The organism is Nonomuraea sp. NPDC049421, assembly GCF_040677005.1.
GTDB classification, from domain to species: Bacteria; Actinomycetota; Actinomycetes; order Streptosporangiales; family Streptosporangiaceae; genus Nonomuraea; species Nonomuraea salmonea.
In genome coordinates this window covers 171831-228143 of record NZ_JBFAQA010000015.1, presented here as the reverse complement: position 1 = coordinate 228143, position 56313 = coordinate 171831, and the positions used below count along the sequence as shown (strand labels likewise).

Genomic DNA, 56313 nt, shown 5'->3' with positions numbered 1-56313 from the left:
GTGGTGGCGGTGGCCACGGAAGTGGTGCTCGTCGTGGAAGTCGTGGTGGTGGTGATGGTGGTGCCCGCCCCACCAGCGGCGGCCCCACCAGTACGGGCCGCAGCGGCGGTGACCGCACCCCAGCACCGGCTTCTCGCCGGAGGTGTAGGCGACGGCGGTGGGGACGGCGGGCGCGCCTGCGCTCGCGCCGGCGATCCCCTGGCCGACGGGAAGGAGCACCACGCCGGCCGCGGTGGCGGCGAGCGCAAGGCCAGCGATACGCCGGCGCACCGCTGGCCTATGTGGCTTATCGAAATGAACGTGCATCTATTACCGCCCTGGGTAGAACGACCCGAAATCCGAGCCCCCATTTCTCGGAGTACTCGGACAAGGGCAGACGTACCCGCGCACAGAATCCCGTTTACCCGTACTGATCCAAACAACCCGTCAAATCCTTAAGGTTCCGGCGAAGGGGTCGTTGTACCAGAATTTTGGGAGACCGCTGCGCCCTTCCCGGGCGCCCGTACGGTAAAAGACGCACGCTCCGCGCCTTTTCCTATAACGGATAAGTGAGACGTGCGGAATTAGTCCGATTTCGCGGGGTTAAGGGCCGGAAAGAGCGGGGGCGGTGGTGAGCACGTCCCTGGCCAAGGACAGGTCGCCCTCCAGGTCGGCGGGGAAGTCGGCGGGATCGCCCCGGCCGCCCAGCAGGAAGCAGAACGCCACGACGTTCGCCGTGATGTGCGCGTCGGGCTCCCCCGGCCCGGCGTCCTCCACACCCAGCGCGACCCGCCACTCGCCGCCGCCGGGGCCCGTCAGCGTCAGCAGCAGCGTGCGGCCGGAGCCGTCCAGCCCCGACAGCAGCATCGTCCACGGCAGCAGGCGCGCGCACAGGTCGGCCGTCGGATGGATGTGCTCGGGGACGGGGTCAGGCAGGCGCACCCGCGCCGTCCGCGCGGCGTCGGCCGTGTGGATCCACGTCTCCAGGCCCCTGGCCAGGATGTGATCTCTGACCGCGATCTCCATGCCGTCGAGCGTGGCGGGGGTGGACGGCGGCAGCTCGGCCAGGTGCCGGCAGAGCGCGTCGGCCTGCGCCCGCCAGTCCCGCCGCGTCTGCTCAGGGCTGCGGGCCCGCTCGTACGCCTGGACGTCGTGCGTACGCCCCAGCGAGTCGGCCGCCTCGATCGGCGGGCCCAGCACCGGAGCGCCCACGGAGGCCGCCACCAGGCCGTCCTTGGCCGCCAGGTGGGCCACGAGCTCCTGCAGCGTCCAGCCCTCGACGATGACGCGCGACCAGTCGTCGTCCACGGCGCAGGCCAGCAGGGCGTCCATGGCGGCCACGCGGGCCGCGTACGGCCGCGCCCAGCCGGCGGTGGGGGGCGCGGGGCGGCGCCGCGCGCGGGCCCCGGCGAGGAGCTGGGGCCGCAACGAGTGGGCCGGCACCGCCGGGTCCTCCATCATCGCGTCCAGATAGAGACGCTCGACGGGGTCCATCACACCTCTTCCTGCGCGTACGCGGCGGTCAGGTCCGTGTGCGGCGGCCCTGGCTCCGGCACGCTTGCTCCATGTCCGCCCGATCCGTGGGGCGACCGGACGTTCATCAGATCTCCTCCGCTCGCGCCCGATCCGTGCGGGGACCCGGCGCTCATCAGACTTCTTCCTCGGCCAGCGCGTCCGCCAGGCGGCGTAACGCCTGGCGGATGCGGGACTTGGCGGTGCCCTCGGGGACGCCGAGCTCCTCGCCGACCTGCCGGTAGGTGCGCCCGCCGAAGTACGCCAGCTCGACGGCCTGGCGTAACGCCTCGGGCAGGGACGTCACCGCCCTGCGCACCCGGTCGGCCTCGTCGGCGGCCAGCACGGTGTCCTCCAGGCGGGCCGGCTCCCGTTCGAACAGCCGGGGCCCGAGCACCGACACCCGCCTGCGTTCCTCCGCGCGCACGTGGTCCACCGCCCTGCGGTGGGCGATGGTGGCCAGCCAGGCGCGCAGTGTGCCGCGGTCGGGGTCGTAGGCCAGCGGCCGCTCCCAGAAGACCAGGAACACCTCCTGCGTGATGTCCTCGGCGATCACCCGGTCCCTGGTGACCCGCAGGGAGAGACCGAAGATCAGCGAGGAGAGCCGATCGTAGACCTCCCCCAGCGCGGACTCATCGCCGCCGACCACCCGCTGGTGCAGCAGACGGTCGTCGTACGGTGCCTCCACTGGCACCACACTCCCGTGTAATCCGGACCAAGGCGGCACAGGCGCCGCGACCCGAGCATGTCATTATTCGCGGCAAATGTAGAGCGGGATGACCCGCACCGCGAGACTCTTTCGCGCCGCGATAGTGTCGTCTTCAGAAAGCGACGAAGCGCACACAAAGCGCACAAAAAAGCTCACACAGCTCACACGGAGCGAACACGGAGGGACCACGCATGGCCACCACCCGCACCGCGACGACCCAGTGGAAAGGCGCCCTGCTCGACGGCTCGGGCACCGTCTCCCTCGACACCTCGGGCGTCGGCACGTTCGAGGTCTCCTGGCCGTCCAGGGCCGAGTCCGCCAACGGCAAGACCTCCCCCGAGGAGCTCATCGCCGCCGCCCACTCCTCCTGCTTCTCCATGGCGCTCTCCCACGGCCTGGCCGGCGCCGGCACCCCGCCCGAGTCGCTGACCACCAGCGCCGACGTGACGTTCCAGCCGGGCGAGGGCATCACCGGCATCGTGCTGACCGTCCGGGGCCGCGTGCCCGGCATCAGCGCGGAGCAGTTCCAGCAGGCGGCCGAGGACGCGAAGGCCAACTGCCCGGTCAGCAAGGCGCTGGCGGGCACGACGATCACGCTCAAGGCCGAGCTGCTCTGACGAGCGAACGCCCTTACCGAACAGCGATCGGACCATTGCGCGACCAAGACCGCTTTCGCGTGCGACAATCGGGTCACATGCGCGAGGTCTGGCCGGGCGAGCCCTATCCACTCGGCGGCACCTGGGACGGCGTTGGCACCAGCTTTGCGGTGTTCTCCGAGGTCGCCGAGCGGGTCGAGCTGTGCCTTTTTCACGATGACGACTCCGAGGAGCGCGTCGATCTGCCCGAGGTCGACGGCTTCGTCTGGCATGGCTATCTGCCGGGCATCCAACCGGGACAGCGATACGGCTATCGCGTGCACGGGCCCTACGACCCGCCGCAGGGCCACCGGTGCAACCCGGCCAAGCTGCTGCTCGACCCCTACGCCAAGGCCATCGACGGCGAGCTGACCTGGAACCAGGCGCTGTTCCCCTACTACTTCACCGACCCGAGCCGGCGCAACACCGAGGACAGCGCCCCCTACATGCCGAAGAACGTGGTGATCAACCCGTTCTTCGAGTGGGGCAACGACCGGCCGCCGCGCATCCCGTACCACGAGACCGTGATCTACGAGGCCCACGTGCGCGGGCTCACGATGCGCCACCCCGACGTGCCGCCCGACCTGCGGGGCACGTACGCGGGGGTCGGGCATCCGGCGATCATCGAGCATCTGCTGTCGCTCGGGGTGACGGCGGTCGAGCTGATGCCGGTGCACCACTACGTCCCCGAGCACTTCCTGGTCGCCCGCGGGCTGACCAACTACTGGGGCTACAACACCATGGCCTACCTCGCCCCGCACGGCGGCTACTCCAGCGCGGGCACGCGGGGGCAGCAGGTGCTGGAGTTCAAGGCCATGGTGCGGGCGCTGCACGAGGCGGGCATCGAGGTCATCCTCGACGTGGTCTACAACCACACCGCCGAGGGCGACCACATGGGTCCGACGCTCGGGTTCAGGGGCATCGACAACGCCGCCTACTACCGCCTGCACGACGGCGACCGGCGCTACTACCTCGACTACACCGGCTGCGGCAACTCGCTCAACGTGCGCTCGCCGCACGCGTTGCAGCTCATCATGGACTCCCTGCGCTACTGGGTGCTGGAGATGCACGTCGACGGGTTCCGCTTCGACCTGGCCTCGGCGCTGGCCAGGGAACTGCACGACGTCGACCGGCTGAGCGCGTTCTTCGACCTCATCCAGCAGGATCCGGTGATCTCTCAGGTCAAGCTGATCGCGGAGCCGTGGGACGTGGGGCCCGGCGGGTATCAGGTCGGAAATTTCCCGCCTTTGTGGACGGAATGGAACGGGAAATACCGCGATATCGTACGAGATTTCTGGAGGGGCACCCATTCCGCCCTTCCTGAGTTCGCGTCCCGGCTGACCGGCTCCGCCGACCTCTACGAGTCGTCCGGCCGCCGTCCCGTCGCCTCCATCAATTTCGTCACCTGCCACGACGGCTTCACCCTCGCCGACCTCGTCTCCTACGACCACAAGCACAACGAGGCCAACGGCGAGGACAACCGCGACGGCACCAACGACAACCGCTCCTGGAACTGCGGCGCCGAGGGCCCGGTCGAGGACCCCCACATCGTGACCCTGCGCCGCCGCCAGCGCCGCAACTTCCTCGCCACGCTGTTCCTGTCGCAGGGCGTGCCGATGCTGTCCCACGGCGACGAGATCGGGCGCACCCAGCGGGGCAACAACAACGCCTACTGCCAGGACAACGAGCTGGCCTGGATCGACTGGTCCACCGTGCACACCGAGTCCGACCTGCTGGAGTTCGTCCGCGCGCTGTCGAAGCTGCGCCGCGAGCACCCCGTCTTCCAGCGGCGGCGCTTCTTCCACGGCCGTCACCCCGACGACGGCCGGCGCGACCTCGTGTGGCTGACGCCGGGCGGGCGCGAGATGACGGCCGGCGACTGGCACATCAGCTACGCCAAGTCGCTCATGGTCTATCTGAACGGCGACGCCATCACCGAGCCCGGCCCCAGGGGCGAGCGCATCGTGGACGACTCGTTCCTGCTGCTCATCAACGCCCACCACGAGAACATGTCGTTCACGCTGCCCGGCGAGGAGTTCGGCAGCGGCTGGCTGCCGGTGCTCGACACCAACCATGACACGATCGAGGACGCGTACGCCGACGAGCGCTGGTCGGCCGGCGACCTCGTCGCGGTCACGGCCCGCTCGCTGCAGGTGCTGCGCCTGCCCCGCCAGGACGCCAGAACACCCTGAGCCGCCTCAGCCCTTGAGCCGTGTCAGCCCTGACCGTGTCAGCCCTGAACCGCGTCAGCCCTGAGCCGTGTCAGAAGAGCCGGGCGGCGCTCGCGCTCAGGAAGACGAGCGTGAACGCGGTGACGCCGGCCAGGCCGTGCAGGGTGACGGCGAGCGCGGGGAAGCCGCGCGCGGCGGTGGTGGCGTGGCGGCCGGTGCCGAGCCAGCGGGTGAACATCACGAAGCCGAGCAGCGCGGCGGCGGCGAGGCCGGCGAACGCCGCCCAGGCCAGCACCCGGTTGCCGGTGATCAGCCCGCCCGCCCAGCAGAGCAGCGCCGTCACGGCCAGGGCCGGGTGCGAGACGACGAGGGCGGCGGGAAACCGGGTGATCTTGGTCGGGCGCTTGGCGCCGGTGAGCCAGAACGACAGCAGGTAGACGCCGGCGGCTGCGGCGATCGTCCACGCCACGGCGGTGGCCAGGCTCACGGCGGCCCCTCTCCCTGTTATCCCTATCGTCACGTTAAGCAAAGAAACGGTAAGAAGTCCGCCGTTACGCGAAAGTACTATCCGTCCCGAAACCAGGGCGGGACCGATTGTCGGTGCGCTGTGCCAAGGTAGAGGAGTGCGGCGCATCTATCCCGACATTCAGGACAACCCGGACATCGTTCAGGCGTACGCCTACCCCGAGGACCGGCCGTGGCTGCGGCTCAACATGGTCGCCAGCGTCGACGGCGCCGCCTGGCTCAACGGGCGCTCGGGGCCGCTGTCCAGCAAGGGTGACCGGCGTGTCTTCCAGACGCTGCGCGGGCTGGCCGACGTGATCCTCGCGGGCGCCGCCACCGTGCGCAAAGAGGGCTACGGCCCGGTCCCGCCGCGCGACTCCTGGGCCGAGATCCGCGAGGGCAGGCCCGAGGTGCCGCCCATCGCGGTCGTCACCCGCAGCCTGGCGCTCGACCTCGACGGCGAGCTGTTCACCGACGCGCCGAGCAGGACCATCGTCATCACCTGCGAGTCCGCGCCCCAGGAGCGGCGCAGGCTGGCGGCCAAATACGCCGACCTCGTGGTGGCCGGTGACGACGGCGTCGACCTGCCTCTCGCCGTGGCCGCGCTGCACGGGCGGGGGCTGACCCGGGTGCTGTGCGAGGGCGGGCCGCGCATCAACGCCCAGCTCTCGGCGTGCGGGCAGGTCGACGAGCTGTGCCTGACAATCAGCCCGCTGCTGGTCGGGGGCGGTGCCGCCCGCATCCAGAACGGCACGCCCGCACAGGTCGGGCTGCGGCTGGGCCACGTACTGGAGGAGGACGGGGTGCTCTTCTGCAAGTACACGAGGGAGCAGAGCAATGACTGACGACCCGACCACGGGGCCGACCGCTTCGGCGGCCACTTCGCCGGCGACTGATCCGGCCGCGGAGCCCGGCGGGGAGCCCGCCACGGAGCCCGCCACGGAGCCCGCCACGGAGCCCGCCACGGAGCCCGCCGCGGGGCCGGTGGCTGAGGAGGAGCCGCAGCCGGTGCCCAATCTGCCGGTGCGGCCGCCGGTTCCGCCGATGCTGGCCAAGCCGGTCAAGGCCATGCCGAAGCAGGACGGCACGCTGTTCTACGAGCCGAAGTGGGACGGTTTCCGGTGCATCATCTTCCGCGACGGTGACGAGGTCTATCTGGGCAGCCGCAACGAGCGGCCGTTCACGCGCTACTTCCCCGAGCTGGTCGAGGCGGCGCGGGCCGAGCTGCCCGACAAGGTCGTCATCGACGGCGAGATCGTGCTGCCCATGGGCAGCCAGCTCGACTTCGACGCGCTCCAGCAGCGCATCCATCCGGCCAAGTCGCGGGTGACGATGCTGTCCGAGCAGACGCCTGCCCAGTTCGTCGCGTTCGACCTGCTGGCGCTGGGCGACGAGTCGCTCATGGAGGTGCCGTTCGCGCAGCGGCGGGCGCGGCTAGAGACGCTGTTCCCCGAGAAGGGCGGCTCCATCAGGCTCACCCCGGTCACCACCGACCAGGGGCAGGCGGGCGAGTGGTTCGAGATGTTCGAGGGCGCCGGGCTCGACGGCATCATCGTCAAGCCGGGCGACCAGCCTTACGTGCCCGACAAGCGCACGATGTTCAAGGTCAAGCACGAGCGCACGGCCGACGTCGTGGTGTGCGGCTACCGCGAGCACAAGTCGGGGCCGATCGTCGGGTCGCTGCTGCTCGGCCTCTACGGTGACGACGGGCGGCTGCACCACGTGGGGGTGGCGGCGTCGTTCCCGATGAAGCGAAGGGCCGAGCTGGTCGAGGAGGTCAAGCCGTACATCGCCGAGCTGAGCGAGCACCCCTGGGGCCACTGGGCCGAGCAGGCGGCGACCAACGTCGGCCAGCCGGCGGCCGGGCCGTCCAGGGGCGGGCAGCGGGTGCCCGGCGCGGTGTCGCGGTGGAACGCCAAGAAGGACCTGTCGTTCATCCCGCTATGGCCTGAGCTGGTGGTGGAGGTGGCCTACGACCAGATGGAAGGCGACCGGTTCCGGCACACCGCGCAGTTCCGTCGGTGGCGGCCCGACCGCACTCCTGAGTCGTGCACGTACGAGCAGCTCGAACGTCCCGTGCATTACAACCTCGACGATATCCTTGCCCGATAGTCGTTGTCCCGATATATCTCGTCATATGACGACAGGGGATGAGCTCAGGGCCGCCGTGTCCGCACGCCGTGATCTAGGGCCCGACTACGAAGACGCCGTCGTGGACTCGTTCCTCGACAAGATGGGCCAGGAGATCGACCGGCGGGTGGACGAGCGGCTGAGCCAGGTCACGCCCAAAGGCCGCCAGGTGGCCCGCGAGGGGCCGCCCGACGGCCAACGCCTCGCCCTCGCCATCGTGTCGGTGGCCCTTGGCACCGTGTCGACCGTCGTGTTCATGGTGCTCGGAGATGGCCGGTTCTGGCCGATCCTGGCGGTGTGGATCGGCATCATCGCCGTCAACTCCATCTTCAACGGCTCCAACTCCTCCAAAGACAAGAAGGACTAACCCCCACCCACCACCGTGACAGTGGCCCTGGGGGCCGGCGGTGGGGGGTCTGCGGGGGTCACATCGGGGGTGCAGATGGGGGGTCCGGCGGGAAGGCCGGTGCGGGGCCGGCGGTGCGGGGCCGGCGGTGGGGGGGGCCGGCGGTGGGGGGTCTGCGGCGGCGTCGGCGGGGGTCCTACGAGGGTTGCGACGAAGTGCCCGTGGGGTTCGGCGAGGCCGCCAGCTTGAGCCGCTGGTGAGTCGGGTGAGGGCCGGCTTGGGGTGGTCGTGAGACCCGGCTCCACGCGGTCGGATGTCAGGTCAGCCAGATGAGGCCGGCGAAGCGGCCCGTTGGCTGGTCGCGGCGGTGGGAGTAGAGCTCTGCCGACTCGATCGTGCAGCGGGCGTCGTGGTGGATGTCGGGGACGCCTGCTGTTCTCAGCTGTGACTCGATGCCGGCGCGCAGGTCCAGGGCGGGGGTGTCCCAGGACGTGGTGGACCAGGTGGCGGGGACCTTTTCGGCCACCTGGGCGCGGAGGGCGGCGGGGACCTCGTAGCAGCGGCCGCAGGCGCCGGGGCCGATCAGCGCGACCATCCTGCTCGGCACGGCGCCCTTGGCCGCCATCGCCGTCACCAGGGCGGTGGCGATGCCGGCCTCGGTGCCGGGGCGGCCGGAGTGGGCGGCGCCGACCATGCGGGCCACCGGGTCGGCCACCAGCACGGCCGGGCAGTCGGCGCCCAGCGACGCCAGCGCCAGCCGGGGCTCGGTGGTGAACACGCCGTCGAGCGGCGGCGGGTCGTCGCCGTACGGCTCGCTCACGTACGCCACCTCGGCGCTGTGCACCTGGCGCATGAAGACCACCGCCCGCACCCCCAGCTCGGTCACCAGGCCCGCGCGGTTGGCGCGGACGGTCGCCGGGTCGTCACCGACCATGCCGCCGAGGTTGCGCGAACCGTAGGGCGGGGCGCCGACGCCGCCGTCGCGGTCGGTGATGGCCACGTGGACGCCGGGGGCGAGCTGCATGCCCCCGATCTTAGGCGACGCCCGCCACCTTCAGCGGGCACCCTGATGTTCGATGACGATAGAACAGCTCCTACAGTTGTTCCATGGCTATCGAACATCGTCGAGGTGTCATCGTACTGGCGCTGGTCGCGTCCTTCATGGTCTTCGTGGACGGGACGATCGTGCACCTCACCCTCGCCCAGCTCGCCTCCCACCTCGGCGCCTCGCGCGCCGAGCTGGAGTGGGCCGTCAACGCCTACACGCTCGCGTTCGCGGCGGTGATGCTGGGCGCGGGCGCGATCACTGACACTCTCGGCGCGAGGCGGGCCTTCGTGGCGGGGCTGCTGGTGTTCACGGTCTCGTCGGCGGCGTGCGCGGCGGCGCCCACGATGGCGGTGCTCAACGGTGCGCGGCTGGTGCAGGGCGTGGGGGCGGCGCTGCTGCTGCCCAGCGCGCTCGTCCTCGCCACCGCGGCGGCAAATGACGAGCACGCCCGGCACCGGCTGGTCGGCTGGTGGTCCGCGGCCGGCGGCGTCGGGATGGCGGCGGGGCCGCTGCTGGGCGGCGCGCTCGTGGCGGTCGCGGACTGGCATACCGTGTTCGGCGTCAACGTGCTCATCGGGGTTCCCGCGGTGATCTGGAGCGTGCGGTCGATGCCGGCCGTCGCGCGCGGCGAGCGTCGTCTCGACGTCGCCGGCCTGGTCACCGCGACCCTGCTGATCGGCGGCCTGGTCTTCACCCTCATCGAGGCTCCCGTCCAGGGCCTGCCGAGCACGCCGGTCGTCACCGCCATGGTGCTCGGGGTGGCCGGACTCGCCGGTTTCGTCCTGGCCACCCGCGCCACCGACACCAGCCGGGCGCCGGCCGGCCGGGCCAGGCGCATGCCGGTGGTGCCGACGGCGCTCTACCGGGATCGGGTGTTCGTCGTGACGGCGGCGCAGGGGGCGCTGTTCAATCTCGCCTTCTACGGGCTGCTGTTCGCGATGAGCCTGATGCTCCAGCAAGGGCGCGGGCTGGGAGCGCTGAGCAGCGGGCTGCTGTTCCTGCCGCTGACCGGGCTCATCGCGGTCGCCAACCTGTGTGCGGCCCGGCTGACGCGGCGGTTCGGGCGGCCCGCCGTGGTGGGCGCGGCGCAGGCGCTGCTGGCCGGGACGTTCCTGCTGGTGGCGTGGGCGGGCACGGCGGAGGAGCTGTGGCCACTGGTGCTCGCGCTGGTGCCCGCCGGGTTCGGCTCGGGGCTGCTGGTGCCGTCCATGACCTCGCAGGCGATCGCCACCGTCGGGCCCGAGCTGCACGGGGCCGCCTCGGCCGCGTTCAACACCGCGCGGCAGGTCGGCGGGGCCGTGGGCGTGGCCACGTTCGGTCCGCTGCTCGGCACCGCGCAGGGACTGCGGGACGGGTTCGTCGTGTGCGTGCTCGCCTGCGCCGCCGCCGTCGCGGTGGGCCTGCTGCTCACCCCGCTCACCCGTGAGCGGGCGCGCGCCGCCATGGCGGCGGCTACGACGTGAGGCGGTGCACGGTGAGCGGGCCGCCGCCGTACCGGCCGATGGCCTCCTCGTCGGCGAAGGCGAGCACCCGCATCATGTTGCCGCCGTCGCTGAGCCGCACGTTCCTGCGCAGCCGGGTGACCAGGCCGGCGGGCAGCCTGGTGGTGCCGGCCTCGATCGTGTCACCGTAGTGCGGGGCGAACGCGACGCCCGCGAAGCCGGTACGCCGCAGCAGCGTGCGCACGGTCCGCGGCGAGTAGAACATCAGATGGTTCTTGGTGAAGCCGCTCCACTGCGACCCGTACGCCTTGAGCAGCAGCGAGTTGGCGTTCACGGTGAGGATCAGCAGCACGCCGCCCGGCCCCAGCAGGCTCCTGAACTGCCGGAAGTCGTCCAGCGGCCGGGGCAGGTGGGCGAGCACCGACCACAGCGTGATGACGTCGAAGCCGCCGGCGGCGATCTCGGGCACGTCCTGCGGGGCGCCGAAGAACGTGCGGGCCCGGCTGAGCCGCTCGTTGGCCTGCGCGACCGACTCGGGCGACAGGTCCACGCCGCACGCGTCGAAGCCGCGCTGCTCGGCCAGCTCCAGGAAGAGGCCGACACCGGAGCCGAAGTCGAGCAGGCGGCGTTCCTTGCCCTCGTCGAAGACCGGGGAGAACGCCCGCATCGTCAGCTCGTAGCGGCGCTGCCGGTTGGCGGCGTACTTGCCGGTCAGGAAGTTGCTGTAGCCGGTGGCGTACAGGTCGCCGAGGCGCTCGGGGCGGACGTTCGGGTTGCGGTAGAGGAAGCCGCAGGACGGGCAGCGGACGACGTGGTAGCGCCAGCCCTTGCCGCCGTTCGGCTCGAACAGCGGCTGCTGGCGTGACTCGCCGCACATCATGCAGTCGAGGAACTCCTCGATCTCGCCCAGGGAGCGCGTCCGCTCGTACGCGGCCCGGGACACGATCGGTGCGCGCCTGGTGAGCAGGCGCCACTGCGCCTCCCTGGCGAGCCGCTCCCCCGGCCGTACGTAGACCCGCTGCCCCCACGGCACGTCGTCATAGCGCGATCCGTACGCCAGCCGCCCGAGCCATCGCTTCACCATCGCCACCACCCACCCTCGCGACCGGTTGTGCCCCGCGTCACCGCGACTATGCGTCCACTTTCGGGCGCTTTACGTGATCTTTCCCGCCCCTGGTCAGAGTACTTGAGCAAGCATATGCTTGGTCGCGTGCCTGACTACCGCAACCTCATCGGCGGCGAGCTGGTGCCCGCCCCGCGCATGATGGACACGGTCAACCCCGCCACCGGCGAGCCCTGGGCCCGGATCCCCGCGTCGGGCGCAGCGGAGGCCGCCGCCGCGGTCGATGCCGCTGAGCGCGCGTTCCCCTCCTGGTCGGCGCTGCCCGCCCTGGCGAGGGCGGGTCACCTGCGCAAGGTCTCCGAGGTGTTCGGCGAGCACGCCGAGGAGCTGGCCAGGCTGGAGACCCGCGACAACGGCCGCATCCTGCGCGACACGCTCAAGCGGGACCTGCCGGGCATGGCGTACCTGTGGCAGATCGCCGCCGGGCAGTGCCTCGACGCGGTCAGGGGCGACACCGTGCAGCTCGGGCCGGACGCGCTCGGGCTGACCAGGCGCGAGCCGTACGGGGTGGCCGTCTGCATCATCCCGTGGAACTCCCCCGTCTCGACCTTCTCGGCGAAGGCCGCGTACGCGCTGGCCGCCGGGAACACGGTCGTCGTCAAGCCCGCCGAGCAGGCGAGCGCGTCGGTGCTGCGGCTCGGTGAGCTGCTGGCCGAGGTGTTCCCGCCCGGCGTGCTCAACATCGTCAGCGGCCTGGGCGAGCAGGTCGGCGACGCGCTCGTCCGGCATCCGGGCGTCGGCAAGGTCAGCCTCACCGGCTCCACCGAGACCGGCCAGGCCATCACCAGGGCCTCGGCGGACGCGCTCAAGCCGATGACGTTCGAGCTGGGCGGCAAGTCGCCGAACATCGTCTTCCCCGACGCCGACCTCGACGCCGCCACCCTCGGCGTCACCGTGAACTCCGTCTACACCGGCAACGCGGGCCAGGTGTGCGTGGCCGGCTCGCGCATCCTCATCCACCGCTCGATCTGGGACGAGATGCTCGGCCGCATCGAGCGCGCCTGCGCGGAGCTGGTGCTGGGCGACCCGCTCGACCTCGCCACGACGATGGGGCCGATCGTGTCGGCGGCCCAGTACGAGCGCGTCACGTCGTACCTGGAGCTGGCCGAGAAGGAGGGCGCGCGCCTGGTCTTCGGCGGCCGGGCGGGCGCGGAGGTGGTGCCGGAGCTGCCGGGCGGTTACTGGGTGGCGCCCACCCTCTACACCACCGAGGACAACGGGCTGCGGGTGTGCCAGGAGGAGATCTTCGGCCCGGTCGCGGTGGCCATCCCGTTCGAGACCGACGACGAGGCGCTGACGATCGCGAACGACTCCCGCTACGGGCTGGCGGCCGGCGTGTGGACGCGTGACCTGGGACGGGCGCACCGGTTCGTCCGTGATCTGCGGACCGGCACGGTCTGGGTGAACACCTTCCGCCAGATGCCTCCCGGGCTGCCGTTCGGCGGGGTCAAGGACAGCGGGTACGGCCACGACGCGGTCCTCGAGTACACCCGGGAAAAGGCCGCCATCATCAAGATTTAGTCGGATAGATTTACCCCCCATGGACGAGGGGATCATGGACCATTCCGGGCTGTCCGACGCGGCCGCGCAGTCCCGGGCCTCCGTGCTGCGCAGCCGGGCGGAGTCGTACATCGCCCTGTCGCGGCACGACGCCGCGATAGCGGATCTGACCGAGGCGATCGCGCTGGTCCCGGAGAACGCCCGCGCCTGGCGGCTGCGCGGTGAGAGCCATCGGGTGATCGAGCGCTACCAGGCCGCGCTCGACGACTTCGACGAGGCGCTGAAGCTGGAGCCGGACAGCGCGTACGCGCTGGGCTCGCGCGGCCAGACCTACGCCGCGATGGGACGCCTGGAAGAGGCCATGGCGGACTTCGAGCACGCGCTCACCCTCACCCCGGACTCGTTGTGGATCCTCGAGGCGAAGGCGGACGTGCTGGTGGACCTGGACCGGCTGGACGAGGCACTGGCGGAGCACACCAAGATCATTTCGTTGAACACGGACCTGGCGTACTCCTGGCTCGCCCGCGGTGAGCTCTACCAGCGCATGAACCTCTACACCGAGGCCATCGACGACTACAGCAAGGCCCTTGAGGCGGACCCCGACTACGTACGGGCCCTCAGCCGCCGCGGCGAGGCGCTGCGCATGATCGACCGCTACGACGAGGCGCTCGCCGACCTCAACCGTGCGCTGGAGCTGGACCCGGGCAACGACCGCGCGCTCGGCAGCCGGGGCGCGGTGCTGAGCGAACTGGGCGACAACGAGGCCGCCCTGAGGGACCTGGACGCCGCCATCGAGCTGGATCCCGAGTACGTCTGGGCGTTCCGCGTGCGCGGCGAGATCTACCAGGAGCTGGACCGGCACGAGGAGGCCATCGCCGACTTCACCAGGGCCCTGCACCTGGAGTTCGGCGGCTGAGAAGCCGGGACCGCCCGCCGGTGAAGCGGTCCCGGCCACCCCGTCACAGCGCGAGCAGGGCGTTGACCGGCAGGCGGGCATCCGACAGCGGCCGCATGGCGATGCGCAGCAGCGCCAGCGCGTTGTCGTCGCCCGCGATGCGGTTGGCGCTCAGCTCGCCGCACGACTGGCAACTGTGGATGATCAGCCACTCGCCGTCGCCCCGGACGGAGACGCTGAGCGCCGCCATCCGGCCACGGCAGCCCGCCCTGCGGTCACCGGGCACGCGGTGATCGACGTGCAGGCTGGTCAGGCAGTTCGGGCAGTGGTTGCGGTGCGCGGTGCCGGGCGCCGTCATGGGAACGTCGAGCCGGCAGCCGACGCAGCGGAACGCGTCCGCGGGCTCCGCGTGATGGATCTTCTTACGTTGCTGCGGCCGCCGGCCGCCGGGTTTCCTGCGCGGCATGTCACAGATCACCGAACGCCTCAAGCGGGAACGGCGGCTGCGCCAGCGGCCTGACGGCCATGCGCATGAGGATGAGCTGGTTGTCGTCCCCGCAGATCGGGTTCGAGGTCAGCTCACCGCACCTGGTGCAGCGGTGGATGATCATCCACTCCCCGGTACGCAGCACGGCGATCGAGATGGGGATCATCCGTGACCGGCACTCGTCCTGGAGGTGCAGCGAGTGCAGGCAGCTCGGGCAGTGGTTGCGCCGGGTGCCGTCAGGGGCGTTCGCGGTGACCGTGAGGCCGCAGCGTACGCAGGCGAAGGTGTTGAGCAGTGGTGAATTGCCGTTGGTGGACAACGTGGGTACTCCTTGCCGGAATGGTCTTCGAAGTCACGCAGCAAGGAAGCGCCCAGCGGGCCTCGCGGGGCACGCTGGTCGTACGGCCTGTCCGGTTTTCTAGGGTCGTCTCGGTCAGAGGCGGGATCCGCCGGTGGCACGACTGCGAGGCGCGCTGGGCGCGGTGCCAGGCATCAAACCCTCCCCACGTGTGGCTACGAGGCCACGGACACGGCATTTCATGGACGGATGGGAGCGTAGCGGGGCGCGCCGCAGGATCGCCATTCATTTTCCGGGCGACCCTCCCCCGTGCGGGTTTGGCTACGGACGGCCGTGGCAGAGGACGTACGGAACAAAGGGGGACGAAAGCCATGAGCAACCCGCAACAGCCAGAACTTCGCAGGTCAGGAAGGTCCGGCGCCAACGCGAAAGCGGCCGACGCCATACCCGAGACCAAGAAGCGCTCCGGGCACCCGCACGGCACCGACAAGGGCCGCAAGGGCGGCGGCAAGGGCGGCGGCGTGCCTCCGGAGCAGCGACCACGACACCCGGAGTGATCCGACGTGACAGGCAGCCTGCAGTTCATCGGGAACGCGACCACGCTCATCCGCTACAACGGCTTCACGCTCCTGACGGACCCGAACTTCCTGCACCGGGGCCAGCTCGCCTACCTCGGCTACGGGCTGGCCGCACGGCGGCTCACGGACCCGGCGCTGCGCGTCGAGGACCTGCCGCCGCTCGACGCGGTCGTGCTCTCCCACATGCACGGTGACCACTGGGACCGGGTCGCCCGCAAGAAGCTCGACCGGGACACCACGATCGTCACCACCCCGTCAGCCGCCCGCGTCCTGCACCGGCAGGGCTTCGGCCAGGCCGTCGGGCTGTCGAACTGGTCGGAGTACCGGCTGCACGGCCCCGGCGGCAGCGTGCGGATCACCGCGCTGCCCGGCAAGCACGCGCCGGGCTTCGCCGAGTCGCTGCTGCCGCCCGTGATGGGCACGATGCTGGAGTTCTGCGGTCAGGACGAACGCGTCCAGCTGCGCCTGCACATCAGCGGCGACACGCTGCTCGACCGGCGGCTCGACGCCATCCCGCGCCGCTTCCCCGACATCGACCTGGCCCTCGTCCACCTGGGCGGCACCAAGCTGCTCGGCACCCTCATGGTCACCATGGACGGCGAGCAGGGGGCGTCGTGGGTGGATCTGATCGATCCGCACACCGTCGTACCGATCCACTACGACGACTACACGGTCTTCAGCTCGCCGCTCGACGACTTCAAGCACCACATCGAGCAGGCCGGGCTCGCCGACCGCGTGGTCTACCTGAAGCGGGGCGAGACCCGCGAGCTGGCCCCGCACCGCCTCGTCCGGCAGTGAGCCCGACAGGGAGCCGGACAGGGAGCCGGCGGTGAGTCAGGTGTCGGAGCGCGCCTTGCTCGGCTGGACCCGCTTGGGCTCGCCCGGCATCTTCGGATAATTCGGCGGATAGGGCAGGTCGCCGCGGTCGTCCTCGGCATAGAGGTCGAGCAGCGCCTCGATCGAGTACGCCGCGTCGTCGATGGCCGCGTGCACGTCGCCCACCTTCGCGAACCGGGCCGGCACCGTGCGGATGTCGAAGTCGCGCGGGTCGGCGTCGGCCAGCTCGTCCCAGGTCAGCGGGGTCGAGACGGGCGCGTGCGGCTTCGCCCTGACCGAGTAGGCGCTTGCCACCGTGCGGTCTCTGGCGTTCTGGTTGAAGTCGATGAACACCCGCTCGCCGCGCTCCTCCTTCCACCACGCCGTGGTGACCAGGCTCGGGTCGCGCGCCTCGACGGCCCTGGCCAGAGCGATGCCGGCGTGACGTACTTGGACGAAGTCCCAGCGCGGCTCGATGCGCACGGCGATGTGCACGCCGCGGTTGCCCGAGGTCTTCACGAAGCCGGTCATGCCGAGCTCGGCCAGCACGTCCCTGGTCAGGAACGCCGCCTTGCGCGCCGCGTCGAACTCGAGGCCAGGCTGCGGGTCGAGGTCGACGCGCAGCTCGTCGGGGTGCTCGACGTCGGCGGCGCGCACCTGCCACGGGTGGAAGTCGATGGTGCCGAGGTTGGCGCCGTAGGCGATGGCCGCGACCTCGGTGACGCGCAGCGAGTGGGCCTTCCTGCCGCTCGGGAACGTCACCTCCACCGACTGCAGCCAGTCGGGGTGCTTCGGGGGCATGCGCTTCTGGTAGATCGCCTCGGTCTGCACGCCGTCGGGGTGGCGCTTGAGGTTGGTCGGGCGGTCCTTGAGCGCCCGCAGGGCGCCCTCACCCACGCTCACGTAGTATTCGACCAGCTCGCGCTTGGTGGCGCCGATCTCCGGAAAGTAGACCTTGTCGGGATTGGTGACCTTGACGGTCCGCTCCCCCACCTCGAGCTCGATAAACGGCGATGCCATGCCCCCGAACCTACCCCTTGCGGTCATGGAGGGGCTTCAGGAGCCCTGACACGTTTCTCCCGGCCGCTGCACGCATCCGTCGGGCAGCCGGGGTCCTCCGCCGGTCCACCCGATCGCCTCGACGACCCGTGCGTACCGCAGGTCGCCGACGTCGAGACCGGACGTCGCGGGCAACGGCTCGGTCACCCTGGCCGTGGTGCCGAGCACCTCGCCACTGGAGCGGTCGAGCACCAGCCGCAGTTCCAGCGGATCGCGATCGGACCTGCGCACGATGGCCAGGCCGGTGCGTCCTTCCGCGTCCGCGGCCTCGTCCTCGACGCGCGCTCCCGGCAGGGCCGCCATCATGCGCAGCGCCGCCGCACGCACCGCGGGCGGGGCGGGCATGTCCATCAGCAGCGCCTGGCCCATCCACCACAGCGTGTCCTGCTCGGAGGGCTGCCGTCCGGCGCCGCGGTCGCCCGTGCTGCTCAGCAGCTCGCCGTCCCTGCGCAGCAGCTCCTCCTTCAGCCGCTGCGGGTCCTTCGGGAGCCACGTCCTCAGCGCTCTCCCGGTCGCCGAGCAGCAGGAACGCCAGCCGCACCAGCGACAGGCGGTGCGCCTCGAACAAGGCCGCCAGGGTCGCGCCGCCCGCTTCCGTGGGCGGCGGATGGATGATCTCGGATTGCATGTCTTCTCCATGCGCGAGGCCCCGGGGAGGTTGCTTCGCGCCGGCGATCCCATACGGGCGTCCCGGCAGCATGGCGGTGGAACGGGGGTGGGCCCGTCCCGGCAGTGTGGCGGTGGGACGGGGTGGGCCCGTCCCGGCAGTGTGGCGGTGGGACGGGGTGGGCCCGTCCCGGAGCCTCCTCGGTGGCGGGACCGAGGGCTCGACGGGACGGGCCGCCAGATCACCCTCCGCCGTTCCGGGCGCTGGCGCGCCACCCGGCCGGCCGTTCCGATCCCCAGCGGCGCCAGCACGGGCGTGGGCTGTGCCGCTCGGCGGGATCTGCGGATGATCTCACCCCTTGGCAGGAGGTGATGACACCTCCTTGCCGAGAAAGACGCGAAATTCCCTGAGAACGGATGCTTCAGCCTGCGGAGATCTCTTTTTGCCGCATCTCGTACTCTGGAGGTATGGACAAGGTGGTCAAGAGCGAGGCCGAATGGCGGGCCCAGCTGTCTCCTGAGGAGTTCCGCGTTCTCAGGGAGGCCGGGACCGAGCGCCCGTTCACGGGGGAATACGTCGACACCAAGACCGAGGGGGTCTACTCGTGCCGCGCCTGCGGGGCCGAGTTGTTCCGCTCGGACACGAAGTTCGAGTCGCACTGCGGGTGGCCGAGCTTCTTCGAGCCGTCCGAGAGCGAGGCGGTCCGGCTCATCGAGGACCGCAGCCTCGGCATGGTCCGCACGGAGGTGCGCTGCGCCCGCTGCGACTCCCACCTCGGGCACGTCTTCCACGGCGAGGGCTACCCGACGCCGACGGACGACCGCTACTGCATCAACTCGGTCTCCCTGCGACTCGAACCCAAGGGGTGATCAGGTAACGACAGGGCGTATCGATCGCCGGCTACGGGTACGAGCACCGCGTGCGGTTTGTCCATCTTCGCCACCGGTGGGTGACGATAGAGACCATTGGGCGGGTGGTCACTCAGCGCTGCGAGGTGTGCTCGAGGACACGGGTCCGGGTCCGCTGACCCGGACCCCCTCTTCCCGCTGGTCAGCGGGGGTTGGGGTAGGTGACGCGGCAGCTGCGGTCGGAGGGGCCGAGGATGTTGGCGAGCACCGGGTTGCCGTTCTCACCGAACTCGGAGTGCACGAACACCACGGGGTTCTCGACACCCTGCTCGTGGAGGTAGGCCAGGCCGCGCTCACACAGCTTGATGGCGGTGAGGGAGTTGTCCGCGCTCTCCGGCAGGTCGGTGTAGATGCGCAGGTAGCCGCCCACCGTGCGGACGTCTTTCAGGCGTTTGAACGCTTTGTCCTTCGCGCCCCAGTTCGTGCGGAAGTACTCGGCCGCCAGGACGTCGGTGTGCCGGGAGGGGCCGTCCGCCTTGTAGTCCTTGCCGTCCTCGGGAGCCGGGCCGCCGGCCAGCACGTCCTCCGGGGTCGTGACGCCCGGCACCAGCCCGGAACTCCTGCTCGGGGCCTGCTGCCGTGGCTTGGGCGGCTCCGCCCGGCGCTCTCCCCTGCTCACCGCCTCCGCCCCCTTCGCCCCCGGTGGTCTCGGGCCGGGTCGCGCCGCGCCGGTCCTGCCCTCGCGTGGCGCGTCGCCGTCCACAGCCGGGCTCGCGACGGGGGCGACGATCGTCCCGAGCAGCCCGTACGTGGCCGACGCGCCGAACATCCCGTTCACCGCCAGCGCCACCACCGTGCCGCCCACGACCACACCGGCCGCGGCCGCTGTCCGCCCCCGGACCGCACGTTTGAACATTCGTCCGCGCCGGCGCCCCGCATGACGTCCCGCCGCGTGCCGCCCCCGCCGCCTTCCGGACCTCTCCACCAGCCCTCCAAGCCCCACCGCTGGAACGTGCCACCCCGGTCACGCCCCGCTGAGCGGAGATCTCCCCGATTGTGACAAAGGGGATAGAGCACTGCAGCGAGATCGCCGATTTGAATCTGGTTCTCTTCCCAGGGCCGGCGGACGTGGGCGCTGGGGAGGTGGGCGCTGGGGAGAGAGCCCGCGCCCACCCGCCGGACTACGGCAGAGCGGCGACGAGCTCCTGCACCGGCTTGCGGGCGCCGGTGTAGAAGGGGATCTCGACGCGGGTGTGGCGGCGGGCCTGGGCGCCGCGCAGCGTCCGCATGAGGTCGACGATCCTGTGCAGCTCGTCGGCCTCGAACGCCAGCATCCACTCGTAGTCGTTGAGCGAGAAGCAGGCCACCGTGTTGGCCCGCACGTCGGGGTAGTCGCGCGCCATCCTGCCGTGCTCGGCCAGCATCGCCCGCCGCTCGGAGTCGTCGAGGAGATACCACTCGTAGGAGCGTACGAACGGGTAGACGCTCACGTAGGCACGCGGCTCCTCCTCGGCAAGGAACGCCGGGATGTGCGACTTGTTGAACTCGGCCGGCCGGTGCAGCGCCATCGCCGACCAGACGGGCCTGCTGTGCCGGCCCAGCCGGGTGCGGCGGAACCTGGCGTAGACGTCCTGGAGGTCCTCGGGGGTGGGAGCATGCCACCAGAACATGAAGTCGGCGTCGGCCCTGAACCCGGCGACGTCGTAGACCCCCCTGGTCACGACGTCCTTGCCGGCCGCCTGGTCGAGCAGCTCCTGCACCTCGGCCGCCAGGCCGTCGCGGTCGCCTGGGCACGGCTCGGTCGCCTGGAAGACCGACCACATCGTGTAACGGATCACCTGGTTGAGATCGCGGGCTTTGAGCCGCGGAGCGCCCTCTGTCATGCTGCCTATTCTGCTCTCAGGGACAGGTGGTCCAGAATCCGGGCGGCGGCCGTGCGGGCGGTGCCGATGCAGGCGGGAATGCCGATGCCGTCGTAAGCCGCCCCGCACACCGCGAGGCCCGGCTCCATCGCGACGGCCGCCCGCACCCTGGCCACCCGGTCGAGGTGGCCCACGTTGTATTGCGGCAGCCCGCCGCCCCAGCGCGTCACCCTGCTGTCCACGGGCAGGCCGCGGGCGCCCATCACGTCGGCCATCTCGGCGGTGGCCAGCGCGACCAGCTCCACGTCGTCGCGCTGCAGCAGGTGCTCCTCGCCGACCCGGCCGATCGAGCAGCGCAGGATCACCAGGTCCTTCGACAGGTGCGGCCACTTCACCGAGCTGAACGTCACGGCCTTCACCGGCCGTCGCTCCACGGGCGGCACCAGGTAGCCGCTGGTGGCGGGCGGCTCGGGGAAGGCGTCGAGCGGGTAGGCGAGCGTGACGACGGCCATGCTGGCGTATTGGATGCGGGCCAGCTCGGCCGCCGCCTTGGGCGCCTCGGCCTTGAGCAGCCGGCTCGCCGCCGGGCCCGGCGTGGCCACGATGACCGCGTCCGCCTCCACCGTCTCTGGGCGCGGCACGGGGCCGGTCACCAGACGCCAGCCGGACTCGATGCGGTGCAGCTCCCGCACGGTGACGCCGGTCCTGATGTCGGCCTCCGACGCCTTCGCCACCGCCTCGGGCAGGCCGCCGACGCCGTTGCGCAGGGTCGTGAAGACCGGGCCCGCGTCCTTCGGCGCGTCCTCGACGAGGTGGCGGGTGGCGTTCAGCAGCGAACGCTCGGAACGTGCCACCGCCGCGATCCGCGGCATCGTCGCCTCCAGCGACAACATGTCGGCGCGGCCCGCGTAGACGCCGCCCAGCAGCGGCTCGACCAGCCGGTCCACCACCTCGGCGCCCATCCTGGCGCGGATGTAGGAGGCCACGGAGACGTCGGTGCGGACGAGCGTCGGGGGCAGGATCTGGTCGAGCGGCACGCGCAGCAGCCCGCCGGGCGAGACGATGCCGGACTTCGCCAGCTCCGCCAGATCCGCTGGCACGCCCATGACCTGACCCTTCGGCAGATGGCGGACGGCGCCGCGGCTGTAGACGGCGGAGCGGGTGGTGCCGGGGAAGACCAGGTCGCCGCCGAGGCCGACCGCTCTGGCCAGCTCCTTGCCCTCGGGACGGCGGGCCAGCATGGCCTCGGCGCCCCCGTCGACGCTCACCCCGGCGACCTCGGAGGCGTAGAGCTTGCCGCCGATGCGGGGCGAACCCTCCAGGACCGTCACCTTGACGCGCTCGCGCGCGCCCTGGCGGAGATACCAAGCCGCGGCGAGTCCGGAGATCCCCGCGCCGACGACGACCACGTGCGCCCGTTTCCCTTCCACGCCTCCAGACGCTACCGCCTCACGCCCCCGCTCACTTGCCCGGGGCAGAAGCTCCCGGCCCCGGGCAGGGGCTCCCGCCTCCGGATGCGCGCGCCTCCTCGGAACCGCTGCAAACGGACACCGCCGTGCGGCGAGCAGCCGATGCGTGGACTACGGCGAGAGCAGCGGGTCTCCGACACGCATGACGGCGCCGCGCCCGTGGGGGTTCCCTGAAGAGCATGAAGGCTCGGGGGCGTCAGGCGCGCACCCGCACGCGCAGGTGTCAGGCGTGTTCGTGGACCAGGTCCGTGAGGCGCTTGAGCTGGTCGGGGTCGGTGAAGGGGAGGACGCCGTGGCCGAGGTTGAAGACGTGGCCCTCGGCGGCGGCGCCGCGGCGGAGGACCTCGCGGGCCTTCTTCTCCACGACCTCCCACGGCGCGAGCAGGATGGCCGGGTCGAGGTTGCCCTGCAGGGCCTTGCCGGGGCCGACGCGGCGGGCGGCCTCGTCGAGGGGGACGCGCCAGTCGACGCCCACGACGTCGGCCCCCGCCTCGCCGAGCACGCCGAGCAGCTCGCCGGTGCCGACGCCGAAGTGGATGCGCGGCACCCCGGCGACGCCTTCGAAGATGCGCCTGGTGTGGGGCAGGATGAACTCGCGGTAGTCGTCGGGCGCGACGGCCCCCACCCACGAGTCGAACAGCTGCACGGCGGAGGCGCCCGCGGTGATCTGGATGCGCAGGTGCTCCAGCACGATGTCGGTCAGCTTCTCCATGAGCGCGTGCCACAGCTCGGGCGCCCCGTACATCATGGCCTTGGTGCGGTCGTGGTTCTTGGAGGGGCCGCCCTCGATGAGGTAGGAGCCGAGGGTGAAGGGCGCGCCGGCGAAGCCGATGAGCGGGGTGGAGCCGAGCTCGGCGGTGAGCGCCTCGATGGCCTCGGTGACGTAGGGGACGTCGCCGGGCTCCAGGGGGCGCAGCGCGTCGAGGCCCTTGGCGTCGCGGATGGGGTCGGCGACGACGGGCCCGACACCCGGCTTGATGTCGAGGTCGATGCCGATGGCCTTGAGCGGCACGACGATGTCGCTGAAGAAGATGGCCGCGTCGACGCCGTAGCGGCGGACGGGCTGCATGGTGATCTCGACGATCAGCTCGGGGGTGGCGCACGCCGTCAGCATGGGCACGCCCTCGCGGACCTTGTGGTACTCCGGCAGCGCACGTCCGGCCTGGCGCATGTACCAGACGGGGGTGTGCGGGACGGGCTGGCGGCGGCAGGCGCGCAGGAAGGCTGACTCGGCGAGGTTCACCTCACCAGGGTGCCATGTGGGGGGCGTGGTCAGGACACGGGTCCGAGGTGTCGGAAAAAGATGCATTGGACACCCCAAATCATGATCAGATAGCCAGATGAAGGTTTACCGGTCTGCTCGGCATCGGCATCCCCCACGGGTCCACCACACCCCATGCCCGCCCAGAGAGCCGGTCTCGACTGGGCCAAATGTTCCCCAAGGCACCGCGCGGCACCGATTCATCGACCACTTTCAGGACACGCCGAGCGCGTTGCGGGGAATTGTCAGCGGCTCATGCCAACGTCGGAGCCACGACCCGAAGAAAGGCCCCGGTTCGATGACTCGTGCGATGACCGCGTTGTGGAGTTCCCCAGAGCGCCGCAGTGAGCGCTGCCCGACCTGCGCCGGTGAGCGGCCGTTCGAGCAGCCGCCGTGCTTCGACGGGCACGAGCCCGGCCAGTGCCCCGAGTGGGCCTGCGTCGAGTGTGGTCACGCCCTCGTCTTCGGTGCCGCTGAGACCATCCGCCCGGTTCGCCAGCTGGTTACGGCAGCCACTTGATCACGAAGGATGAGCACCCCCGTGGTCCCCTTCCGCCCGTCTTCGACCTACGCTTCGGCTATGACGCTCGGTGACCAGCCGCCGCCTCCCGCCGTGTTCGCACGGGCCGCGGAGAGCATGCGGCTGGCCGAGGTGCGGCCGGAGATCGAGCTCGAGGACCTGCCCGCTCCCCAGCGGCTGGCCCCCTACTCGGCGGCCATCGGCGCGTCGGTCTACCGCGACGACGACGAGCTGGCGGTAGGCCGGCTGATCCTGCTCTACGACCCCGACGGCCAGCGCGGCTGGGAGGGGCCGTTCCGCCTGGTGGCCTACGTCAGGGCCGACATGGAGCCGGAGATCACCTCCGACCCGCTGCTCGGGCCGGTCGCGTGGAGCTGGCTGACCGAGGCGCTCGACGCCCACCAAGCCGACTACTCCGCCGCCGGCGGTACCGTGACTAGAGCCGTGTCCGAGGGGTTCGGCAACAAGGCCGACGATCCGGTCACGACCGAGCTGGAGTTGCGGGCGTCCTGGTCACCCGCACAGGAAGATCTGTCCGGCCATGTCGCCGCTTGGTGTGATCTGATGTGTCTGGCTGCGGGCATGCCGCCGCTCCCGCCCGACGTGGCCGCCCTGCCCCGTCGACGTGATGATCCGGAGAGTGACCGAACGAAGTGAGGGCACCAGTCAACACAGCACCTACGTCATGAGGTCGGTGAGCTCATGACAGAAGAACGCACCGTGGAGCCGCTGCTGGAGCCGCGGGAAGGCATCCCTCCCGTCATCGCCGACGCGGCCGGGCTGGCCGAGGTGGTGGAGAGGTTCGCGGCGGGCAGCGGCCCCGTCGCCGTCGACGCCGAGCGCGCCTCCGGTTACCGCTACGGCAACCGCGCCTACCTCGTGCAGTTGCGCAGGGCGGGCGCCGGCACCGCGCTGATCGACCCGATCGGCTGCCCCGACCTGTCCGCGCTCGACCAGGCCGTGTCCGGTGCCGAGATCGTGCTGCACGCCGCCTCGCAGGACCTGCCGTGCCTGCTGGAGGTCGGGTTCAGGCCGCGGACGATGTTCGACACCGAGCTGGCCGGCCGGCTGCTCGGCTACGAGCGGGTGGGCCTCGGCACGATGGTCGAGACCGTGCTCGGCCTGCGGCTGGAGAAGGGCCATTCGGCGGCCGACTGGTCCACCAGACCGCTGCCCGAAGACTGGCTGCGGTACGCCGCGCTCGACGTGGAGGTCCTCGTCGAGCTGCGCGACGTGCTGCACCAGGAGCTGGCCGAGACGGGGAAGCTGGAGTGGGCGCACGAGGAGTTCGCCGCCGTGCTCGACACCCCGCCGCCGGCGCCGCGCGCCGATCCCTGGCGCCGTACGTCGGGGATTCACAAGGTGCGCAACGTGCGGGCGCTGGCGATCGTGCGCGAGTTGTGGACCATGCGCGACCGCATCGCCCGTGAGGCGGACCTGGCGCCCGGACGGGTGCTGCCGGACGCGGCGATCGTGACGGCGGCGCTTGAGGGCCCGCGCACCAAGAAGGCATTGACCGAAATTTCGGCATTCACCGGACGCAGTGCCCGTCGGCACATGAGCGACTGGCTCGCCGCGGTCGCCCGCGCCCGCAACCTGCCCGACAGCCAGCTCCCCCAGCCCAGCACCCCGGGCGACGGCCCGCCGCCGCCCAACCGCTGGGCCGACCGCGACCCGGCCGCCGCCAAGCGGCTGGCCGCCGCCAGGGCCGTGGTCGCCGCGCTGGCCGACGAGCACCACATGCCCACGGAGAACCTGCTGCAGCCCGACGCCGTACGCAGGCTCACGTGGGAGCCGCCCGACGTGATCACCGACGAGAGCGTGACCGAGCGGCTGCGCGGGCTCGGGGCCCGCGAGTGGCAGCTCTCCCTCACCGCCCACCCCATCGCCAAGGCCCTGGCCCGGCTGGAGACCCGCGGCGAGGCGTAACCCCGGCCCCCGGGTGGGCAAACCCACCCGGGGGCCGAGGCCCGCCCCCGACCCGGGCCGATGTCCGGAGCCCATCCGGGCCGGAGGCCCGTCACATCCGTGGCCTCACCCGGGCCGCGGCCCCCGCCCAGACCGCATCCCCGGCCAGGTCGAGGCCCGCCACGCCGTCGCCCGATTCGGGCCTCTCGGCCTGCCGTGCCCGGGGTTCATCCGGGCGCAGGGGCGGTGCGGCGGGGGCGGGGCTCTTGACGCCCTCGGCAGGACGGCCTTACCGTTCGGGAAAGCGCTTTCCACCTGTTGTGCCTGAAGGGATCCTCATGAGCGTGCGCACCATCGGCGTCGTGATGAACGGCGTCACCGGACGGATGGGCTACCGCCAGCACCTGGTCCGTTCCGTCCTGGCCATCAACGAGCAGGGCGGCGTCACGCTCTCTGACGGCTCCAGAGTCGCCCTCAAGCCCGTCCTGGTCGGCCGTAATGCCGACAAACTTGCAGATATCGCTACGAAGCACGATATTTCGGATTTCACCACTGACCTCGACGCCGCACTCGCCGACGACGCCAACCTCGTCTACTTCGACGCCCAGGTCACCAGCGCCCGCGTCAAGGCCGTGCTCAAGGCCATCGAGGCAGGCAAGCACATCTACGCCGAGAAGCCCACCGCCGAGTCCACCCAGGAGGCGCTCGCGCTGGCCGAGGCCGCCGCAGCCAAGGGCGTCAAGAACGGCGTCGTCCAGGACAAGCTCTTCCTGCCCGGCCTGCTCAAGCTGAAGCGGCTGATCGACGGCGGCTTCTTCGGCCGCATCCTGTCGGTGCGGGGCGAGTTCGGCTACTGGGTGTTCGAGGGCGACTGGCAGGAGGCGCAGCGCCCGTCCTGGAACTACCGCTCCGAGGACGGCGGCGGCATCGTGCTCGACATGTTCCCGCACTGGCACTACGTGATGGAGAACCTGTTCGGCCGGGTGCAGTCGGTCTATGCGCGGGCGGTCACGCACATCCCGTCGCGCGTGGACGAGCAGGGCAACGCCTACCAGGCGACCGCCGACGACGCCGCGTACGGGATCTTCGAGCTGGAGGGCGGTATCGTCGCGCAGATCAACTCCTCCTGGGCGGTCAGGGTGAACCGGGACGAGCTGGTCGAGTTCCAGGTGGACGGCACGCACGGCAGCGCCGTCGCGGGCCTGCGCAACTGCCGCGTCCAGCACCGCTCGGCCACGCCCAAGCCGGTCTGGAACCCCGACCTGCCCGCCACCGCGCGCTTCCGCGACGGCTGGCAGGAGGTGCCGGACAACGCCGAGTTCGACAACGGGTTCAAGGTGCAGTGGGAGCGGTTCATCCGGCACGTGCTGGAGGACGCGCCCTTCCCGAACGACTTCGCCTCGGGCGCGAGGGGCGTGCAGCTTGCCGAGCTGGGGCTGCGTTCCAACGCCGAGGGCCGCAGGATCGAGGTGCCGCAGCCGTGAGGATCGAACTTCCCGGATTCGGGTCCTATCCCCTGCGTGAGCAGGGGGCGTGGCCTGTCGAGAGCGCGCCGGCGAGCGGGCGCATCGCGTACGCCGCCGCGCACGTCGTCGCCGACCCCCTCGGTGACAACACGCCGGGCTCACCGGCCGCCGTCGACTGGGACGCGACCCTGCGCTTCCGCCGCCACCTGTGGTCGCACGGGTTGCGGGTGGCCGACGCCATGGACACCGCGCAGCGCAACATGGGTCTCGACTGGGCCGCGACCCAGCAGCTGATCAGGCGCAGTGCCGCCGAGGCCCGCGCGTTCGGCGACCCGGCCACGCTCGTCTCGTGCGGGGCGGGCACCGACCACGCGCCGGGCGCCGCCGACCTGGACGCGATCACGGGAGCGTATGCCGAGCAGATCGAGACCGTGCAGTCGGCGGGCGCGGGCGTGATCATCATGGCCTCCCGCCAGCTCGCCGCGGTCGCCTCGGGCCCGCAGGACTACCACAGGGTGTACGGCAAGCTGTTCGGCCTGGCCGACCGCCCGGTGATCCTGCACTGGCTGGGCGAGATGTTCGACCCGAACCTGGCCGGCTACTGGGGCTCGCCCGACGTGGACGCGGCCACGAACGCGTTCCTGGAGCTGATCCACGCGCACGCCGCGCAGGTGGACGGCGTGAAGGTGTCGCTGCTTGACGAGGACCACGAGGTACGGCTGCGCGCCGCGCTGCCCGAGGGCGTCAAGCTCTACACCGGCGACGACTTCAACTACCCGTCGCTGATCAGGAGCGGCTCCCACGCGCTGCTCGGCATCTTCGACGCGATCGCGCCGGCCGCCGCGGCGGCGCTGCGCACCCTGGACGCCGCCGAGTCGGCCGATGACGCGGCCGAGCGGGAGCGGCTGCTGACCGCGTACGACGAGATCCTGGCCCCGACCGTCACCCTGTCGCGCAAGATCTTCGAGGCGCCGACCTATCACTACAAGACCGGCATCGTCTTCCTGGCCTGGCTGAACGGCCACCAGGACGCGTTCGCCATGGTGAACGGAGCCCAGTCGGCGCGCTCGCTGCTGCACCTGTCGGAGGTGTTCCGCCTGGCCGACCAGGCGGGGCTGCTGGGCGACCAGGAGCTGGCCGTGCGCAGGATGCGGGCGCTGCTGGCGGTGAACGGCCTGTGAGCCTGTCGCTGAACCAGTGGACGACCCGGCGCTGGTCGCTGGCCGAGGCGGTGGACGGCTGCGTCCGTCACGGTCTGGAGGCGATCGGGCTGTGGCGGGAGAAGGTCGAGGAGCAGGGCCTGGCGGAGAGTGTCAAGCTGGTACGCGCGGCCGGGCTGCGGGTGTCGTCGCTGTGCCGGGGCGGCTTCCTGACCGCGGGCGGCCTGCCCGGCGAGGAGGGCAGGGCGGCCTTCGCCCGCGCCCTGGACGACAACCGGCGGGCCATCGACGAGGCGGCCGAGCTGGAGGCGGCCTGCCTGGTGATGGTGGTGGGCGGCCTCCCGGGCGTGCGGCCCGGTGAGGCGCTGCCCGAGGGGTTCACCCGTGACCTGGCGGGCGCGCGGGAGCGGGTGGCCGAGGCGCTGGCGGAGCTGGCCCCGTACGCCGGCGAGCGCGGCGTCAAGCTGGCACTGGAGCCGCTGCACCCGATCTACTGCCCCGACCGGGCGGTGCTGTCCACGCTCGGCCAGGCGCTGGAGCTGAGCCTGCCCTACCCCGAGGAGCAGGTCGGGGTGGTCGTGGACACCTTCCACGTGTGGTGGGACCCGCGCCTGGCGGCGGACGTCGCGCGGGCGGGCAGCAGGATCGCGAGCTACCAGGTGTGCGACTACCTGCATCCGCTGCCGGCGGACGTGCTGCTCGGGCGGGGGATGATGGGCGACGGCGTGATCGACTTCCCGCCGATCACGCGCGCCGTCCAGGCCGCCGGGTACGCGGGCGACGTCGAGGTCGAGATCTTCAACGCCGACGTCTGGGCCGCCGACCCCGACGAGGTGGTGGCCACGATGAAGGCCCGCTACGAGGAGCTGGTGCTCCCCTAGAAGTCAGGAGAGCGTGACGGTGCCGGCGGCGCCGTTCACGGTGATCTCCTGGCCGCTCTCGACGCGGTGGGTGGCGTCGGGGACGCCGACGACGGCGGGGATGCCGTACTCCCTGGCCACCACCGCGCCGTGCGACATCGCGCCGCCCATCTCCATCACCAGCCCGCCCGCCGTCAGGAACAGCGGCGTCCAGCCGGGGTCGGTGGAGGGGCAGACGAGGATCTCGCCCGGCTCCAGGTGGGCGCCATGCGGGTCGAGGACGACGCGGGCGGTGCCGGTGACCGTGCCGGGCGAGGCGGGCGTGCCGGTGAGCGCGCCGGGGTCGGCGGTGGCGGCGGCGAGCGCCTCGGGCTCGGTGCCGTCGGAGAGCAGCACCCTGGGCACGTGCCTGCGGCGCCGTTCCCGCTCGTGCGTCGTCCGCCGCTCGGCCACCAGCCCCCGCAGGTCGCCGCCCTTCAGCGCGGCCCTGGTCTCGCGCAGGTCGAGGAAGAACACGTCGTCGGCCCGGTCGAGCACGCCCAGGCCCACGAGGTGCTCCCCTACCGCGAACAGGCTGCGCCGGACCCCGGCGAGCGTCTTGACCAGGTAGAACTTGGGCAGTTCGCGCAGCCCGGCGTAGTGGCGGGTGCGGCCGAGCGCCCACCGCACGAAGGGGGCGCGCCACCGCGCGCGGCGTCCGGCCCGCGCGGCCAGCTCGCCGATCCTCCGCTTCGCCTCCCGCGTGCCCTTCTCGAACAGCTCGGCCGGGGTGAGCCCGCCGTCCATGCGCAGGTAGTTGGCCAGCACGCCGAGGAGGTGGCCTGGCTCCTCGGACCAGCGCGGTACGCCGACGTCGATCTCGGCGACGCCGCGGTGGCCGTATTTCGCGAGGAACGCGGTGACCTCGCGCTGGGCGACCGGCGGCAGCTCGCCCTCCTGGAAGCGGCGGACCAGCTCGGGGACCGGCAGCTCGCGGAACGGCTCAGGCTCGACGCGGGTGGCGAGGTGCCACAGCTCCAGGTCCATCTCGGTGGTCGGGTTGTGGGGCACGCTGCGCAGGACGTCGCTCATCTCGTCGAGCGGGACGCCCGACAGCCGGGCCGACAGCGCGTAGAGGGCGTAGCCGGTGATCGCGGTCGGCATGATCCTGATGATCAGCGGGAACAGCCGGGCGAGCACGTACTGGGCGTGGTCGAGGCGCTGGGCGGGGGTGGCGGAGGCGGGCACGCGCAGGCGCCGGTCCAGCTCGGCGCCGATCGCCACGCTGTGGGCCAGAGCCCGGCGCGGGCTGGTCAGCGCCACCCAGAAGCGCACGGGCAGCCGCAGGTTGGCGGCGAAGCGCAGGAACCTTCGCAGGAACGGCCGCACGGAGCCGCGTGCGGGCGCCAGGCGCGGGTCCTCGAACAGGCCCTGCATGATGCTCACGGCCCTGGCCTCGCCGAGCGTCAGCGCGCGCGGCAGGATGGCGCGGCCCGGCCCGCTGCGTACGGCGGCGGTGATGTCGAGCCAGGCTCGCTCGCCCGACACCGCGACGAACCCCGCGCCGTCGAGCGGGTCGGCGGGGGCGTTCCCGGCCAGCCCGGCCCCGCCCGCGCTGATCAGCCGGACCGCCGCCACGCCCATCGGCGTCAGCGGCCCCATCACGCCCTGCACGACGTTGACCGACAGGTAGACCCGCAACCCAGGCCGCGTGGTCTCGGGCAGGGGGTAGAGCGTGGTGATGGGCCTGGCCTGGGTGAGCCAGAGCGTGCCCGCGGCGTCGATGGCCCACTCGGTGTCCTGAGGAGCGCCGTAGTGGTCCTCGACGCGGGCGCCGAGGTCGGCCAGGCGGCGTACCTCGTCGTCGGTCAGGCACAGCTCGCCCTGCGCGGTCTCGACGCGCTCGGTGCCGCCGCCGGGGACCGCCCTGATGGCCAGCGCCTTGTCCCCGGCGCTGCGTTCGAGGACGCGGCCGTCGCGGAAGCGGAAGCGGTCGGGGTTGACGGCGCCGGAGACCACCGCCTCGCCGAGCCCGGGGTTCGCGTCGATGACGATCTCGCGCCGCCGCCCGGTGACGGGGTTGGCGGTGAACATCACGCCCGCCACGCGGGCGTCCACCATCTCCTGGACGACCACCGCCAGCCGGACGGCGGCGTGGTCGATGCCGTTGGACTCGCGGTAGGAGAGCGCGCGGTCGGTCCACAGCGAGGCCCAGCAGCGGCGTACGGCCGTTAAGAGCGCCTCCTCCCCCACCACGTTGAGGAAGGTGTCCTGCTGGCCGGCGAAGCTGGCGAACGGCAGGTCCTCGGCGGTGGCGGAGGAGCGCACCGCCACCGGCACGTCGTCCCCGAGCTCCCGGTACGCCCCCGCGATCGCCGCCCGCACGTCCTCCGGCATCGGCGCTTCCAGCAGGTGCCGCCTGGCCCGCTCGGCCGGCGCGGGCCCGCCGGTGTCGAGCCCTTCCGCGACCCGCCGGTACGCCTCCGTCGTGAGCACCCACCCGGGCGGCACCGGCAGGCCAGCCCCGGTCAGCTCGCCGAGGTTGGCCGCCTTGCCGCCCACCTCGGCGAGCATCCCCGCGTCGATCTCGGCGAAGCTCAGGATGGTCTTCATCGCGTGTCCCCCTGCCGTCTGGCGTCCTGCCCCCTAGTGTCACGCTTCCCCGGCAAGAATTCAACACGCGATGAATCTAGATCTCCAAGGGAGCCCCGTCCAGGTTCCAGGAGGGGTCCACCGGCACGCCCAGCGCGGCCAGCGCCGTCGGGGCGACGTCCACCAGCCGGGGCGCGTCGAGGGCGCGTCCGCCCAGGTCGTGCCCCAGCCGGTGGAGCACCACGAAGACCGTACGCTCCTCGTCGGAGGTGCCGCCGTGGCCGCCCGCGTCCACGTGACCGTGGTCGGTGGTGACCAGCACCGTCCAGCTCTCGCGGGCGTAGGAGGGGCGGGCGCGGATCGTGTCGAGCAGCCGGCCGAGCTGGGCGTCCTGGGTGTGCAGGGCGGCGGCGTACTCGGGGCAGTGGGGGCCGAGCGCGTGGGCGACCTCGTCGGTGTCGCCGAGGTAGACGAAGACGGCGCCCGGGTCGCCGTCCGCCAGGTGGCGTACGGCCGCCGCGGTGACCTGGGCGTCGGACTCCGACCAGCCGACGGTGTAGCCGTCGAGCACGAAGCGGTGGCCGATGGCGGGGCCGAACGCGCCGTGCTCGGCGAGCGCGTCCCAGGAGAAGAAGGCGGCGGTGGCCAGGCCGGGGCGGGCGGCGGCGGCGCGCGTCAAGAAGTCCGGATATTTCAGGAAGCGGGGGTCGGTGAACGCGTTGTCCACCACGCCGTGCTTGTCCGGCCAGACGCCGGTGGCGATCGACGACCAGCCCGGTCCCGAATCCGTACGCGACGCGATCACCCGCCCGGCCTCCTCCGGCTCGGGACTCTTGGGCACGACCTCGCCGGGCGACTCCGTACGAGGCGTGCCGGCCTCGCCGTACGGAAGCTTGCTGGTGCCGTACGCACCGGAGGACATCAGGCCGGTCAGGACGGGGGCGCCGAGCGCGACCAGCCGGTCGTAGCGGAGCCCGTCCATGCCGACGACGAGCACCTTGTTGTTCAGAGCGGACATGCCCCTAACTCAACACCACCGACATGTCCGGCCTACCACCGGAAGGCGGTCAGGAGGAGAAGCGGCGCACCCAGCCCGCCGCGCCCGGCAGGATCTCCTCGACCGGCGCGACCTGCGGATACCAGGTGCGCTCCCACTCCAGCGACACCCACCCGTCGTAGCCGGCCGCGCGCAGCAGCTCGCCCGCCTCCTCCAGCGGCACCGTGCCCGTGCCCATGGGCACCGGGGTCGTGTCCTGCTCGGAGACCGCGTCCTTGACCTGCACGTATGCGAGGTAGGGGCCCAGCTCGGCCAGCGTGCGGGCGGGCGGCTCGCCGTGCCGCCACGGGTGCAGCAGGTCCCAGATCGCGCCCGTCGCGCCGGGGCAGGCCGCCTCGGCGAGCAGCGCGGCCACGGCGGCGCCGGTCGCCATCGCGTCGTGCGTCTCGACCAGCACGCGGCGGCCCAGCTCGGCGGCCGTACCGGAGGCCGCCTTGAGCCGGCGGGCGCCCACGGACGGATCGCCGCCGCGCGGGAACACCCGCACGCCGGGCGCGCCGAGGTCGGCGGCGAGGCGCAGGTCGGCGACGAGCGCCTCGACCACCTGCTCGTCCGGCCCCGGCTCGCAGATGCCGACATATCCGGCGAGCGCGGAAATCTCCAGGCCCGCCGCCGTAATCCGCTCCCGTACGGACGCCCGCTCCCGCGCGTCCAGCCCCGCGTGCACCCCGGTGTCGGGATGCAGCCGCAGCTCCAGCCCCTGGCACCCATGCCCCGCGGCGATCTCGATCGCCCTGTCGAGGTCCTCGCCCGGCATGCCCAGCGTGCTGACCGCCAGCCTCACACCATCCTCCTGACGCTCTCGCGGAGCACGACCTCGCCGGCGACCTCCTCGACCACCACCGGGTCGGTCTCGTTGAGCGCCAGTTCGAGCGCGCGTGCCCCCATGTCCTGCAACGGCAGCCGTACGGTCGACAGCGCGGGCACATGATCACGCAGCGTCACGATGTCGTCGAACCCGGCCACCGACACGTCCTCAGGCACCCGCACCCCGCGCTCCCTGTAAGCCGCGAGCGCGCCCACCGCCATCACGTCGTTGACCGCGAACACGCAGGTGGCGTCGCCGACCTGCTGGGCCGCGGTGTAGCCGCCGTCGCGGTCGAAGGGCCCGTGGATGACCTGCGGCGCGGGCAGCCCCAGCTCGGCGAGCGCCGCGGCGAAGCCGGCGCTGCGGTCGGCGGCGGTCACCAGGTGCGGCGGTCCGGCCAGCACCGCGAACCTGGTGTGGCCCAGCCCCGCCAGCGCCCTGGCGAGCTCGGCGGCGCCCTGCCGGTTGGCGGGCGCGACGGTGTCGACGCCGAGGAGGTCCTGTCCGACGCAGGCCGCCCGGCCGCCGCCCGCCTGGTAGCGGGCCAGCTCGTCGCGCAGCCGGCCGGTGACGGCGGGGTCGGCGACCCGGGAGCCGACGAGCAGCACGGCGCGCACCCGCTGGGCGTGCAGCGTGGAGAGGTAGGCGATCTCCTGCTCGGGATCGCGGTGCGTGGTGCCGACCATGACCAGCAGGCCGTGGGTGGCCGCCGCGCGCATCGCGCCGTCGGCCAGGGCCGCGAAGTAGGGGTCGGTCAGGTCGTGCACGACGATGCCGATGACGTTGCTCGCCCCTCTGGCCAGCGTCTGGGCGGCGATGTTGGCCCGGTAGCCGAGCTCGTCCGCGGCCCGCTCGACGCGGGCCCGGAGTGTCGCGCCCACCTGGCGGGTGCTGCCGTTGAGCACCCGCGAGGCGGTCGCGAGCGAGACGCCCGCCTGCTTGGCGACGTCCTCAAGCGTGACCACGAGACCTCCCGGTAAGCGGTTTCCACAGCTGCCTGACCGGCACCTGGACCCGCATACTGCCATGTCCAGGGCCGGCGGCAACAGGATGCCCCACCGGGGAGGCGGCTCTCCACTCCGGCTCTCCACTCCGGGCCCGCCCTCCGGGAGGAGGCGGGCGGGCAGGTCAGAACCAGGGGAAGAGGATGTCGAGCAGGCCGCCGCCCTTGTCCTCCTGCACCGGCGCCTCGGTCGCCGACTCCACCGGGTTGCCGGAGGTCGACTCCTGCGCGTTGTCCTGCTGCTGGGAGCTGGAGTCGTTCCTGTTCGTGGTCGTGTTGTCGTTGATGCGCGTGGGGCCGTCGTCCGACTGGCGCTCGGGCTCGCGGGTGGGCCGCTCGGTCTTCTCCTGAGCGTCCTGCTCCCCGCGCTGCGCCCTGGTCGGGGTGGCCGACGGCTCGCGGGTCGGCCGCTCGCGCTGCTGCTGGGCGGGCGGGGTGCTCGCGGTGGGCCGGTTCGGCTGACCGGCCGTGTCGCCCGTGTCGCTGGTGTCACCCGTGTCGGCGGTGTCACCCGTGTCGCCGGTGTCGCCGGTGTCGTCGGTGGCCTCGTCCGTGGGCTCGGTCTCCTCCTCGACCGGCGTCTCCTCCTCGGGGGCGGCGTCGGTCGGCGAGGACACCTCGCCGGCGCTGGCGCAGGAGGCGCCCGCGCATGGGTCGTCGGAGGAGGTGCCGGTGAGCATCCAGCCGGCGCCGACGCCGAGCAGCACCACCGCGGCCGCCGCGACCAGCAGCAGCCTGGTACGGCGGCGCACCTCGCCCTCGCCGTCACCGGAGTGCCCGTCGTAGGAGCCGCGCGAGCTCCTGGGCTCGCGGGCGTCGCCGGAGTCGTCGGTCCAGCCGGAGCCGAGGAAGCCGCGCTTGGGCCGGTCGTCGTCGGCGTCGTCGTCGCGCGTGGGGTCGTAGCCGCGGTCGAGCGGCAGGTACGCGTTGTCGTCCTCGATCGCGTGCGGTCCGCTGTAGTCGTCCACGCGGTGCGGCCCGCTGTAACCGTCGATGGGCTGCGGTCCGCTGTAGTCGTCGGCGGCCAGGTCGTACGGTCCGCTCGGCCCGCCGAATTCACGCCCGCCGAGCACGTCGTCCGCCGCGCCGTAGCCGGCGTACTCGCGCGAGCCCGCGTCACGGCCGCCCTGGTCGTAGCCGCTCAGCACATCGTCGCCCCCACCGAGCACGTCGTGCACGTCGCGCCGGTCACCACCGGAGCCGAGCACGTCGTGCGGGTCGTCCAGCACGTCGCGCGGCGGGTCGTCGAGCACGTCACGCCTGCTCGGGTCCGGCAGGATGTAGGTCTCGTTGCCGCTGACCTGGATGGCGGGCTGCTCGTCGGTGTCATCGGTGCTCCACCGCGGAGACAGCACGTCACCCGTCATCAACTCCGGGTTCAACGACCTACCCTGCCCATCGTCGTACGGCCTGTCGTTCTCGTCGCGCGCCACGGGGAACCTCTCTAGTGCGTATTCGGACCGCGCCCCTTCCTACCACTACTTGTCCGGAAATTTCACTTGTTTCGCTAAAACTACTCTCCGTAACATTCGCCCCAATGGTGTTTCGGCGTCCCACTGCCCGGGTATGGCCAGCTGATCGTCCGACCAATGCCAGCTCCCCGCTAAATGTTTTGGAACGAGCTCAAAGGCAGGGATTCGTCTTGGTGTCGACGACCTTGTCCTTGAGCGACTCGGGAATCGCCGACAGCACGCGGACCCCCGGCCAGTCCTTGCCGATGACGAGCTGGATGACCGGCCCCGTCGGCGTCTTGGCCGGCGGAGTCTTGGCGGCGTACGGCTGCGAGATCGTCGCCTTGATCTTGCCCTGCACGGGCGTGCGCTTGTCCTTCGACAGCCGGGCCGCCACCGCGTCACCGTAGGCCGGGCCGTCGGCCGCGTCCTTCTTGGCGTACCTGATGGTGGTGGTCGGGGTGGGGGCGGCGTTGCCGACCTGCGCCACCACGAACCCCTGGGCGGCGAGCGCGTCGGCCACCTGCAGCGCCTTGCCCTCCTCGCCGGAGCCGTTGAGCACCTGCAGCCGCACCTGCTCGCGCTTGACCTCGGGCGCGGCGGACTTGCCCGGCGTGGGCGCCTTGGTGACCTCGACGTCGTTGCGCACGTTCTCGAAGAAGTCGCGGGCGGCCGGCTGGGCGAACTGCACGCGGTTCTTGTCCTGCGGCCACGGCTCCGTCGGCACGGTGATGCCCTTGAGCTCCTTGGCCGTCATGCCGCGCACGCTGTTGGCGATCTCCAGCATGCGCTCGAGGGTGAGCCCCTCGTCCACGGTCACGGACTTGGTGGCGGCGCGCAGGAAGTCGTTGAGCCCGCCGGGGTCGGTGAGCAGGCCGCCGTCGGTGATCTTCTTCATGACCTGCTGCAGGAACACCTGCTGGCGCTGGATGCGGCTCAGGTCGCTGCCGTCGCCGAGCGCGTAGCGGGTCCGTACGTACCCCAGCGCCTGCTCGCCCTTCACCACGTGCTTGCCGGCGCCGAGCACCAGCTTGGCCTTGGGGTCGTTGACCGGCTTGGGCAGGCAGATCTCGATGCCGCCGATGGCGTCCACGATGCCCTTGAAGCCGGTGAAGTCGACCTTCACGAAGTGGTTGATCTTGATGTTGGTGAGGGACTCGAGGGTCCGCGCCGTGCACTCGATGCCGCCCTCGTTGAAGGCCGCGTTGATCTGTTTGATCCCGGGCGGCAGCACGCCGCCGTTGGGTCCCTGACACTCCGGGACGAGCACCATGGAGTCGCGCGGGAAGCTGATCATGGTGGCGTTGTCCCGGTTCGGGGAGATGTGCAGCAGCATGATCGTGTCGGTGCGCTCGCCGAGGTGCTGCGACTTGGGGCCGTACTTCTTGTTGTCGCCCTCGCGCGAGTCGGAGCCCACCAGCAGCACGTTGAGCGCGCCGGTCTCGGGCGGGCGGCTCTTGCCCACGTTGAAGGGCCGGCGGTCGATGCCGCTGTCGAGGTAGCGGTAATAGGCGTAGCCGCCGATCGTGGCGATCACCAGCACGAGGGTCAGCGCCACGCTGACCCAGCCGAGCGGCGTGAGCGGGTTCTTGCGAGGCTGTGACCTGCGCCTTCCGCCCGATGGCGGAGGCGGCGGCGGTGGTGGCGGCGGAGGCGGTTGAGGGGGCGGCGGAGCGACCCGCCGACCCAGAACCGCTTCGTCGTGCCGGTCCCTCATGCGGTTCACCCCTCGCGCCATGATCGCGAAGCATAGTCACAAATGCCGAGCGACGAGTATGACTCCTCGCATCATGTCAAGGTTCGTACGCCGCCATGGGGAAGAGCGTGACCCGAAGGCCAGTCCTGCGTTACCTCAGCGAGGGCTCCATCCAAAGCGCCCGAACACCGGGCGGCACCACGCACGGTGACGTCATCATGACGTCATGCTTCTGACCGAGATGGCTCCTCCTCCCGGCGCCCAGGAGCTGGCCGGGCTGCGTGCCCGTGCCAGGTCCGCGCGGCGCGGCGCCCTCGTGGCGCTCACCGCCTCGATCGCGCTGCTCACCACCGCCCAGCTGCTCGCCGACCGGGCCGCGACGCGGGAGCAGACGCTCCCGCTCGCGGTGCTGTCGCTCGCCGTCTTCGCCGCCGCCCTGCCCGCGATGGCGATCACCCAGTACGTCTGGGGCGCCCGCGCCCGCCGGGTCCGCGAGCGCGAGCACGAGCTGTACGCCGCCGCCTTCTCCGGCCGCGCCCGCCCGCTGGCCCGGCTGGCGGTGGCCGGCTGCTGGGCGGTGACGCTGTTACTCGGCTGGACCGTTCCCCGGTTGTTCGGCCAGGCCGCCCAGTACGGCCTGGCCGACGCGCTGAGCGCCGTCACCGACGCGATGGCCTGGGCCTCGATGGGCGCCGGCGCGCTGTTCCTGCCGTGGTGGGCCCGCGACGCCGCCCTGACGGTGACGCGCGTCCTGCGGGCGGGCGGATCGCCCGGCGACCCCTGGGACCCCGGGCGGAGCGCCCGCCCGCGCGAGGGCGCGATGCTGTGGACGGGCGCGGCCGTGGCGATCGCCGCCCTGCTCGGAGCCCGCGCCCACCTCTGGGAGCCAGCCACGGGCATCGTCTACGGCCTGCTCACCACCGCCCTCGTCTGCGGCGTGGTTACTGACGAGTAGCATTAGGCACGGAACCCCTGCTAACTACGAGGAGCGAATCCGTGCCTTCCTCTCGTGACGTCGTGTTCGTCGACGGCGTGCGCACGCCTTTCGGCAGGTCAGGGCCGAAGGGTCTGTACGCGGAGACCCGCGCCGACGACCTGGTCGTCCGCGTCATCCGCGAGCTGATCCGGCGTAACCCCGGCCTGCCGCCCGAGCGCGTGGACGAGGTCGCCATCGCCGCGACCACCCAGACCGGCGACCAGGGCCTGACCATCGGCCGCTCGGCCGCCGTGCTGGCCGGCCTGCCCAAGAGCGTGCCGGGCTACGCGATCGACCGCATGTGCGCGGGCGCGATGACCGCGGTGACCACGGTCGCCGGCGGCATCGCGTTCGGCGCGTACGACGTCGCGATCGCCGGCGGCGTCGAGCACATGGGCCGCCACCCGATGGGCGAGGGCGTCGATCCCAACCCGCGGTTCCTGTCGGAGCGGCTGGTGGACCCGAGCGCCCTGGTCATGGGCATGACCGCGGAGAACCTGCACGACCGCTACCCCTCCATCGGCAAGGAGCGCGCCGACGCGTACGCGGTGCTCTCGCAGGAGAAGGCGGCCAAGGCGTACGCCGACGGCAAGATCCAGCCCGACCTCGTGCCGACCGCGATCAGGACCGCCGAGAAGGGCTGGGGCCTGGCCGTCGAGGACGAGGCGCCCCGCCCCGGCACCACCATGGAGGGGCTGAGCGGGCTCAAGACGCCGTTCAGGCCGCACGGGCACGTCACGGCGGGCAACTCCTCCGGCATCAACGACGGCGCCACCGGGTGCGTGGTCGCCGCCCGCGAGGTCGCCGAGGAGCTGGACCTGACGCCGAAGATGCGGCTGGTGTCGTACGCGTTCGCGGGCGTCGACCCCGAGGTCATGGGCGTCGGACCGATCCCGTCCACCGAGCGGGCGCTGCGCCTGGCGGGGCTGGACATCTCCGACATCGGGCTGTTCGAGATCAACGAGGCGTTCGCCGTTCAGGTGCTGGCCTTCCTTGAGCACTTCGGCATCGCCGACGACGACCCGCGCGTCAACCCGTACGGCGGCGCGATCGCCTACGGCCACCCGCTCGCCTCCTCGGGCGTGCGGCTGATGACGCAGCTCGCCCGGCAGTTCGGCGAGCGTCCCGACGTGCGTTACGGCATCACCACCATGTGCGTCGGCATGGGCATGGGCGGCACCGTGATCTGGGAGAACCTGGCATGAGCGAGTTCGAGACCTGGCGGTCGCTGCTGAGCGAGCGCAACACCGACGAAGTCGTCACCAAGGCGCTGGTCCGCGACGTGCGGCTGCCGTACGGCGCGGGCACGATGGCGCTGATCACCCTGGACAACGGCTTCGACCACACCAAGCCCAACACCTTCGGCCCGCACGGCCTGTTCGCGCTCAACGGCGCCCTGTCGGAGATCGCCGCGCGCACCGACCTGGTGGCCGTGGGCGTGACGGGCAAGCCGTTCATCTTCGCCGTCGGCGCCGACCTCAAGGGCGCCGCCTCGGTGACCTCCCGCGAGGAGGCCAAGGCGATCGGCGCGCTCGGCCACCACGTGTTCCGGCGGCTCGGCGAGCTGGGCATCCCGTCGTTCGCGTTCGTCAACGGCGCGGCCATGGGCGGCGGCCTGGAGATCGCGCTGCACTGCTCCTACCGGACGATCTCCGCGGGCGTGCCCGCGGTGGCGCTGCCGGAGTGCTTCCTCGGGCTGGTGCCCGGCTGGGGCGGCACGCAGCTGCTGCCCCGCCTCATCGGGCCGCAGAAGGCGGTCAAGCTCATCATCGAGAACCCGCTGTCCAACAACCGCATGATCAAGGGCAGGGAGGCGTACGAGCTGGGCGTCGCCGACGCGATGTTCGAGCCCGCCGACTTCCTGGAGGAGTCGCTGCGCTGGGCCGCCCGCGTCGTCAAGGGCGAGGTGACGGTGGAGCGGCCGGCCCACGACGGCTGGGAGAAGGCCGTGGCCGACGCGCGGTTCCTGGTGGACATGAAGCTGCGGGGCGCGGCGCCCGCGCCGTACCGGGCGCTCGACCTGATCGCGCTGGCCGAGACCGCCTCCAGGGACGAGGGCTTCGCCGCCGAGGACGAGGCGCTGGCCGACCTGCTCATGAGCGACGAGCTGCGGGCCGGGCTCTACTCCTTCGACCTCGTGCAGCGCCGCGCCAAGCGGCCCGCGGGCGCGCCCGACCCGTCGCCGGCCCGCAAGGTCACCAAGGTCGGTGTGGTCGGCGCGGGGCTGATGGCCTCGCAGATGGCGCTGCTGTTCGCCCGCCGCCTGGAGGTGCCGGTCGTGCTGACCGACCTCGACCAGGCCCGCCTGGACAAGGGCGTGGGCTACGTGCACGGCGAGGTGGACAAGCTGCTCGCCAAGGGCCGCGTCTCGGCCGACCAGGCCAACCGCCTCAAGTCGCTGGTCAGCGGCTCGCTCACCAAGGACGCCTTCGCCGACGCCGACTTCGTCATCGAGGCCGTCTTCGAGGACCTGGCGGTCAAGAAGCAGGTGTTCGCCGAGGTCGAGGCCGTCGTCCCGGCGGAGTGCGTGCTGGCCACCAACACCTCGTCGCTGTCGCTGACCGCCATGGGCGCCGACCTCAAGCACCCCGAGCGGCTGGTCGGCTTCCACTTCTTCAACCCGGTCGCCGTCATGCCGCTGCTGGAGATCGTCAGGGGCGCGGCCACCGACGACGCCACGCTGGCCACCGCCTTCGCCGTCGGCAAGACGCTGAAGAAGTCGTCGGTGCTGGTCAAGGACGCGCCGGCGTTCGTGGTCAACCGGCTGCTCACCTGCTTCATGGGCGAGGTCGTCGCGGCCGTGGACGAGGGCACGCCGCTGGAGACCGCCGAGCACGCGCTCGACGGCCTCGGGCTGCCGATGACGCCGTTCGCGCTGCTGCAGCTCGTCGGCCCGGCCGTCGGCCTGCACGTGGCCGAGACGCTGCACGAGGCGTTCCCCGACCGGTTCGGCGTCTCGGAGAACATGGCCAAGCTCGTCGAATCGGGCAAGCCGGGCGTCTACCTGCCCGACTTCACGCTCGACCCCGAGGCGGTCGCGCTGTTCGCCGGCGGCGCCTCGCCGTCCACCGCCGAGCAGGTGCGCGAGCGGGTGCTGGCCGCGCTGGCCCGTGAGATCCGCATCATGCTGGACGAAGGCGTGGTGGCGGCGCCGCAGGACATCGACCTGTGCATGATCCTCGGCGCGGGCTGGCCGTTCCACCTCGGCGGCATCACGCCGTATCTCGACCGCACCGGCGTCGCCAAGCCCCGTTTCCTCGCGCCGGGCGTGGCGTCCGTACCGGCCCGATTTTAAGCTCGCTTGAGGAGGTCCGTACGCGGACCTCCTCTCCTCTTCACCGGATCCGTCGTAGCGTTTGGTGCCGTCCTACGAACGGAGAGTAACCATGATGAGAGCAGCAGGCACCCTCATGCTCTGCGCCGCCCTCCTGGCCACGTCGTCCTCCCCCGTGCTGGCCGCGGCAGCCCCCAAGGCTCGTCTCAAGGTCGTCTACGGGGTCAAGGGCGGCGGCGCCAAGTCGGCCTACCTCAACTGCGCCCCCACCGGCGGCACCCACCCCAACGCGCGGGCCGCCTGCCGCCTGCTCAAGCAGGCCGGCGGCGACCCCGCCAAGCTCAACGTCAAGCCCGACGCCGCCTGCACCCGCGAGTTCCAGCCGCACGCCGCCGTGATCGTCGGCACCTGGTACGGCAAGAACGTGCGCTGGGGCAAGGTCTACGTCAACGGCTGCCACATGCGCGCGGCCACCGGAGCGGTCCTCGCGCTCTGACCGCCCCTTGGCCCTCTGGCCGCTCCTCACTCACCCGAGGAGCGCCAGGGGGCCGCGGTCCTGCTGTGCCGGTAGCCGTAGGCGAAGTAGAGCACGATCCCGATGGCCATCCAGACCAGGAACCGCAGCCACGTCTGCACCGGCAGGTTGAGCATCAGATAGAGGCAGGCCAGCACCGACAGGATCGGCAGCACGGGCACCAGCGGCGCGCGGAAGGCCCGCGGCAGGTCGGGCCGCGTCCGCCGCAGGATGATCACCCCCAGCGAGACGACCACGAACGCGAACAGCGTGCCGATGTTGACCAGCTCGGCCAGCTCCCCGAACGAGACGAACCCGGCCAGCGCCATCGTGACGAGCCCGATGATGATCGTCAGCCGCGCCGGGGTGCCGAACGTGGGGTGCACCACCGCCAGGGAGCGCGGCAGCAGCCCGTCGCGGCACATCGCGAACAGCACCCGGGTCTGGCCCAGCAGCAGCACCAGCACCACGGTCGTCAGGCCGGCGATCGCGCCCACGCTGATGATCGTGGCCAGCCACGGCTGGCCCACCGAGATGAACGCGTCCGACAGCGGCGCCGCCTCGCTCAACTGGCTGTACTTCTGCATGCCGACCACGACGAGCGAGACCGCGACGTACAGGACCGTGCAGATGGCCAGCGAGCCGATGATGCCGCGCGGCACGTCGTGCTGCGGCTCGATGGTCTCCTCCGCGGCGGTGGCGACGATGTCGAAGCCGATGAAGGCGAAGAACACGATCGCCGCGGCCGAGAAGATGCCGATCACGCCGAACGCCACCGGCTCGAGGCCGAAAAGCACCTGCACGAGCGGCGCCTGCAACCCCTCCACGCGCGGCGTGGGGATCGGGTCGGGGATGAACGGCGTGTAGTTCGCGCCGTTCACGAAGAACAGGCCCGCCACGATCACCAGCAGCACCACCGCGATCTTGGTGATCACCAGGATGAGGTTGACCCGTGAGGACAGCTTGATCCCGGCCACCAGCACCGCCGTGAGGATGAGCACGATCAGCACGGCCGGCACGTTGACCACCGGATCGGCGCCCGCGATCGAGGCCGGCAACTCCAGGCCGAGCGAGGCCAGCAGCGAGGCGAAATAGCCCGACCAGCCGACCGACACCACGGCGGCGGCCAGCGCCAGCTCCAGGATCAGGTCCCACCCGATCACCCAGGCGGGGAACTCGCCCAGGGTCGCGAAGGAGAAGGTGTAGGCCGACCCGGCGACCGGGATGGTGGAGGCGAACTCCGCGTAGCACAGCGCGGCGAGCCCGCACACGATGCCCGCGACGACGAACGAGACCGCCACGGCGGGGCCCGCCACGTCTCTGGCGACCTGTCCGGTCAGCACGAAGATCCCGGTGCCGACGATCACGCCGATGCCGAAGACGGTGAGGTCCGTGGCGGTCAGGCGCTTGCGCAGCTGGTGCTCGGGGGCTTCGGTGTCGCGGATCGACTGTTCGACGCTCTTCGTGCGAAAGATGTCCACCGGGTGATCCTTCCCCCACCCAGAGTGATCATTCTCGCGAGCGCCTGCTCCGCTGGAGCTCCTGATGCACGGCGGTGATCGCTCCCGATCACCGCCGCGACAGGCTCAGAGGCGAACTCAGCGGCGTTTATCAGTGGCGTTGTCAGTGGCGGGCCGGCTCGGCGGCCGAGGTGCGGCGCGCGACCGCCTCGGTGATCTGGCGGGCGAGGTCCTGCCCGGTCAGGCCGATCCTGCCGAGGATGGCGGCCCGCTTGGCGTGGTCGAGGAAGCGCTGCGGGATGCCGTAGGTGCGTACGGGCACGTCGACGTCGGCGTCGCGCAGCAGCCGCGCCACCGCGTCGCCCACCGCGCCGACCCGGCCGTTGTCCTCGGCCACGGCCACCAGCTTGTGCGCGGCGGCGGCCGTCACGAGCGCCTCGTCGAGCGGCTTGACCCAGCGCGGGTCGACCACGGTCGCGGCGATGCCCTGCGCGTCGAGCAGCTTGGCGGCGTCCATGCAGACCTGCGCCATCGGGCCCACACCCACCAGCAGCACGTCGGGCTCGCTCTCGGGAGCCCGCAGCAGGTCCATCTCGCCCAGCTTGCCGACCGCCTCCAGCGGCTCGGCGACCGGGCCCTTGGGGAAGCGCAGCACGGTGGGCCCGTCGGAGACCTCGACGGCCTCGCGCAGCAGCTCGGTCAGGCGGTCGCCGTCGCGCGGCACCGCGACCTTGAGCCCGGGGACGACCTGGAGGATCGACAGGTCCCACATGCCGTTGTGGCTGGCCCCGTCGTCGCCCGTGACGCCCGCCCGGTCGAGCACCACCGTGACCGGCAGGCGGTGCAGGGCGACGTCCATGAGGAGCTGGTCGAAGGCGCGGTTGAGGAACGTGGCGTAGACGGCCACCACCGGGTGCATGCCGCCGAGCGCGAGCCCGGCCGCGCTGGTCAGCGCGTGCTGCTCGGCGATGCCGACGTCGTAGATGCGCTCGGGGAAGGCCTCGGCGAAGGCGTTGAGGCCGGTCGGGTGGAGCATGGCGGCGGTGATCGCGACCAGGTCGTCGCGCTCTTTGCCGAGCCTGACCAGCTCTTCGCTGAAGACGTTGGTCCAGATGCGGCCCTTGGGCTTCTCCGCGCCGGTGGCCCGGTCGAAGGCGCCCGGCGAGTGGAACTGGTCCTCGTCGTGGTTCTCCGCCGGGCTGTAGCCGCGGCCCTTCTGGGTGACGGCGTGCACGATGACGGGGCCGCGGAAGTCGCGGGCCTTGCGCAGGGCCGCCTCCATGGCCTGCTCGTCGTGGCCGTCGATGGGGCCGAGATATTTGAGCCCGAGGTCCTCGAACATCACCTGCGGCGCCAGGACGTCTTTCACGCCCTTCTTGAAGCCGTGCAGAGCGTCGTAGAGGACCGGGACGTTGCCCAGCTTGTCCTTCACGTATTCGAGCATGTCCTCGTAGCGGCGGTTGACCCGCAGCGAGGACAGGTGGGAGGCCAGGCCGCCGATCGTCGGCGAGTAGGAGCGCCCGTTGTCGTTGACCACGATCACGACCGGCAGGTCCTTGAACGCCGCGATGTTGTTGAGCGCCTCCCAGGCCATGCCGCCGGTCAGCGCGCCGTCGCCGATGATCGCGACCACCGTGCGGTCGCGCGCGCCGCGCAGCTTGAACGCCTTGGCCAGGCCGTCGGCGTAGGACAGCGCGGTGGAGGCGTGGGAGTTCTCGACGAAGTCGTGCTCGGACTCGGTCTGGCTCGGATAGCCGGACAGGCCGCCCTCCTGCTTGAGCGCCTCGAAGCCGGCCGCCCGGCCGGTGAGGAGCTTGTGCACGTACGCCTGGTGGCCGGTGTCCCAGATGACCGGGTCGTTCGGGGAGTCGAAGACGCGGTGGACGGCGATGGTCAGCTCGACCACGCCCAGGTTGGGCCCTAGGTGACCGCCGAACCTGGCGCAGGAGTCGACGAGCAGGTCGCGGATCTCTCCGGCGAGCTGCGGCAGCTCCTCGACGGCAAGCCGTTTGACGTCGTGCGGTCCCTCGATCGAGCCCAGCAACCCGCTCACGGATGCGACTCCCCTCTGCTCTTTTGCGCCGATCCCCAGAGTCTAGTTCGCAAAGGCGTCACTGACTCCATCAAGTCAAATGCACCCACAAATGTCCGATCTTGACCTAGTCTTGCGGACCATATGAACTCCGTCCCCGCCGGCCGGCTCGTGGCGCTCGTCGCGGCGGGCGTGGCCCTCGCGCTGGCCGCCGCCGCCTTGACGCTGGTGCTCGCGGACGTGGCCACGACCTCGACCGACTCCGCGTACGGGGGACGGCAGCCCGCAGCGCCGTCCGGCAGCGCGGGTCAGAGCAGGCACGGCGGCGCCGCGGTCGCGGGACGGGCGACGGCCACCGCGAACCCCCTCTACAAGACCGGCCGGCTCACGGACGTGAACTGCCGGCCGGGCAGCCTGCCCTCGGGGAGCATGCCCGCCTACCGCCGCTTCCTGACCCGCGTGACGGCCTGCCTGAACAAGGCGTGGGCGGCGCAGTTCCGCAAGGCCGGGATGCCGTTCGCCAAGCCGCGGCTGCGCATCATCACCCGCAAGGTCAAGACGCCCTGCGGCTCGTGGAACACCGGCGCCGACGGCGTCTACTGCTCCACCGACCGCACGATGTACCTGATGATCAGCAAGGACCAGCTGCGCAACCCTTTTCCGCTCGGCATCACCCGGCTGATCGCCCACGAGTACGGCCACCACGTCCAGCAGGTCTCCGGCATCTGGAATTACTACTGGGCGGCGCGCACGGTGGCGGGCAAGGCCAAGAGGCTGCAGCTGTCGCGTAATTCCGAGTTGCAGGCCGAGTGTTTCTCGGCCGTGTTCATGAGCACGATGAAGGGCACGTCGCTGGTCACCGACGCCGACTGGGCGTACACGGTGGGCTGGTTCAGGAAGAACGGCGCCAAGGGGTGGCCGCAGAACGACCACGGCAAGGGGCCGACGCAGGCCGCGTGGATGACGCGGGGGTTCAATCGCGGATCGCCGGGCGCCTGCAATACCTGGGCCGCCAATCCGCGGAATGTCACCTGATGGTGCGTTATTTCTTCGCCTGGAGCTCCTTTTTTCACTAGGGTGCCGTCTCATGCGTATCCCCTTCTTAGCGCTCATGGCGGGCGCCCTGGCCGGTGTGCTGTTCGCCGGAACCGCGCACGCGGCCTCCTCATCGGCTGCTCCCTTTTCGTCCGTCCTGACGAAGAACAAGCTCTACAAGGCGGGCAAGCCCGGCGTACGGGCCTGCGAGGAGCCCGAGGTCCGCACCGGCAGCGTGGAGGAGGCCGAGCTGTACTTCGAGGCCGTGAAGGACTGCCTCGACCGCGCCTGGGCCCCCGTCGTCAAGAAGGCAGGACACCGCTTCACCAAGCCGAAGTTCTCGATCGTCACCAAGGTCGGCGCGAAGACCCGGTGCGGGCGCTTCCCCGGGGGCGCGCAGGCCCTCTACTGCCAGAAGGACCGCTCCATCACCTTCCTGCTCAGCCCGAACATCGTCGAGGAGCCCACCGACCTGGCGCTGATGCAGGTGCTCGCCCACGAGTACGGCCACCACGTCCAGCAGCTCACCGGCATCATGAAGGCCGGCGACCCGATCATCGGCGGGCGTGACGAGGACCGCGCGTACGCCGCGCTGCGCCGCCTCGAACTGCAGGCCCAGTGCCTGTCCGGCGTCTTCGTCGGCCGCGTCTGGGACTCACTCGGCCGGCCCGACTCCGACTGGGACATCCTGGCCAAGGGCACCCACAACCCCGTCGCCCTCGACGCCATCGGCGTGCGCAGCGGGGCCGACAACACGCACGGCAGCGACAAGAGCAACACCTTCTGGCTGCAGCGCGGCTTCAAGTCCCAGTCCACCGGGGTCTGCAACACCTGGACGAGCTCCAACGCCAGGGTGCGGTAAATCACTCTTCGAAGGCTTATGATCCGCGATCATGCGCCTTCTCCTTTTAGCGCTGGCGGCGTGCGCGGTCGCGGGACCCCTCACGCCGCCACCCGCGAGCGCCGCCGCCCAGGTGCCCTCGTCCGGGCTGCTCGGCGCGATGAGCGGGGACGTCGTCCCGCACCGCTGCCCGATCCCCCGGATCGAGCCGGGCGACGTGGCCTCGCTCAAGGCCTTCCACCGGGCGATGGCGGCCTGCGCCGACGGCTTCTGGGCGGCCCGCTTCGCCGCCGCCGGGCTGGCGTACACGCCGCCCTCGGTCAGCGTCACCACCGGGCGGGACTCCGTGTGCGGGACGATCGCCGGCAGCGGGGCGCAGTACTGCCCTGAGCAGAGCACCATCGTCATCCGCATCACGAAGAGCGACCTGCGTGACCCGTTCAGGATGAACATCGCCCACTCCGTCGCCCACGAGTGGGGGCACCACGTCCAGCACCTCATCGGCGTCCTCGACGCCCAGGCCGCCCTGTACGCCCCCGCCTCCGCCAAGGCCAGGAGACTGCTCAGCCATCGCCTGGAGATGCAGGCCGAATGCTTCGCCGGCGTCTTCTACAGCGCCGCCCTGAAGAGCATCCGCCCGGGAATCTCCTGGAAGGACTGGGTGGCCGCCGTCCGCCGAGCCAACGAAAGCGACATCCACGGCAAGCCCCGCAACTTAGCCTGGTGGCAAGACCGCGGCTACCGAGGCGGCACCACCGGCTTCTGCAACACCTGGACCGCCACCAACAACCGAGTAACGTGACCTCCCACCACCAGAAGTGGAACCCGCGACGTCCGCATCTCCCTCACCGTCGCGCTTCTGTCCCTTGGGGGAGGGGGGATGAAGTGCGGGCCGCCCGCCACTCCCCCACCGCCGGACTGCTGTCCCTGGGGACAGGAAGTGTCGGGCTGCTGTCTCAAGGCGGTTGATGGGCGCTCGCGAGGGGTGCCGCTCCTCCGCCGTCGCGCATTCTTCCCTTGGAGAGGAGACACGGGTCGCCGCTTTCGCGCTGCTGGTGCTTGGGGGCGGGCGTTGGTTCCCGCGCGGTCAGGCGTTGGCGCGGGCCAATACTTCCAAGGGGTCGGAGAGGACGTGGGCGAAGGCCAGTTCGGCGGCGCCGACCAGAGGGGCCGCGTCGCCCAGGGCCGAGGTGCGCAGGCGCAGGCGTTCGCGCTGGTGGGCCATGGCGTGCAGGACGAGCTGGGAGCGGACCTGGGCGGCGGAGCCGAGGTAGATCTCGCGCAGGACACCGCCGAAGATGACCATCTCGGGGTTGAAGATGTTGACGAGGTTGGCGACGCCGAGCCCGAGCCAGTCACCGACCCGGCTGAGCGCCTCCTGGGCCACGATGTCGCCACGGTCGGCCGCCTCGACGACCCCGCGCACGGCGTCGCGCCCCTGCCGCCCGTCCGAGACCCGCCCGGCCGACTCCAGCAGGGTGCGCTCCCCCACCTCGGCCTCCAGGCACCCGTGCGCCCCGCAGCCGCACGCCCGCCCGCCGGGGTTGACGACCATGTGGCCGACCTCGCCGCCGTAGCCGTCGTGCCCGCCGATCAGGTGGCCGCCGGAGATGATGCCGCCCCCGATGCCGACGTCGCCGTGCAGGTAGATGAGGTCGCGTACGGCGACGCCGACACCGCGGCTGTGCTCGGCGAGCGCGGCCAGGTTGGCGTCGTTGCCCACGCTGACGGGCAGCCCGAGGCCGAGCCGGCGCGCCAGCTCCTCGCCGAACGGCACCTCCTCGGCCTTGAGGTTGGGCCCGAAGCTGACGACGCCGTCGGCCTTGCGCACGCCGCCCGACACGGCGGCCGCGGCGCCGACGCAGACGGTGTCGTCCCTGGTCTTGCGCCGCATCTGGCGGGCGAACCCGGACAGCACCCCGGTCAGCTCGTCCAGCTCGAACCGGTCGCGGTCGCGTACGGCCTCACGCCGGTCGAGGATGACCCCGCCCAGCCCGACGCGCGCCACGGCGAGCCGGTCGGGGCCGACGTCGAAGGCGAAGACGTAGACCCGCGCCGACTCGGGCCGCACCACGAGCGAGGGCCGCCCGGCCCTGCCGGTCTCGCGCGGCAGCTCCTCGCGTACCAGCCCCGCGGCGGTGAGGTCGGAGGTCAACGCCATGATCGTGCTGCGATTGAGCCCCATCTTCGAGGTCAGCTCGGCCCGCGAGATCGGCCCGCCCAGATGGACATGGCGGAGCAGCGCGCCGAGGTTGTGGCGCCTGATGTCCTCTTGGGAAGGGCCGGCACGCATGGTCTGGGGTTCCTTCAGGGGCTGCGGATCGCTGATCACCTTAAACCAGCGGCAGCCGCCCGCTTGCGCGCCAGAGCGTCGACACCCGCCGCGAGCAGCAGGACCGACCCCGTGACCAGGTATTTGACGCTGGAACCGTACCCCATGAGGCCCATGCCGTTCTCGATCACCGCGACCACCGCGCCGCCGAGCACGGCGTCGAGCACCCGGCCCTTGCCGCCGAAGAGGCTGGTGCCGCCGATGACGGCGGCGCCGACCGCGTACAGCAGGACGGAGCTGCCGCCCGTGTTGGGGTCGACGGAGCTGGCTCTGGAGGCGGCCACGATGCCGCCGATGGCGGCCATCGAGGAGCAGATGACGAACGCGCTGATCTTGATCCGGTCGACCGGGATGCCGGCCCGGCGGGCGGCCTCGGTGTTGCCGCCGACCGCGTACAGGTGCCGGCCGAACGAGGTGCGGCGCAGCACCACCGTCCAGACGATCAGCAGCACGAGGATGACCGGCACCACGATCGGCACGCCGGTGAGCGAGACCAGCGCGGGGTTGCGGCTGCGCTCGAGGTTGAGCGCCGCGACCGCGAGCCCGGCGAACAGCGCCAGCATGCCGACGCGGAAGGCGATCAGCGAGATCGGGTCGGCGGCGAGGCCGCGCTTGGTGCGATTCCTGGCCCGGCGCAGCTGCACGGCCGCGAAGACCGCCACGCACACCAGGTAGAGCGCCCAGCCGAGCCACGGCGGCAGGTTCTTGTTCGCGATGGCGACGACCACGCTGTCGCGGATGGAGATGTTGGTGCCCTCGTCCACCAGCACCAGGACCAGGCCCTGGAAGGCGAGGAAGGCGGCCAGCGTCACCACGAACGACGGGATGCCGACCTTGGCGACCAGGCTGCCGAGCACGGTGCCGATGATCACGCCGGTGAGGATGGCGGCCAGCATGCAGACGTACCAGGGCAGGCCCGCGTTGGTCAGCGTGACGGCGAGCACGGCCGCGCACACGCCGCTGGCGAATCCGGCCGACAGGTCGATCTCGCCGAGCAGCAGCACGAACACCAGGCCCATCGCGATGAGCGTGACGGCCGCGCCCTGCGTGAACAGGTTGGCGAAGTTGATCGCGGTGACGAAGGACGGCCGGGCCACGGCGAAGACCGTGCAGAGCACGACCAGGCCCAGCACGGCGGGCAGCGCGCCCATGTCGCCGCCGCGCACCCGCTGGATGTAGGCGAGGAAGCTGTTCTTGATCGACGGAGTCTGCGCGGCCGCGACGATGGCCTCTCCGGGTAGTTCTTTGACCTTGTTCATGATGTGACCCCGTTCTTGAGGCCCAGATCGCCGCTGCGGCCTGAAGTGATCAGTTCGACGACCTGCGCGTGCGTCACATCGGAGGTCTTGACCTGGGCGGCCATCCTGCCGAGGTAGAGCGCCGCGATCCGGTCGGAGACGGCGAACACGTCGTTCATGTTGTGGGAGATGAGCACGACGGCCAGGCCGGTGTCGGCGAGCCTGCGCACCAGCTCCAGCACCTGCGCGGTCTGGGCCACGCCCAGCGCCGCGGTCGGCTCGTCGAGGATGACGACCTTGCTGTTCCACAGCACGGCCTTGGCGATGGCGACGGTCTGCCGCTGTCCGCCGGACAGGCTGGAGACCTGCTGCCTGATGGACTTGACGGTACGGACGGACAGACCGCTGAGCGTGCGCTCGGCCAGCTCCTCCATGCTGTCCTCGTCCAGCAGGACGCCGTTCTTGCGCTCACGGCCGAGGAACATGTTCTGGACGATGTCGAGGTTGTCGCACAGGGCGAGGTCCTGGTAGACGATCTCGATGCCCAGCTCGCCCGCGTCGCGCGGGCTGTGCACGTGCACCTCTTTGCCGTCGAAGAGCAGGGTGCCCGCGTCGATGGGGTAGATGCCGCCGATGCACTTGACCAGGGTGGACTTGCCGGCGCCGTTGTCGCCGACGAGCGCTGTGACCTCGCCGGCGTACGCGGCGAACTCGACCTCGTGCAGGACCTTCACCGGGCCGAAGCTCTTGTCGATCCCGCGCACTTCAAGGAGGGGGGTCATGGATCTCCCTAAACGGGGGTACGGCCGCGCTCGTGGCGCGGTCCGTACCCCGCCGCGTTACTGAATGCCTGCCTCGGTGCACTTCTCGGCGAAGTCACCCTTGCACAGTTCCTCCTTGGTGACGTAACCGTCGGCCACGACGTCCTTGACGTTGTCGAAGTAGATGGCCTGCGGCTCCATCAGCTCGGAAGGCACGTCCTGACCGGTCTCCGGGTCCTTGACGCTGCCGGTCGCCGCGGGCTTCTCGCCCTTGGCCAGCGCGACCGCGAGCTTGGCCGCGGCGTCGGCCTCCTTCTTGACGGCCTTGTACACGGTCATGCACTGGTCGCCCGAGAGGATGTTCTGCAGACCCTGGACGGTGGCGTCCTGGCCGGTCACCGGCACCTTGCCGTTGAGGTTGTTCTTCTTCAGCACGGTGATGGCGGCGTTGCCGAGACCGTCGTTGGCGGCCAGCACGCCGGCGATCTTCGGCTCCTGGGTCAGCATCTGCTCGAAGATCGTCCCGGCCTGGGTGTTGTCCCAGTCGGGCACGGCCTGGTCGGGGCCCTTGACGTACTCGCCCGCGTCGAACTTGGGCTTGAGCACGCCGTCGTAGCCGTCCTTGAACAGGGTCGCGTTGTTGTCGGTCGGCGAGCCGTTCAGGTAGGCGACGATCGGCTTCTCGGCCTTCTTGTCGGTCAGGCACTTCACCAGGCCCTCGCCCTGGAGCTGGCCGACCTTGGTGTTGTCGAAGCTGACGTAGTAGGCGGCGCCGCCGCCCAGCGTCAGCCGGTCGTAGTCGATGGTGGCCACGCCTTGGGACTTGGCCTTCTCGATGACGGTCTTGCCGGTGCCGCTGTCCAGGTTGACGATCATCAGGACGGTGGCGCCGTTGGTGATCATCTGGTCGGCGATGGTCTGGAACTGGGTCTTGTCGTTCTGGGCGTTCTGGATGTCGTACTCGACACCCGCGGCCTTGAACGCCTCTTCCAGATACTTGCGGTCCGCCGTCTCCCACCGGGCGGAGGACTTGCTGTCCGGCAGGATGACGCCGATCTTGCCGGCCTTGGCCGCTTCTGACGCGGTGGCCGATTCAGAGGTCGACGTCGTGGTCTGACCGCTGTCGCCCCCGCAGGCGGTGAGACCGAGGGCGAGCGCTGCTGCCGTGGCGGTCAGGCTGAGGATCCCCTTGCGCATGGTGCAGGGTCCTTTCTTCCGGAGGGGCCCGGATGAATGTTGTTTGCGGCAACGTATTCCGGGACGAACCGGTTGTGAAGGGGGTTGGAGGGGTGGATTTGTTGTTTCGGGTAACAATCCAGAAACGTCACATCAACCTTCCGACGGTCGCCTGTACCGGAGTGTGATGCCTGCGGCGCCCCGTCACGTGAGGTAGCCGACAGGCCCTGATCACGCCATTTCGGGTCACCCGCTGTGTGGTTATTGGTAGGTTTGGGCCGCTTTGAGGAGACTCTCGGAAAGGTGGGTGACGGTGCGGCGGTACGGACGCGTGGCCGGTGGCGTGCTGGCCGGGTGCCTGGTGGCGGGCTGCTCGGGGCTGCCCGGAATGGACCCGGCGGCGTGGCAGGGCGCGGAGACGCCCTCGGCCACTCCCTCCTCCACGACATCTGGGACGCAGAAGACGCCGGAGCCCTCGGCGTCCGCCTCGGCGCTGACGGCGGAGGCGGTGATCAAGGAGTACATCGACCGCAACAACAAGGCCAACACGGCGCTCGACGACGACCTGCTCGCCCGCAACGAGGCCGGCTCCAGCCTCGCCATCGACAAGGCCGCCTACCTCTCCCAGCGCAAGCTGGGCAAGAAGCGCGAGGGCTACACGCCGTTCGAGTACGTCAAGCCGACGTTCGTGGCGCCGGCCTCCAAGCGGTGGTTCCTCGCGACGACGTACTGGAAGAACAAGAAGAAGTCCGCCAAGACGCCCACCTTCCTGCTGTTCGCCCACGACCAGGGCGCCTGGAAGCAGGTCTACTCCCCCGACGTCTTCGACACGATCGACGCCGACGAGCTGCCGAAGATCCAGACGGACGCCTCCGGCGCGGCCACCGAGGTGGACAGCGCCGACGGCGACGGCCTGCTGATGTCACCGGCCGACTTCGCCAAGAACTACGCCGCCCACATGACCGGCAAAGGCTCGAACGCCGCCAAGAGCCGGTTCGCCTCCGACCAGTTCACCACCGGCGCGGCCAAGAACCGCATCAAGATGCGGCAGTTCGCCAAGCTCACCGAGCACGCGGCGCCGGCGAAGGAGTACCCGTCGTACGCGCTGCGCACGGCCGACGGCGGCGCGCTCGTCTTCACCACGTTCGCGCGGACCAAGGTGTACGACGTGATCCAGAGCCCGAAGCGCTACTACGTCTTCCAGGAGAACAACGGCCTGCTGCCGGACAAGTACTACAAGTTCCTGAAGGTGGGCGACCTGGTGCAGGTGGCCGCGCACATCCCGCCGAAGACCGCCTCGCCCGCTCAGGTCCAGGTGCTCGGCACGTACAGCGGCATCGTGGCCGGCCGCGGCGCGTGACGCCCGAAGGCCGGACGCGTGACGTCCGGCCTTCGGGCGCGTGACGCTCAGCCTTCGGGCGCGTGACGCTCGGCTTTCGGGCGCGTCCTCAGGCCAGGACCTGGCTCAGGATGTTCTGCACGATCAGCCCCACCGCCGAGGCCGCCGCCACGACCAGGACGGCCGTCCGCACCTTGCCGCCGTCGAGGTAGCGCCGCAGCGGCCCCGACACCAGGAACCCGAGCAGCATCGGCACGATCAGCGCCCCGCCCACCATCAGCGCCGCGGGCGGCAGCTCGTCCACGAGGGCGAGGATGGCCAGCGACTGGACGGCGCTGAGGAAGAAGAACATCGCCAGCGTGGCCCGGATCTGCGGCCCCTTGGCGTGCTGGTAGACCAGCGCGATGGGCGGGCCGCCGATGCCGGTCGCGGTGCCGGTGATGCCTGACACGAACCCGGCCGAGGTGATGGTGACCGCGTTGCGCGGCACGCTCAGCGCCCGCGCCGTCAGCGCCACCGCTACGAGCACCATGACCGCCACGAAGACGCCGCGCATGTATACGGAAACGTAGACAACGATGACTGCGCCGAGAGCGCTACCGGGCAGCCTGCCGAGCACCGCGAACCCGAGCCCGCCCCAGTCCACCCGCCGCCACTCCATGGCCAGCGTGAACAGCGGCAACGTCATGTTGACCACCTGAACGGCGCCCGGCATGAGGTCGGGCGCGAGCAACGTGAGCAGCGGCGCCGCCACCAGCCCCAGCCCGAACCCCACGGCCCCCTGGACGATCGCGCCCACAAATACCGCCAGACCACCAATAATCAGCACCAACGCCACGTTCGCCATGCACGCGAGTCAACCATCTTTACTCTCCGTTGCCATAACGGCCCTGAGCGTGACCGCGCTGGTGTAGTGTCCTGCATGACGCAGACGTAGCCTCTGGAGTATGAGCGTGAGACATAAGGCCACCACGATTCGCGTCAGCGTCGAAACCAGAGATCGCATCTCCCGACTCGCCCGCAAGGAGGGCCGCACGATGACCGAGGTGCTCAACGAAGCCATCACCGACTACGAGCAGAAGCAGTTCTGGGCCACCGTCAACGAGCAGATAGCGCGCACGCAGCGCGAAGACCCCGAGGCATGGGCCGACTACCTGCGCGAGCGCGAGCAGGTGCTCGGTCCGCCGAGCCGCACCACCAAGATCGCCCCCGAGTGGGAGGGGTTGATCACGTTTCCCGAGGAGGACGCATGAAACTGGCGCAAGGCGATATCTGGTTCACCCACTTCGACCGGCCGACCGGTCGTGAGCAGGGTTTCGACCGGCCTGCACTGATCATCAGCAACGATGATCTCAACGCGTCGCGGCTGGATATCGTCTTCGCGGTGCCGTTGACGACCAGGGAGCGCGGATATATCACCCATATCCGCATCGGCCCCGAGGGCACCGGGCTGGCCAAGACCAGCTGGGCGATGGTGGAGCAGACCCGCGCCATCTCCCCCGATCGGTTCGACTTCTTCGTCGGCAGCGCGCCGAAGGAGATCGTCCACGAAGCGG

General features: G+C 71.1%; 53 protein-coding genes (2 of these 53 running past the window's edge). 26 read left to right on the top strand and 27 right to left on the bottom strand.

What is annotated here, in order from left to right; genetic code table 11:
* The 3 genes from AB0K18_RS25990 to AB0K18_RS25980 form a co-directional block, all read right to left on the bottom strand.
* Positions 1 to 270, bottom strand: partial view of a hypothetical protein gene (locus tag AB0K18_RS25990; protein WP_364918789.1) — the 5' portion only. The gene continues 312 nt to the left of window position 1, outside the view; 270 of the gene's 582 nt are visible here — the first part of the coding sequence; it begins with the start codon at positions 268 to 270; the stop codon falls past the left edge of the window.
* A gap of 312 nt (positions 271 to 582) precedes the next feature.
* Positions 583 to 1473, bottom strand: coding sequence for a maleylpyruvate isomerase family mycothiol-dependent enzyme (locus AB0K18_RS25985; RefSeq protein WP_364918786.1), 891 nt, complete (start codon positions 1471 to 1473; stop codon positions 583 to 585).
* 154 nt (positions 1474 to 1627) lie between these two features.
* Positions 1628 to 2185 carry a sigma-70 family RNA polymerase sigma factor gene (locus AB0K18_RS25980; RefSeq protein ID WP_364918784.1) on the bottom strand — a complete coding sequence of 186 codons (558 nt, stop codon included), beginning with the start codon at positions 2183 to 2185 and terminating at the stop codon, positions 1628 to 1630.
* A gap of 206 nt (positions 2186 to 2391) precedes the next feature.
* On the opposite strand from AB0K18_RS25980, the gene AB0K18_RS25975 reads away from it, so the two are divergent.
* Positions 2392 to 2817 carry an OsmC family protein gene (locus AB0K18_RS25975; protein ID WP_364918782.1) on the top strand — a complete coding sequence of 142 codons (426 nt, stop codon included), beginning with the start codon at positions 2392 to 2394 and terminating at the stop codon, positions 2815 to 2817.
* 77 nt (positions 2818 to 2894) lie between these two features.
* Entirely contained in the window at positions 2895 to 5027 is a 2133-nt protein-coding gene (glgX, locus tag AB0K18_RS25970; RefSeq protein WP_364918780.1) for a glycogen debranching protein GlgX, read from the top strand.
* Positions 5028 to 5097: 70 nt separating this feature from the next.
* On the opposite strand, the gene AB0K18_RS25965 is transcribed toward glgX, so the two are convergent.
* The gene (locus tag AB0K18_RS25965) at positions 5098 to 5493 is read right to left on the bottom strand and encodes a hypothetical protein (RefSeq protein ID WP_364918778.1); all 396 of its coding nucleotides are present in this window, start codon (positions 5491 to 5493) and stop codon (positions 5098 to 5100) included.
* A 136-nt stretch (positions 5494 to 5629) separates the two neighbouring features.
* Here AB0K18_RS25965 and AB0K18_RS25960 point away from each other — a divergent pair, with 136 nt between their 5' ends.
* Genes AB0K18_RS25960 through AB0K18_RS25950 form a run of 3 tightly spaced genes read left to right on the top strand, consistent with a single transcriptional unit; the run spans position 5630 to position 8007 of the window.
* A complete protein-coding gene (locus AB0K18_RS25960) occupies positions 5630 to 6355 on the top strand; it encodes a pyrimidine reductase family protein (RefSeq protein WP_364918775.1) in 726 nt (241 codons plus the stop codon).
* Positions 6348 to 7622: an ATP-dependent DNA ligase gene (locus AB0K18_RS25955; RefSeq protein WP_364918773.1), complete on the top strand. Its 1275-nt coding sequence runs from the start codon at positions 6348 to 6350 to the stop codon at positions 7620 to 7622. Before AB0K18_RS25960 ends, AB0K18_RS25955 begins: the two co-directional genes overlap by 8 nt.
* 25 nt (positions 7623 to 7647) lie before the next feature.
* On the top strand, positions 7648 to 8007 hold the full coding sequence (locus AB0K18_RS25950) for a hypothetical protein (protein WP_364918771.1): 360 nt from the start codon (positions 7648 to 7650) through the stop codon (positions 8005 to 8007).
* A 295-nt stretch (positions 8008 to 8302) separates the two neighbouring features.
* Here AB0K18_RS25950 and pgeF read toward each other — a convergent pair whose 3' ends face one another.
* A complete protein-coding gene (pgeF, locus tag AB0K18_RS25945; RefSeq protein ID WP_364918769.1) occupies positions 8303 to 9010 on the bottom strand; it encodes a peptidoglycan editing factor PgeF in 708 nt (235 codons plus the stop codon).
* 83 nt (positions 9011 to 9093) lie between these two features.
* Here pgeF and AB0K18_RS25940 point away from each other — a divergent pair, with 83 nt between their 5' ends.
* Positions 9094 to 10497, top strand: coding sequence for an MFS transporter (locus AB0K18_RS25940; RefSeq protein ID WP_364918767.1), 1404 nt, complete (start codon positions 9094 to 9096; stop codon positions 10495 to 10497).
* Here AB0K18_RS25940 and AB0K18_RS25935 read toward each other — a convergent pair.
* Complete coding sequence (locus tag AB0K18_RS25935; RefSeq protein WP_364918765.1) at positions 10487 to 11560, bottom strand: class I SAM-dependent methyltransferase; 1074 nt, start codon at positions 11558 to 11560, stop codon at positions 10487 to 10489. The two genes, AB0K18_RS25940 and AB0K18_RS25935, sit on opposite strands and share 11 nt — an antisense overlap.
* 126 nt (positions 11561 to 11686) lie before the next feature.
* Between AB0K18_RS25935 and AB0K18_RS25930 the strand changes: the two genes are divergently transcribed.
* Positions 11687 to 13120 (top strand): aldehyde dehydrogenase family protein, encoded by a 1434-nt coding sequence (locus AB0K18_RS25930; protein WP_364918762.1) that lies wholly within the window; start codon positions 11687 to 11689, stop codon positions 13118 to 13120.
* 19 nt (positions 13121 to 13139) lie between these two features.
* A complete protein-coding gene (locus AB0K18_RS25925) occupies positions 13140 to 14015 on the top strand; it encodes a tetratricopeptide repeat protein (RefSeq protein WP_364918760.1) in 876 nt (291 codons plus the stop codon).
* A 43-nt stretch (positions 14016 to 14058) separates the two neighbouring features.
* Here AB0K18_RS25925 and AB0K18_RS25920 read toward each other — a convergent pair whose 3' ends face one another.
* Both AB0K18_RS25920 and AB0K18_RS25915 read right to left on the bottom strand, forming a co-directional pair.
* Positions 14059 to 14460 carry an RNHCP domain-containing protein gene (locus tag AB0K18_RS25920; RefSeq protein ID WP_355427759.1) on the bottom strand — a complete coding sequence of 134 codons (402 nt, stop codon included), beginning with the start codon at positions 14458 to 14460 and terminating at the stop codon, positions 14059 to 14061.
* Between the two features lies 1 nt (position 14461).
* On the bottom strand, positions 14462 to 14800 hold the full coding sequence (locus AB0K18_RS25915) for an RNHCP domain-containing protein (protein ID WP_364363835.1): 339 nt from the start codon (positions 14798 to 14800) through the stop codon (positions 14462 to 14464).
* A 350-nt stretch (positions 14801 to 15150) separates the two neighbouring features.
* On the opposite strand from AB0K18_RS25915, the gene AB0K18_RS25910 reads away from it, so the two are divergent.
* Both AB0K18_RS25910 and AB0K18_RS25905 read left to right on the top strand, forming a co-directional pair.
* A complete protein-coding gene (locus tag AB0K18_RS25910; protein ID WP_364918757.1) occupies positions 15151 to 15336 on the top strand; it encodes a hypothetical protein in 186 nt (61 codons plus the stop codon).
* A gap of 6 nt (positions 15337 to 15342) precedes the next feature.
* On the top strand, positions 15343 to 16155 hold the full coding sequence (locus AB0K18_RS25905) for an MBL fold metallo-hydrolase (protein WP_364918754.1): 813 nt from the start codon (positions 15343 to 15345) through the stop codon (positions 16153 to 16155).
* Positions 16156 to 16191: 36 nt separating this feature from the next.
* Here the strand turns inward: AB0K18_RS25905 and ligD are convergent, their stop codons facing one another.
* Both ligD and AB0K18_RS25895 read right to left on the bottom strand, forming a co-directional pair.
* Entirely contained in the window at positions 16192 to 17193 is a 1002-nt protein-coding gene (gene ligD / locus AB0K18_RS25900; protein WP_364918751.1) for a non-homologous end-joining DNA ligase, read from the bottom strand.
* A gap of 36 nt (positions 17194 to 17229) precedes the next feature.
* Positions 17230 to 17871: a hypothetical protein gene (locus AB0K18_RS25895; RefSeq protein ID WP_364918748.1), complete on the bottom strand. Its 642-nt coding sequence runs from the start codon at positions 17869 to 17871 to the stop codon at positions 17230 to 17232.
* Between the two features lie 435 nt (positions 17872 to 18306).
* Between AB0K18_RS25895 and msrB the strand changes: the two genes are divergently transcribed.
* Positions 18307 to 18708 carry a peptide-methionine (R)-S-oxide reductase MsrB gene (gene msrB / locus AB0K18_RS25890; protein ID WP_364918746.1) on the top strand — a complete coding sequence of 134 codons (402 nt, stop codon included), beginning with the start codon at positions 18307 to 18309 and terminating at the stop codon, positions 18706 to 18708.
* 181 nt (positions 18709 to 18889) lie between these two features.
* Here msrB and AB0K18_RS25885 read toward each other — a convergent pair whose 3' ends face one another.
* From AB0K18_RS25885 to hemE, 4 genes are all read right to left on the bottom strand, one after another.
* The gene (locus AB0K18_RS25885) at positions 18890 to 19603 is read right to left on the bottom strand and encodes a hypothetical protein (protein ID WP_364918743.1); all 714 of its coding nucleotides are present in this window, start codon (positions 19601 to 19603) and stop codon (positions 18890 to 18892) included.
* A gap of 265 nt (positions 19604 to 19868) precedes the next feature.
* Entirely contained in the window at positions 19869 to 20570 is a 702-nt protein-coding gene (gene hemQ / locus AB0K18_RS25880) for a hydrogen peroxide-dependent heme synthase (RefSeq protein ID WP_355427777.1), read from the bottom strand.
* Between the two features lie 5 nt (positions 20571 to 20575).
* Complete coding sequence (gene hemG / locus AB0K18_RS25875) at positions 20576 to 21979, bottom strand: protoporphyrinogen oxidase (protein WP_364918741.1); 1404 nt, start codon at positions 21977 to 21979, stop codon at positions 20576 to 20578.
* 262 nt (positions 21980 to 22241) lie between these two features.
* Positions 22242 to 23261, bottom strand: a complete 1020-nt coding sequence (gene hemE, locus AB0K18_RS25870) for a uroporphyrinogen decarboxylase (RefSeq protein WP_364918739.1) — start codon at positions 23259 to 23261, stop codon at positions 22242 to 22244.
* A 598-nt stretch (positions 23262 to 23859) separates the two neighbouring features.
* On the opposite strand from hemE, the gene AB0K18_RS25865 reads away from it, so the two are divergent.
* The 5 genes from AB0K18_RS25865 (at position 23860) to AB0K18_RS25845 (ending at position 29214) form a co-directional block, all read left to right on the top strand.
* Positions 23860 to 24456 carry a DUF3000 domain-containing protein gene (locus tag AB0K18_RS25865; protein WP_364918736.1) on the top strand — a complete coding sequence of 199 codons (597 nt, stop codon included), beginning with the start codon at positions 23860 to 23862 and terminating at the stop codon, positions 24454 to 24456.
* Positions 24457 to 24501: 45 nt separating this feature from the next.
* Positions 24502 to 25728 carry a ribonuclease D gene (locus AB0K18_RS25860; RefSeq protein ID WP_364918734.1) on the top strand — a complete coding sequence of 409 codons (1227 nt, stop codon included), beginning with the start codon at positions 24502 to 24504 and terminating at the stop codon, positions 25726 to 25728.
* Positions 25729 to 26045: 317 nt separating this feature from the next.
* Positions 26046 to 27191, top strand: a complete 1146-nt coding sequence (locus AB0K18_RS25855; protein ID WP_364918731.1) for a Gfo/Idh/MocA family oxidoreductase — start codon at positions 26046 to 26048, stop codon at positions 27189 to 27191.
* A complete protein-coding gene (locus AB0K18_RS25850; RefSeq protein WP_364918728.1) occupies positions 27188 to 28354 on the top strand; it encodes a dihydrodipicolinate synthase family protein in 1167 nt (388 codons plus the stop codon). The genes AB0K18_RS25855 and AB0K18_RS25850 overlap by 4 nt, the downstream gene beginning before the upstream one ends.
* Positions 28351 to 29214 (top strand): sugar phosphate isomerase/epimerase, encoded by an 864-nt coding sequence (locus AB0K18_RS25845; protein WP_364918725.1) that lies wholly within the window; start codon positions 28351 to 28353, stop codon positions 29212 to 29214. Before AB0K18_RS25850 ends, AB0K18_RS25845 begins: the two co-directional genes overlap by 4 nt.
* A gap of 3 nt (positions 29215 to 29217) precedes the next feature.
* Here the strand turns inward: AB0K18_RS25845 and AB0K18_RS25840 are convergent, their stop codons facing one another.
* The 6 genes from AB0K18_RS25840 to AB0K18_RS25815 form a co-directional block, all read right to left on the bottom strand.
* On the bottom strand, positions 29218 to 31785 hold the full coding sequence (locus tag AB0K18_RS25840) for a PEP/pyruvate-binding domain-containing protein (RefSeq protein ID WP_364918722.1): 2568 nt from the start codon (positions 31783 to 31785) through the stop codon (positions 29218 to 29220).
* Between the two features lie 76 nt (positions 31786 to 31861).
* Positions 31862 to 32782: an alkaline phosphatase family protein gene (locus AB0K18_RS25835; RefSeq protein ID WP_364918719.1), complete on the bottom strand. Its 921-nt coding sequence runs from the start codon at positions 32780 to 32782 to the stop codon at positions 31862 to 31864.
* A 49-nt stretch (positions 32783 to 32831) separates the two neighbouring features.
* Positions 32832 to 33605 carry a sugar phosphate isomerase/epimerase family protein gene (locus AB0K18_RS25830; protein WP_364918717.1) on the bottom strand — a complete coding sequence of 258 codons (774 nt, stop codon included), beginning with the start codon at positions 33603 to 33605 and terminating at the stop codon, positions 32832 to 32834.
* Positions 33602 to 34594: a LacI family DNA-binding transcriptional regulator gene (locus AB0K18_RS25825; protein WP_364918715.1), complete on the bottom strand. Its 993-nt coding sequence runs from the start codon at positions 34592 to 34594 to the stop codon at positions 33602 to 33604. Before AB0K18_RS25825 ends, AB0K18_RS25830 begins: the two co-directional genes overlap by 4 nt.
* Before the next feature lie 163 nt (positions 34595 to 34757).
* Positions 34758 to 36014 (bottom strand): hypothetical protein, encoded by a 1257-nt coding sequence (locus AB0K18_RS25820; protein ID WP_364918712.1) that lies wholly within the window; start codon positions 36012 to 36014, stop codon positions 34758 to 34760.
* A 241-nt stretch (positions 36015 to 36255) separates the two neighbouring features.
* Positions 36256 to 37641 carry an LCP family protein gene (locus AB0K18_RS25815; RefSeq protein ID WP_364918710.1) on the bottom strand — a complete coding sequence of 462 codons (1386 nt, stop codon included), beginning with the start codon at positions 37639 to 37641 and terminating at the stop codon, positions 36256 to 36258.
* A gap of 364 nt (positions 37642 to 38005) precedes the next feature.
* On the opposite strand from AB0K18_RS25815, the gene AB0K18_RS25810 reads away from it, so the two are divergent.
* From AB0K18_RS25810 to AB0K18_RS25795, 4 genes are all read left to right on the top strand, one after another.
* A complete protein-coding gene (locus AB0K18_RS25810; RefSeq protein ID WP_364918708.1) occupies positions 38006 to 38734 on the top strand; it encodes a hypothetical protein in 729 nt (242 codons plus the stop codon).
* 62 nt (positions 38735 to 38796) lie between these two features.
* On the top strand, positions 38797 to 39960 hold the full coding sequence (locus AB0K18_RS25805) for a thiolase family protein (protein WP_364918818.1): 1164 nt from the start codon (positions 38797 to 38799) through the stop codon (positions 39958 to 39960).
* Positions 39957 to 42050: a 3-hydroxyacyl-CoA dehydrogenase NAD-binding domain-containing protein gene (locus AB0K18_RS25800; protein WP_364918705.1), complete on the top strand. Its 2094-nt coding sequence runs from the start codon at positions 39957 to 39959 to the stop codon at positions 42048 to 42050. Before AB0K18_RS25805 ends, AB0K18_RS25800 begins: the two co-directional genes overlap by 4 nt.
* Positions 42051 to 42141: 91 nt before the next feature.
* A complete protein-coding gene (locus tag AB0K18_RS25795) occupies positions 42142 to 42525 on the top strand; it encodes an SSI family serine proteinase inhibitor (protein WP_364363796.1) in 384 nt (127 codons plus the stop codon).
* A gap of 26 nt (positions 42526 to 42551) precedes the next feature.
* Here AB0K18_RS25795 and AB0K18_RS25790 read toward each other — a convergent pair whose 3' ends face one another.
* Positions 42552 to 44024, bottom strand: a complete 1473-nt coding sequence (locus tag AB0K18_RS25790) for an amino acid permease (protein WP_364918703.1) — start codon at positions 44022 to 44024, stop codon at positions 42552 to 42554.
* 142 nt (positions 44025 to 44166) lie between these two features.
* The gene (gene dxs / locus AB0K18_RS25785) at positions 44167 to 46047 is read right to left on the bottom strand and encodes a 1-deoxy-D-xylulose-5-phosphate synthase (RefSeq protein WP_364918815.1); all 1881 of its coding nucleotides are present in this window, start codon (positions 46045 to 46047) and stop codon (positions 44167 to 44169) included.
* 132 nt (positions 46048 to 46179) lie between these two features.
* Between dxs and AB0K18_RS25780 the strand changes: the two genes are divergently transcribed.
* The 3 genes from AB0K18_RS25780 to AB0K18_RS25770 are packed head-to-tail and all read left to right on the top strand — an operon-like array spanning position 46180 to position 48713.
* Positions 46180 to 47070 carry a neutral zinc metallopeptidase gene (locus tag AB0K18_RS25780; protein ID WP_364918701.1) on the top strand — a complete coding sequence of 297 codons (891 nt, stop codon included), beginning with the start codon at positions 46180 to 46182 and terminating at the stop codon, positions 47068 to 47070.
* Between the two features lie 52 nt (positions 47071 to 47122).
* Entirely contained in the window at positions 47123 to 47932 is an 810-nt protein-coding gene (locus AB0K18_RS25775) for a neutral zinc metallopeptidase (protein WP_364918698.1), read from the top strand.
* Between the two features lie 31 nt (positions 47933 to 47963).
* Positions 47964 to 48713, top strand: coding sequence for a neutral zinc metallopeptidase (locus AB0K18_RS25770; protein WP_364918696.1), 750 nt, complete (start codon positions 47964 to 47966; stop codon positions 48711 to 48713).
* A gap of 285 nt (positions 48714 to 48998) precedes the next feature.
* On the opposite strand, the gene AB0K18_RS25765 is transcribed toward AB0K18_RS25770, so the two are convergent.
* The 4 genes from AB0K18_RS25765 to AB0K18_RS25750 are packed head-to-tail and all read right to left on the bottom strand — an operon-like array spanning position 48999 to position 53439.
* Positions 48999 to 50204 (bottom strand): ROK family transcriptional regulator, encoded by a 1206-nt coding sequence (locus tag AB0K18_RS25765; protein WP_364918693.1) that lies wholly within the window; start codon positions 50202 to 50204, stop codon positions 48999 to 49001.
* A 35-nt stretch (positions 50205 to 50239) separates the two neighbouring features.
* Positions 50240 to 51502 (bottom strand): ABC transporter permease, encoded by a 1263-nt coding sequence (locus AB0K18_RS25760; protein WP_364556779.1) that lies wholly within the window; start codon positions 51500 to 51502, stop codon positions 50240 to 50242.
* Positions 51499 to 52263 carry an ATP-binding cassette domain-containing protein gene (locus AB0K18_RS25755; RefSeq protein WP_355422023.1) on the bottom strand — a complete coding sequence of 255 codons (765 nt, stop codon included), beginning with the start codon at positions 52261 to 52263 and terminating at the stop codon, positions 51499 to 51501. Before AB0K18_RS25755 ends, AB0K18_RS25760 begins: the two co-directional genes overlap by 4 nt.
* Positions 52264 to 52320: 57 nt before the next feature.
* The gene (locus AB0K18_RS25750) at positions 52321 to 53439 is read right to left on the bottom strand and encodes a substrate-binding domain-containing protein (RefSeq protein ID WP_364918690.1); all 1119 of its coding nucleotides are present in this window, start codon (positions 53437 to 53439) and stop codon (positions 52321 to 52323) included.
* 292 nt (positions 53440 to 53731) lie between these two features.
* On the opposite strand from AB0K18_RS25750, the gene AB0K18_RS25745 reads away from it, so the two are divergent.
* Positions 53732 to 54778, top strand: a complete 1047-nt coding sequence (locus tag AB0K18_RS25745; protein ID WP_364918688.1) for a hypothetical protein — start codon at positions 53732 to 53734, stop codon at positions 54776 to 54778.
* A gap of 88 nt (positions 54779 to 54866) precedes the next feature.
* Here the strand turns inward: AB0K18_RS25745 and AB0K18_RS25740 are convergent, their stop codons facing one another.
* The gene (locus AB0K18_RS25740; RefSeq protein ID WP_364918686.1) at positions 54867 to 55604 is read right to left on the bottom strand and encodes a sulfite exporter TauE/SafE family protein; all 738 of its coding nucleotides are present in this window, start codon (positions 55602 to 55604) and stop codon (positions 54867 to 54869) included.
* Positions 55605 to 55704: 100 nt separating this feature from the next.
* Here AB0K18_RS25740 and AB0K18_RS25735 point away from each other — a divergent pair, with 100 nt between their 5' ends.
* Both AB0K18_RS25735 and AB0K18_RS25730 read left to right on the top strand, forming a co-directional pair.
* The gene (locus AB0K18_RS25735; RefSeq protein WP_364918683.1) at positions 55705 to 56010 is read left to right on the top strand and encodes a ribbon-helix-helix protein, CopG family; all 306 of its coding nucleotides are present in this window, start codon (positions 55705 to 55707) and stop codon (positions 56008 to 56010) included.
* Positions 56007 to 56313, top strand: the 5' portion of a protein-coding gene (locus AB0K18_RS25730) for a type II toxin-antitoxin system PemK/MazF family toxin (protein WP_364918681.1). It continues 26 nt past the right edge of the window; only the first 307 of its 333 coding nucleotides appear in the window; its start codon is at positions 56007 to 56009; the stop codon falls past the right edge of the window. The genes AB0K18_RS25735 and AB0K18_RS25730 overlap by 4 nt, the downstream gene beginning before the upstream one ends.

Bases quoted from the DNA above. Each gene is read 5' to 3' on its own strand.
- AB0K18_RS25985 (WP_364918786.1), bottom strand. From the start codon at position 1,473: ATGGACCCCGTCGAGCGTCTCTATCTGGACGCGATGATGGAGGACCCG.
- AB0K18_RS25975 (WP_364918782.1), top strand. From the start codon at position 2,392: ATGGCCACCACCCGCACCGCGACGACCCAGTGGAAAGGCGCCCTGCTC.
- glgX (WP_364918780.1), top strand. From the start codon at position 2,895: ATGCGCGAGGTCTGGCCGGGCGAGCCCTATCCACTCGGCGGCACCTGG.
- AB0K18_RS25955 (WP_364918773.1), top strand. From the start codon at position 6,348: ATGACTGACGACCCGACCACGGGGCCGACCGCTTCGGCGGCCACTTCG.
- AB0K18_RS25950 (WP_364918771.1), top strand. From the start codon at position 7,648: ATGACGACAGGGGATGAGCTCAGGGCCGCCGTGTCCGCACGCCGTGAT.
- pgeF (WP_364918769.1), bottom strand. From the start codon at position 9,010: ATGCAGCTCGCCCCCGGCGTCCACGTGGCCATCACCGACCGCGACGGC.
- AB0K18_RS25940 (WP_364918767.1), top strand. From the start codon at position 9,094: ATGGCTATCGAACATCGTCGAGGTGTCATCGTACTGGCGCTGGTCGCG.
- AB0K18_RS25935 (WP_364918765.1), bottom strand. From the start codon at position 11,560: ATGGTGAAGCGATGGCTCGGGCGGCTGGCGTACGGATCGCGCTATGAC.
- AB0K18_RS25925 (WP_364918760.1), top strand. From the start codon at position 13,140: ATGGACGAGGGGATCATGGACCATTCCGGGCTGTCCGACGCGGCCGCG.
- AB0K18_RS25920 (WP_355427759.1), bottom strand. From the start codon at position 14,460: ATGCCGCGCAGGAAACCCGGCGGCCGGCGGCCGCAGCAACGTAAGAAG.
- AB0K18_RS25910 (WP_364918757.1), top strand. From the start codon at position 15,151: ATGAGCAACCCGCAACAGCCAGAACTTCGCAGGTCAGGAAGGTCCGGC.
- ligD (WP_364918751.1), bottom strand. From the start codon at position 17,193: ATGGCATCGCCGTTTATCGAGCTCGAGGTGGGGGAGCGGACCGTCAAG.
- AB0K18_RS25895 (WP_364918748.1), bottom strand. From the start codon at position 17,871: ATGGAGAAGACATGCAATCCGAGATCATCCATCCGCCGCCCACGGAAG.
- msrB (WP_364918746.1), top strand. From the start codon at position 18,307: ATGGACAAGGTGGTCAAGAGCGAGGCCGAATGGCGGGCCCAGCTGTCT.
- AB0K18_RS25885 (WP_364918743.1), bottom strand. From the start codon at position 19,603: ATGTTCAAACGTGCGGTCCGGGGGCGGACAGCGGCCGCGGCCGGTGTG.
- hemQ (WP_355427777.1), bottom strand. From the start codon at position 20,570: ATGACAGAGGGCGCTCCGCGGCTCAAAGCCCGCGATCTCAACCAGGTG.
- AB0K18_RS25865 (WP_364918736.1), top strand. From the start codon at position 23,860: ATGACGCTCGGTGACCAGCCGCCGCCTCCCGCCGTGTTCGCACGGGCC.
- AB0K18_RS25860 (WP_364918734.1), top strand. From the start codon at position 24,502: ATGACAGAAGAACGCACCGTGGAGCCGCTGCTGGAGCCGCGGGAAGGC.
- AB0K18_RS25855 (WP_364918731.1), top strand. From the start codon at position 26,046: ATGAGCGTGCGCACCATCGGCGTCGTGATGAACGGCGTCACCGGACGG.
- AB0K18_RS25840 (WP_364918722.1), bottom strand. From the start codon at position 31,785: ATGAAGACCATCCTGAGCTTCGCCGAGATCGACGCGGGGATGCTCGCC.
- AB0K18_RS25835 (WP_364918719.1), bottom strand. From the start codon at position 32,782: ATGTCCGCTCTGAACAACAAGGTGCTCGTCGTCGGCATGGACGGGCTC.
- AB0K18_RS25810 (WP_364918708.1), top strand. From the start codon at position 38,006: ATGCTTCTGACCGAGATGGCTCCTCCTCCCGGCGCCCAGGAGCTGGCC.
- AB0K18_RS25800 (WP_364918705.1), top strand. From the start codon at position 39,957: ATGAGCGAGTTCGAGACCTGGCGGTCGCTGCTGAGCGAGCGCAACACC.
- AB0K18_RS25795 (WP_364363796.1), top strand. From the start codon at position 42,142: ATGATGAGAGCAGCAGGCACCCTCATGCTCTGCGCCGCCCTCCTGGCC.
- AB0K18_RS25780 (WP_364918701.1), top strand. From the start codon at position 46,180: ATGAACTCCGTCCCCGCCGGCCGGCTCGTGGCGCTCGTCGCGGCGGGC.
- AB0K18_RS25775 (WP_364918698.1), top strand. From the start codon at position 47,123: ATGCGTATCCCCTTCTTAGCGCTCATGGCGGGCGCCCTGGCCGGTGTG.
- AB0K18_RS25770 (WP_364918696.1), top strand. From the start codon at position 47,964: ATGCGCCTTCTCCTTTTAGCGCTGGCGGCGTGCGCGGTCGCGGGACCC.
- AB0K18_RS25765 (WP_364918693.1), bottom strand. From the start codon at position 50,204: ATGCGTGCCGGCCCTTCCCAAGAGGACATCAGGCGCCACAACCTCGGC.
- AB0K18_RS25760 (WP_364556779.1), bottom strand. From the start codon at position 51,502: ATGAACAAGGTCAAAGAACTACCCGGAGAGGCCATCGTCGCGGCCGCG.
- AB0K18_RS25755 (WP_355422023.1), bottom strand. From the start codon at position 52,263: ATGACCCCCCTCCTTGAAGTGCGCGGGATCGACAAGAGCTTCGGCCCG.
- AB0K18_RS25750 (WP_364918690.1), bottom strand. From the start codon at position 53,439: ATGCGCAAGGGGATCCTCAGCCTGACCGCCACGGCAGCAGCGCTCGCC.
- AB0K18_RS25740 (WP_364918686.1), bottom strand. From the start codon at position 55,604: ATGGCGAACGTGGCGTTGGTGCTGATTATTGGTGGTCTGGCGGTATTT.
- AB0K18_RS25735 (WP_364918683.1), top strand. From the start codon at position 55,705: ATGAGCGTGAGACATAAGGCCACCACGATTCGCGTCAGCGTCGAAACC.